General features: G+C 51.4%; 48 protein-coding genes, 12 pseudogenes and 1 other annotated feature. Of the genes and pseudogenes, 34 read left to right on the forward strand and 26 right to left on the reverse strand.

Features of this window, described 5'->3' with window-relative positions:
• Positions 1-508: 508 nt before the first annotated feature.
• A complete protein-coding gene (locus H0S68_RS24875; protein WP_410529596.1) occupies positions 509-1,384 on the forward strand; it encodes an LPD29 domain-containing protein in 876 nt (291 codons plus the stop codon).
• Positions 1,385-1,439: 55 nt separating this feature from the next.
• On the opposite strand, the gene istB is transcribed toward H0S68_RS24875, so the two are convergent.
• The gene (istB, locus tag H0S68_RS24880) at positions 1,440-2,180 is read right to left on the reverse strand and encodes an IS21-like element helper ATPase IstB (protein WP_410529636.1); all 741 of its coding nucleotides are present in this window, start codon (positions 2,178-2,180) and stop codon (positions 1,440-1,442) included.
• 13 nt (positions 2,181-2,193) lie between these two features.
• Positions 2,194-3,738 carry an IS21 family transposase gene (istA, locus tag H0S68_RS24885; protein WP_410529514.1) on the reverse strand — a complete coding sequence of 515 codons (1,545 nt, stop codon included), beginning with the start codon at positions 3,736-3,738 and terminating at the stop codon, positions 2,194-2,196.
• A gap of 281 nt (positions 3,739-4,019) precedes the next feature.
• Here istA (H0S68_RS24885) and H0S68_RS24890 point away from each other — a divergent pair, with 281 nt between their 5' ends.
• The 3 genes and pseudogenes from H0S68_RS24890 to H0S68_RS24900 all read left to right on the forward strand — a co-directional run.
• Positions 4,020-4,382: a hypothetical protein gene (locus H0S68_RS24890; protein WP_410529597.1), complete on the forward strand. Its 363-nt coding sequence runs from the start codon at positions 4,020-4,022 to the stop codon at positions 4,380-4,382.
• Positions 4,383-4,621: 239 nt separating this feature from the next.
• Positions 4,622-5,701, forward strand: a complete 1,080-nt coding sequence (locus H0S68_RS24895; protein WP_410529598.1) for an LD-carboxypeptidase — start codon at positions 4,622-4,624, stop codon at positions 5,699-5,701.
• A 47-nt stretch (positions 5,702-5,748) separates the two neighbouring features.
• A pseudogene (locus H0S68_RS24900) lies at positions 5,749-5,844 on the forward strand (recombinase family protein); the annotation flags it as partial.
• Between the two features lie 307 nt (positions 5,845-6,151).
• On the opposite strand, the gene H0S68_RS24905 reads toward H0S68_RS24900, so the two are convergent.
• From H0S68_RS24905 to H0S68_RS24915, 3 genes are read right to left on the reverse strand one after another with little or no spacing between them, the layout of a single operon-like run.
• The gene (locus H0S68_RS24905) at positions 6,152-7,099 is read right to left on the reverse strand and encodes an Rpn family recombination-promoting nuclease/putative transposase (protein ID WP_410529599.1); all 948 of its coding nucleotides are present in this window, start codon (positions 7,097-7,099) and stop codon (positions 6,152-6,154) included.
• Positions 7,096-7,290 carry a helix-turn-helix domain-containing protein gene (locus H0S68_RS24910; protein ID WP_410529600.1) on the reverse strand — a complete coding sequence of 65 codons (195 nt, stop codon included), beginning with the start codon at positions 7,288-7,290 and terminating at the stop codon, positions 7,096-7,098. The genes H0S68_RS24905 and H0S68_RS24910 overlap by 4 nt, the downstream gene beginning before the upstream one ends.
• The gene (locus tag H0S68_RS24915; RefSeq protein WP_410529601.1) at positions 7,287-7,742 is read right to left on the reverse strand and encodes a recombinase family protein; all 456 of its coding nucleotides are present in this window, start codon (positions 7,740-7,742) and stop codon (positions 7,287-7,289) included. The genes H0S68_RS24910 and H0S68_RS24915 overlap by 4 nt, the downstream gene beginning before the upstream one ends.
• A 453-nt stretch (positions 7,743-8,195) precedes the next feature.
• On the opposite strand from H0S68_RS24915, the gene H0S68_RS24920 reads away from it, so the two are divergent.
• The 5 genes from H0S68_RS24920 to H0S68_RS24940 all read left to right on the forward strand — a co-directional run bounded on the left by H0S68_RS24920 (position 8,196) and on the right by H0S68_RS24940 (position 12,412).
• Positions 8,196-8,942, forward strand: a complete 747-nt coding sequence (locus H0S68_RS24920) for a hypothetical protein (protein ID WP_410529602.1) — start codon at positions 8,196-8,198, stop codon at positions 8,940-8,942.
• Between the two features lie 12 nt (positions 8,943-8,954).
• On the forward strand, positions 8,955-10,154 hold the full coding sequence (locus tag H0S68_RS24925; RefSeq protein ID WP_410529603.1) for a hypothetical protein: 1,200 nt from the start codon (positions 8,955-8,957) through the stop codon (positions 10,152-10,154).
• A gap of 454 nt (positions 10,155-10,608) precedes the next feature.
• Positions 10,609-11,373 carry a tyrosine-type recombinase/integrase gene (locus H0S68_RS24930; protein WP_410529604.1) on the forward strand — a complete coding sequence of 255 codons (765 nt, stop codon included), beginning with the start codon at positions 10,609-10,611 and terminating at the stop codon, positions 11,371-11,373.
• A 173-nt stretch (positions 11,374-11,546) separates the two neighbouring features.
• Positions 11,547-12,170 carry a ParA family partition ATPase gene (gene parA / locus H0S68_RS24935; RefSeq protein ID WP_261440463.1) on the forward strand — a complete coding sequence of 208 codons (624 nt, stop codon included), beginning with the start codon at positions 11,547-11,549 and terminating at the stop codon, positions 12,168-12,170.
• Positions 12,171-12,172: 2 nt separating this feature from the next.
• Positions 12,173-12,412, forward strand: coding sequence for a plasmid partition protein ParG (locus H0S68_RS24940; RefSeq protein WP_201896536.1), 240 nt, complete (start codon positions 12,173-12,175; stop codon positions 12,410-12,412).
• Positions 12,413-12,936: 524 nt separating this feature from the next.
• Here H0S68_RS24940 and H0S68_RS24945 read toward each other — a convergent pair.
• A complete protein-coding gene (locus H0S68_RS24945) occupies positions 12,937-13,578 on the reverse strand; it encodes a transposase (RefSeq protein WP_410529605.1) in 642 nt (213 codons plus the stop codon).
• 49 nt (positions 13,579-13,627) lie between these two features.
• Between H0S68_RS24945 and H0S68_RS24950 the strand changes: the two are divergent.
• A pseudogene (locus H0S68_RS24950) lies at positions 13,628-14,044 on the forward strand (tyrosine-type recombinase/integrase); the annotation flags it as partial.
• 135 nt (positions 14,045-14,179) lie between these two features.
• On the opposite strand, the gene H0S68_RS24955 reads toward H0S68_RS24950, so the two are convergent.
• A protein-coding gene (locus H0S68_RS24955; RefSeq protein WP_410529606.1) for an IS3 family transposase occupies positions 14,180-15,288 on the reverse strand; the annotation gives its coding sequence in 2 pieces (ribosomal slippage) (positions 14,180-15,027 and positions 15,027-15,288; 1,110 coding nt in all).
• A gap of 490 nt (positions 15,289-15,778) precedes the next feature.
• A pseudogene (locus tag H0S68_RS24960) lies at positions 15,779-16,773 on the reverse strand (IS4 family transposase); the annotation flags it as partial.
• 65 nt (positions 16,774-16,838) lie between these two features.
• Between H0S68_RS24960 and H0S68_RS24965 the strand changes: the two are divergent.
• The 6 genes and pseudogenes from H0S68_RS24965 to H0S68_RS24990 all read left to right on the forward strand — a co-directional run bounded on the left by H0S68_RS24965 (position 16,839) and on the right by H0S68_RS24990 (position 23,613).
• Positions 16,839-17,522: pseudogene (locus H0S68_RS24965) on the forward strand (IS6 family transposase).
• 293 nt (positions 17,523-17,815) lie between these two features.
• Positions 17,816-18,604 carry a helix-turn-helix domain-containing protein gene (locus tag H0S68_RS24970; protein ID WP_410529607.1) on the forward strand — a complete coding sequence of 263 codons (789 nt, stop codon included), beginning with the start codon at positions 17,816-17,818 and terminating at the stop codon, positions 18,602-18,604.
• Positions 18,605-18,730: 126 nt separating this feature from the next.
• Positions 18,731-19,273: a fimbrial protein gene (locus H0S68_RS24975; RefSeq protein ID WP_410529608.1), complete on the forward strand. Its 543-nt coding sequence runs from the start codon at positions 18,731-18,733 to the stop codon at positions 19,271-19,273.
• A 54-nt stretch (positions 19,274-19,327) separates the two neighbouring features.
• The gene (locus H0S68_RS24980; RefSeq protein WP_004928081.1) at positions 19,328-20,023 is read left to right on the forward strand and encodes a molecular chaperone; all 696 of its coding nucleotides are present in this window, start codon (positions 19,328-19,330) and stop codon (positions 20,021-20,023) included.
• Positions 20,024-20,037: 14 nt separating this feature from the next.
• Positions 20,038-22,533 carry a fimbria/pilus outer membrane usher protein gene (locus H0S68_RS24985; RefSeq protein ID WP_410529609.1) on the forward strand — a complete coding sequence of 832 codons (2,496 nt, stop codon included), beginning with the start codon at positions 20,038-20,040 and terminating at the stop codon, positions 22,531-22,533.
• Positions 22,534-22,548: 15 nt separating this feature from the next.
• Positions 22,549-23,613, forward strand: coding sequence for a fimbrial protein (locus tag H0S68_RS24990; protein ID WP_410529610.1), 1,065 nt, complete (start codon positions 22,549-22,551; stop codon positions 23,611-23,613).
• 374 nt (positions 23,614-23,987) lie between these two features.
• Here the strand turns inward: H0S68_RS24990 and H0S68_RS24995 are convergent.
• The 4 genes and pseudogenes from H0S68_RS24995 to H0S68_RS25010 all read right to left on the reverse strand — a co-directional run bounded on the left by H0S68_RS24995 (position 23,988) and on the right by H0S68_RS25010 (position 27,448).
• Positions 23,988-24,320 (reverse strand): annotated as a pseudogene (locus tag H0S68_RS24995) (CPBP family intramembrane glutamic endopeptidase).
• A 175-nt stretch (positions 24,321-24,495) separates the two neighbouring features.
• A complete protein-coding gene (locus H0S68_RS25000) occupies positions 24,496-25,128 on the reverse strand; it encodes a LysE family translocator (RefSeq protein WP_410529611.1) in 633 nt (210 codons plus the stop codon).
• Positions 25,129-25,264: 136 nt separating this feature from the next.
• Positions 25,265-26,420, reverse strand: a pseudogene (locus tag H0S68_RS25005) (IS3 family transposase).
• Positions 26,371-27,448: pseudogene (locus H0S68_RS25010) on the reverse strand (IS3 family transposase). Before H0S68_RS25010 ends, H0S68_RS25005 begins: the two co-directional pseudogenes overlap by 50 nt.
• Positions 27,102-27,218 (reverse strand) — a sequence feature (AL1L pseudoknot). (Overlaps the previous pseudogene by 117 nt.)
• A 117-nt stretch (positions 27,449-27,565) precedes the next feature.
• On the opposite strand from H0S68_RS25010, the pseudogene H0S68_RS25015 reads away from it, so the two are divergent.
• The 6 genes and pseudogenes from H0S68_RS25015 to H0S68_RS25040 form a co-directional block, all read left to right on the forward strand.
• Positions 27,566-27,911 (forward strand): annotated as a pseudogene (locus H0S68_RS25015) (integrase core domain-containing protein); the annotation flags it as partial.
• A gap of 75 nt (positions 27,912-27,986) precedes the next feature.
• Positions 27,987-28,309 (forward strand): annotated as a pseudogene (locus tag H0S68_RS25020) (S24 family peptidase); the annotation flags it as partial.
• Between the two features lie 94 nt (positions 28,310-28,403).
• Positions 28,404-30,941 (forward strand): TonB-dependent hemoglobin/transferrin/lactoferrin family receptor, encoded by a 2,538-nt coding sequence (locus tag H0S68_RS25025; RefSeq protein WP_410529612.1) that lies wholly within the window; start codon positions 28,404-28,406, stop codon positions 30,939-30,941.
• Positions 30,942-31,110: 169 nt separating this feature from the next.
• Complete coding sequence (locus H0S68_RS25030) at positions 31,111-31,623, forward strand: sigma-70 family RNA polymerase sigma factor (RefSeq protein WP_410529613.1); 513 nt, start codon at positions 31,111-31,113, stop codon at positions 31,621-31,623.
• A 17-nt stretch (positions 31,624-31,640) separates the two neighbouring features.
• Positions 31,641-32,558, forward strand: a complete 918-nt coding sequence (locus H0S68_RS25035; protein WP_410529614.1) for a FecR domain-containing protein — start codon at positions 31,641-31,643, stop codon at positions 32,556-32,558.
• 163 nt (positions 32,559-32,721) lie between these two features.
• Positions 32,722-33,540: a TonB family protein gene (locus H0S68_RS25040; protein WP_410529615.1), complete on the forward strand. Its 819-nt coding sequence runs from the start codon at positions 32,722-32,724 to the stop codon at positions 33,538-33,540.
• A 185-nt stretch (positions 33,541-33,725) separates the two neighbouring features.
• Here the strand turns inward: H0S68_RS25040 and H0S68_RS25045 are convergent.
• Positions 33,726-33,917 (reverse strand): annotated as a pseudogene (locus tag H0S68_RS25045) (integrase core domain-containing protein); the annotation flags it as partial.
• A gap of 40 nt (positions 33,918-33,957) precedes the next feature.
• Positions 33,958-34,776 (reverse strand): annotated as a pseudogene (gene istA, locus H0S68_RS25050) (IS21 family transposase); the annotation flags it as partial.
• A gap of 102 nt (positions 34,777-34,878) precedes the next feature.
• Here istA (H0S68_RS25050) and H0S68_RS25055 point away from each other — a divergent pair.
• A pseudogene (locus H0S68_RS25055) lies at positions 34,879-35,067 on the forward strand (helix-turn-helix domain-containing protein); the annotation flags it as partial.
• A 399-nt stretch (positions 35,068-35,466) separates the two neighbouring features.
• Here the strand turns inward: H0S68_RS25055 and H0S68_RS25060 are convergent.
• Positions 35,467-36,489 carry an IS110 family transposase gene (locus tag H0S68_RS25060; protein ID WP_410528799.1) on the reverse strand — a complete coding sequence of 341 codons (1,023 nt, stop codon included), beginning with the start codon at positions 36,487-36,489 and terminating at the stop codon, positions 35,467-35,469.
• A 22-nt stretch (positions 36,490-36,511) separates the two neighbouring features.
• Complete coding sequence (locus tag H0S68_RS25065) at positions 36,512-39,550, reverse strand: Tn3 family transposase (protein ID WP_410529616.1); 3,039 nt, start codon at positions 39,548-39,550, stop codon at positions 36,512-36,514.
• Between the two features lie 167 nt (positions 39,551-39,717).
• On the opposite strand from H0S68_RS25065, the gene H0S68_RS25070 reads away from it, so the two are divergent.
• The 6 genes from H0S68_RS25070 (at position 39,718) to tnpA (ending at position 43,803) form a co-directional block, all read left to right on the forward strand.
• A complete protein-coding gene (locus H0S68_RS25070) occupies positions 39,718-40,362 on the forward strand; it encodes a recombinase family protein (protein ID WP_087846574.1) in 645 nt (214 codons plus the stop codon).
• A gap of 193 nt (positions 40,363-40,555) precedes the next feature.
• The gene (locus H0S68_RS25075; RefSeq protein WP_410529617.1) at positions 40,556-41,119 is read left to right on the forward strand and encodes a GNAT family N-acetyltransferase; all 564 of its coding nucleotides are present in this window, start codon (positions 40,556-40,558) and stop codon (positions 41,117-41,119) included.
• A 2-nt stretch (positions 41,120-41,121) separates the two neighbouring features.
• The gene (locus tag H0S68_RS25080) at positions 41,122-41,592 is read left to right on the forward strand and encodes a GNAT family N-acetyltransferase (protein WP_142975044.1); all 471 of its coding nucleotides are present in this window, start codon (positions 41,122-41,124) and stop codon (positions 41,590-41,592) included.
• Positions 41,593-41,741: 149 nt separating this feature from the next.
• Positions 41,742-42,347, forward strand: coding sequence for a GrpB family protein (locus H0S68_RS25085; RefSeq protein ID WP_254842505.1), 606 nt, complete (start codon positions 41,742-41,744; stop codon positions 42,345-42,347).
• 76 nt (positions 42,348-42,423) lie between these two features.
• Positions 42,424-43,248: an aminoglycoside phosphotransferase family protein gene (locus H0S68_RS25090; protein ID WP_410529637.1), complete on the forward strand. Its 825-nt coding sequence runs from the start codon at positions 42,424-42,426 to the stop codon at positions 43,246-43,248.
• A gap of 126 nt (positions 43,249-43,374) precedes the next feature.
• Positions 43,375-43,803 carry an IS200/IS605 family transposase gene (gene tnpA, locus H0S68_RS25095; protein ID WP_410529557.1) on the forward strand — a complete coding sequence of 143 codons (429 nt, stop codon included), beginning with the start codon at positions 43,375-43,377 and terminating at the stop codon, positions 43,801-43,803.
• Positions 43,804-43,853: 50 nt separating this feature from the next.
• Here tnpA and H0S68_RS25100 read toward each other — a convergent pair whose 3' ends face one another.
• The gene (locus tag H0S68_RS25100) at positions 43,854-44,156 is read right to left on the reverse strand and encodes a heat-shock protein (RefSeq protein ID WP_410529618.1); all 303 of its coding nucleotides are present in this window, start codon (positions 44,154-44,156) and stop codon (positions 43,854-43,856) included.
• A gap of 196 nt (positions 44,157-44,352) precedes the next feature.
• Positions 44,353-45,063 carry a tyrosine-type recombinase/integrase gene (locus tag H0S68_RS25105; protein ID WP_410529619.1) on the reverse strand — a complete coding sequence of 237 codons (711 nt, stop codon included), beginning with the start codon at positions 45,061-45,063 and terminating at the stop codon, positions 44,353-44,355.
• Positions 45,064-45,786: 723 nt separating this feature from the next.
• Here H0S68_RS25105 and H0S68_RS25110 point away from each other — a divergent pair.
• Positions 45,787-47,616, forward strand: coding sequence for a hypothetical protein (locus tag H0S68_RS25110; RefSeq protein ID WP_410529620.1), 1,830 nt, complete (start codon positions 45,787-45,789; stop codon positions 47,614-47,616).
• Between the two features lie 238 nt (positions 47,617-47,854).
• On the opposite strand, the gene H0S68_RS25115 is transcribed toward H0S68_RS25110, so the two are convergent.
• The 8 genes from H0S68_RS25115 to H0S68_RS25150 all read right to left on the reverse strand — a co-directional run bounded on the left by H0S68_RS25115 (position 47,855) and on the right by H0S68_RS25150 (position 54,756).
• Positions 47,855-48,736 (reverse strand): hypothetical protein, encoded by an 882-nt coding sequence (locus H0S68_RS25115; protein ID WP_410529621.1) that lies wholly within the window; start codon positions 48,734-48,736, stop codon positions 47,855-47,857.
• A 171-nt stretch (positions 48,737-48,907) separates the two neighbouring features.
• On the reverse strand, positions 48,908-49,099 hold the full coding sequence (locus H0S68_RS25120) for a hypothetical protein (RefSeq protein WP_410529622.1): 192 nt from the start codon (positions 49,097-49,099) through the stop codon (positions 48,908-48,910).
• 54 nt (positions 49,100-49,153) lie between these two features.
• Positions 49,154-49,447, reverse strand: a complete 294-nt coding sequence (locus H0S68_RS25125; protein ID WP_241392018.1) for a hypothetical protein — start codon at positions 49,445-49,447, stop codon at positions 49,154-49,156.
• Positions 49,448-50,299, reverse strand: a complete 852-nt coding sequence (locus tag H0S68_RS25130; protein ID WP_410529623.1) for a ParA family protein — start codon at positions 50,297-50,299, stop codon at positions 49,448-49,450.
• A gap of 184 nt (positions 50,300-50,483) precedes the next feature.
• Positions 50,484-50,774, reverse strand: coding sequence for a helix-turn-helix transcriptional regulator (locus tag H0S68_RS25135; RefSeq protein WP_410529624.1), 291 nt, complete (start codon positions 50,772-50,774; stop codon positions 50,484-50,486).
• A gap of 207 nt (positions 50,775-50,981) precedes the next feature.
• Positions 50,982-52,157, reverse strand: a complete 1,176-nt coding sequence (locus tag H0S68_RS25140; RefSeq protein WP_410529625.1) for a MalY/PatB family protein — start codon at positions 52,155-52,157, stop codon at positions 50,982-50,984.
• A 1-nt stretch (position 52,158) separates the two neighbouring features.
• Positions 52,159-53,598, reverse strand: a complete 1,440-nt coding sequence (gene nhaC / locus H0S68_RS25145; RefSeq protein ID WP_410529626.1) for a Na+/H+ antiporter NhaC — start codon at positions 53,596-53,598, stop codon at positions 52,159-52,161.
• Positions 53,599-53,736: 138 nt separating this feature from the next.
• Positions 53,737-54,756 carry a LacI family DNA-binding transcriptional regulator gene (locus tag H0S68_RS25150; protein ID WP_410529627.1) on the reverse strand — a complete coding sequence of 340 codons (1,020 nt, stop codon included), beginning with the start codon at positions 54,754-54,756 and terminating at the stop codon, positions 53,737-53,739.
• 337 nt (positions 54,757-55,093) lie between these two features.
• Between H0S68_RS25150 and H0S68_RS25155 the strand changes: the two genes are divergently transcribed.
• From H0S68_RS25155 to H0S68_RS25170, 4 genes are all read left to right on the forward strand, one after another.
• Positions 55,094-55,738: a DNA methyltransferase gene (locus H0S68_RS25155; protein ID WP_048795503.1), complete on the forward strand. Its 645-nt coding sequence runs from the start codon at positions 55,094-55,096 to the stop codon at positions 55,736-55,738.
• 16 nt (positions 55,739-55,754) lie between these two features.
• Positions 55,755-55,976 (forward strand): hypothetical protein, encoded by a 222-nt coding sequence (locus tag H0S68_RS25160; RefSeq protein ID WP_241390713.1) that lies wholly within the window; start codon positions 55,755-55,757, stop codon positions 55,974-55,976.
• A gap of 423 nt (positions 55,977-56,399) precedes the next feature.
• A complete protein-coding gene (locus H0S68_RS25165; protein ID WP_129942257.1) occupies positions 56,400-56,825 on the forward strand; it encodes an antirestriction protein in 426 nt (141 codons plus the stop codon).
• Between the two features lie 55 nt (positions 56,826-56,880).
• Positions 56,881-57,285, forward strand: a complete 405-nt coding sequence (locus H0S68_RS25170) for a DUF1380 family protein (protein WP_241392011.1) — start codon at positions 56,881-56,883, stop codon at positions 57,283-57,285.
• Positions 57,286-57,671: the final 386 nt, after the last annotated feature.

A 57,671-nucleotide genomic window follows, 5' to 3' on the forward strand; every position in this document is an offset into this window, starting at 1 on the left:
AGGCAGTGTATTAGGTTCGACAGCAAAAGCCATAACGTCTGGGGCGTTGGCTGGCCGCAAGCGACCAACCATCAGCCTACTCGGCTAGCCATCCGCTGCACGGCTGACAAGTCTCGCCGAACCCGCAAGCGGTTTCGGGCCTTTCGGCTCAGGGCTGCAAGCCAAAAGCCAGGGCAGGCGCTTGCAGCAGGCTGTTGCCTGAGCCGCTTTCACTGCTCCCGCTGATAGCGGGAGCGCTAAGGCCGCCCCGACGTTCCGCCGTGTCGGGTATATTCCAGCTCGCTACCTGGCGCATATCTTTCTGTCAGTCTTCTCGCAGGGCTTAAACGTAGCACTGTCTGGTCATCTCTCAAGGGGTTTTAATTCACTCCGCCAAAAACTTTCCTCCCTGCGGTCAAAAACTTTTTGTCTTCGCCCCTTGAGTTCTGCCTGCGGCCGCACTCCGTTCGCCCGTGCCGCGAGATGACTCACCGAAAGATAGAAATAATAACCCGAGGAGAAAAACAGCATGAATACACGAAACGTCAACGTCAAAACCGCCACAAAAAAATCTACCGAAAGAATTGATGAAAAAATCATTTCTGTTGAGGCACGAGCGAAAAAAATCATTGTCGTTGGCCAGGTTGTTAGCACCGAACTTTATGGGTTGGGAAGAGGGGTTGTCTGCTCAATTAATGGTGAGCAATCTCAATACGGTCAAGATAAAAATGTGAATGGGGTTATCCGGCAGGGTGGTGGAAACGCAAATTTTGATATTGCATTTTTTAATGGCGAACGTTCACGGCTCATTCCTGAGTGCATTTTACGAAGTGCGCAATGGTCTATTCATGAAGAGGTCGCCACGGCTGATGCAGTAAAAATGGCCATTGAATATACCGATGTGATCACAGAAAAAAAAGCGGAAGAAGAGAGATTGGAAAACGAAAGGTTTTCCAAGGAAAAGGAGAGGGTGAAAAACTTACCTGAGTATAAATTATTGCAGACTGATGAGCTCGGGGCAAAGGGTGTAGCCATTAACATAAGAAAAGAACTCAAAGCTGCACATCCAAAAGTTAAGTTTTCTGTTCGTAAGCGGGATTATGATTGTGTGTATATTGGCTGGACAGATGGGCCAACAGAAAAACAAGTTCGAGAAATTACCGACAAATATAAGTATGGTCGCTTTGATGCAATGCAAGATATGTATGAAGACAATAGCTCTCCGTTCAATGAAGTTTTTGGCGGAGCTAAGTACGTTTTTACACAACGGGAACGATCAGACGCACTTATCAAAAAAGCGTTATATATTGCATTGGAAAAATACGGCAGTGAACTTATTACTAAGGAGTGCACTCTAGAAGTGTGTATTCTGGCGAAGTTGAACGGTTATTCCGGGGGAACGTGAACGCGTTATTTCCTAACGCGCCCTAACTTCTTCTTATTACACCGACCGTTCACTTTCAGTCAACCTGTGCCAGTCGTTTTCTCATCGACTCACCTTTCATTTCCAGCCGGTGGGAGTTATGCATCAGACGATCAAGGATCGCGTCTGCCAGTGTGTTATCACCAACGCAACCGTACCACTCATCCGTTGGCAACTGGCTTATCATCACCGTGGCGTTCTTTCCGTATCTGTCATCCATCAGTTCCAGCAGATCGTTACGCTGCGCTGGCAGTAGCGGCTCAAGACCCCAGTCATCCAGGATAAGCAGTTGCGTTTTTGACAGTTGAGTCAGCTGCTTCCGGTAACTACCGTCTGCGCGGCTGTGCGTCAGCTCTACCAGCAACCGGCTCAGTCGCCAGTACTGCACGCTGTAACCCTGCTGGCAGGCGTTGTTGCCCAGAGCACAGCCCACATAAGTTTTGCCGCAGCCGCAGGGGCCGGTTATCAGCAGGTTCTGCCCCCTGACCACCCATTCGTTCTGGCTTAGCTGAGCGATCCGCGAACGCTCCAGGTTTCTCGCTGGCTGGTAGTCGATGTCGTGGACCGAGGCTTCAAGCCTTAGCCGGGCTTTTTGTAGCAGACGTTTCTGTTTACGTTGATCCCTTTCGAGAGATTCGCGCGTGACCAGCAACGCCAGTCTTTCCCTGAAGGAGAGCTCTTCGTAAGTGCCGGGTTGCTCCATCTGTGAGGACAGCGCCGCCGCCATTCCCGTCAGTTTCATTTCTGTCAGCTGTTTCATCAGCGTGTGTGGCATTATCGGGTTCCCTGTTTCAGTGGAAGTGGCGTGGGCCACGGATGTTTTCATGTTCCTGAGGAAGCTCCTGGGACGGATGCAGATCTTTGTCCGCTGGAACCAGGTCGCGGTTATTCTTCAGGATCGACTTTATCTGCTTCAGCCGGGTCAGCCCCTCAGCGTTAGCCAGCCGGCAGCTGTTGTTGACGCGCTCTGAAGGATACTCGCGCGTCAGACTCAGCAGCCCCAGACACAGGCGATAGGCCTGTTCAGGATGCGCTTTTTCTGCCAGACGTCCGCTGACCCACGCGAGGGTGTCGGAGCCCACACCGGCCGCCCAGCTTTTGAGCCGCTCTGGCGTCCATTGCTGATGGTGGCGATGGCGTTCTGGCATGTGCTCTGCAGCGGTACTGTTACCCGGATGAAGGCGACGTGGGTGACTGGCGATCATCTGTCCGTCAGACCAGACTTCAAGCAGGTTGTCGAAGGCATGAAGCTCCACCATTTTACCGACGTGCTGATGGGGTACTGAGTAATGATGCTGTTCATATTCAACGTGATAATCGATATTCACTTTCGCTTTTTTGATGTGCCTGTAGCGCCACGGCTGTACCGGTAACGGTCTGAGCGCGGGGCTGTCCAGCCTTTCGAAGGCTTCCCGGCGGTTGCCCGGTAGTTTTTTGAAGGGCCGTTCGTTGAGTTCGGTTACCAGCGTACGGATACAGTGGTTCAGTTCGGCGAGCGAGAAGAAGACCTGGTGCCGTAGCCGGGCCAGGATCCAGCGCTCGACGATCTGAACGCCAACTTCCGCCTTCGGCTTGTCTCTGGGTTTTCTGGGCCGGGCCGGTATCACCGCAACCTGATAATGCTCCGCCAACTGCTGGTAGGAGGGATTCAGTTCAGGATCGTAACGACAGGCTTTGCTAACCCCGCTTTTCAGGTTATCCGGAACCAGTATTTCGGGGACACCACCGAAGAACTCCAGCATCCTGACGTGGCTGAGAAGCCAGTCTGGTAGCGCTTGCGTATAGGTAGCCTCCGCGAAGGTGTAGTTTGATGCGCCCAATACCGCCACGAAGATCTGCGCCTGCCGGCATTCACCCGTCTCAGGTGAGATAACCGGCACCGTGGGTCCACAGTAGTCGATAAAGCATTTTTCACCGGCGAGATGCTGCTGGCGCATGGAGCGTTTCTGTGACTGGCACCAGGCCTGGTAGCGGCAGCAGAACTGCGAGTAGCTGTACGCCCGGACGGGCATCCGCTGGCAGTATTCCTCCCACAGAAGGTGGCGAGTGACACCTTTTTTACGCAGCTCCATATGGATTTCAGCCCAGTCAGGATCCTCCAGCGCGCCAGGACGGCTGTCAGACTCAGGATATAGCAGACTGGCAAGTCGGGGCTCTGACATCCCCTCAGGGAGTGGCCAGGAGATCCCTGAGGCCTCAAGACGTTTGAGCATTTTCTGGATGGCGCCCGTGCTGACATCAGCGCACTGGCTTATCTGGCGGAAGGACAGGCCGACTTCAAAACGCAGCCTTAAAATTTCATGGATTTTACGCATTGCGATTCTCTTGTTTGGCATATATCACCCCCTGGAATGAAAGGGATAGATATAGCATCAAAAATCAATGCGTTAAGAATGGTTCTGGCGACGTGAACGGCAATTCCGGTCGGGTGAACACCGATTCTGGCAAAATGAACAGTGATTCTGGTCATGGTGCAAAATCGAGGTATTTTCCGCCGGAATACGCGTTCACGTAAAACCAGAAACTGCGTTCACGTTCCGCCAGAATGGGGGTTCACGTTGGCCAGAATATGCAATGCCTTCGTTGATAAGTATTTTCCACAAACAAGGGAGTCAAAATGATGTTTACACCCGTTGATTATGATTTTGCGCCAGGCAAAAACCTCAGTGACTACGGCCTGGAGGCCAGCATGGCGTTCCCTTTTGCATCCGCCGGCTTTGATGGTAATGTGCTCAGGCTTGTTGCCGGCGATGTGGCCGGAGGGGAGCTTATCATTCACACTGACGCGGGAACCCCGGGTACCGGACTGAAGCTGAAGGTAAAAAACGCGAGAGGAAATGCCACTACCGGTTGGAATGCGAACACACTGATTAGCAATGAATATGTCGATACCACAACGGTCGGTAACGGGGCCGTCATTATATCCGTCCGGTATGGCGAGACATTTGAATTCACGGGATACAGCCTGGTTGACGGCTAGACTCCATATCCGGTTTCCGGCACAGACATCCTGAGTACCGGGGCTGTGCCGGAAGCTGGTAAACGTCAGTTATTTTTTCAGTAAACCCGCCATCACAGCCGCTTTACAGCCGTGTAAATAAACGACCTGCGGTCCGTCGGAGAGTCTTTTTCAAATCTAAAAAAGTAGTGACCGTCCGCCGCGCAGCAGATGCCAGCGTAACAAAAACAGCGGCGAACATATTGTTAAGGAAGATGAATATGATTCAGATAAAAAGCACGGCATTTAAAGAAACCGCGCTCCTAGTTCTTGTGCTTTTCCTGTCCGGGTGTGCGACCACCTTACCACCGACCATTGTGAAGAAAACAGCTCCCCCGGCTGAGGTGCCTGAAAGAAAAGTCTGTTCCGGTCAAAAAGGGACGGTATTCCTGATTGCAAGCTCATCGCAATATGATGAGCACGTCATCCCGGAGATTGAGACGGCGTTTTCCCGCCAGTGCTACGCGGTTGACAAACGATATCTCGACCAGAAGCCTACCAGGCTGGGTTACGTCAATACGGATGAAAAGCGGGCCCGGACCCTCATTAATGCTCTCAGTGATCGCAACGTGCACTACCTCTGGTTTGTCAGGGGTGGCTCGGGGGGGCTCAACCTTTACCCTGCCCTGCATGCAAGCCGGCAGCGTATTTCAGCCTCAACGCCGAAAATCCTCATCGGCTTCAGTGACGTAACGGCCATTCACAGCTTTGTCAGTCATGAGCTGAACTGGCCAGGCGTGCATGGCGTGGTGGCGTCTTATAATAAAGAAATGCATGAGATTGATAACAGTAAAAAACTCAGCATGAACAACAGTCTGAATGAAGTCTTTGAGGCCCTGTCTCACGGGGTTAATTACACCGGCATCGAGCCGATGAACCGTCAGGCAGCAAAAACAGTGAGTGGTAAACTGGATGGCGGGAACCTGACCCTGGTTCAGTCTCTGTTTTCCACAGTCTATGAGGGCAGCTATTCAGATAAAATTATGATGCTGGAAGATACGGGGGTAACGCCTAAACAGCTTGACCGCACCCTGCATCAGATAGAGTACAGCCGGAAATTTCACCCACGCGGTGTTATTTTTGGTCAGTTTTACGGCCTGAATGCCAGCGACGAAGAAAAATCGCTTTACCGGTATGTGATAAAACAGTTCGCCGGGCGCGTTAACTATCCGGTTTATTATTACCCGGAATTCGGGCATGGTGAAACTAATCAGCCATTTATTCTGGATCATCACGCCAGTATTTTATGCAGCAGCCTGTCCCGGTTGTGCAGCCTGACGCAGACTCCTGTAAATGAATAACCTGAATGCGATATGGCAGTGCGATAACGGGCACTGTTGCAAAGAACAAAGAACCGGGGATCACGCGAAAAACATTATACCGGCATATTTCACCAGCATGGGAACTGCGGACTGACGGAAAGAAACTGCTCAATCAGCTCTGAGTTATGGGGGCGGATAGCCAGTGCCCCCCACTTCTGACCTTTCGTGCAGTTATCTTCTGAAAATGACATGGACGCTCATCATGCGCACAGGCAAAAATTTCATTTTCACTTAGCGTGAGCCGACAAAATTTGATTGCGAGCCAGCGGCGATAAATGCGAGTCCATTTGCAGTTATTGTGAGTCTGCACCAGATTTCAGTTGCAGTTAATGTGAGCCAAAATTTGCGCTGATTGCGAGTCCGACTGTTTTCGATTGCGAGCCGTTACACCTATCAGTCAATGACTGCCCTGCCCCTCGACGCAAAAGATTAGTGGCGGATTTGTGCCAGGTCGTCAGCGGTCAGCCCGGTCATTTTCATCACCGCGTCGCGATCGAGGCCGTTGGCCAGCATGGTACGGGCAACTTCGAGTTTGCCTTCATTGCGACCTTTCTCAATACCGCGTTGTTCACCCAACTGGATACCTTTCTGGATACCTTGTTCGATACCCTTCTCGATACCTTTTTGTTCAAGCTGTTGTGCGATGGTCATCAGTTCCTCCTCGTGTTGCGGAACCCGCAGGGCCAGTTCGCGGACAAATGCCTCTGCATTCGCCGATTCACCGGCCTGGATAATATAGTGTATCAGCGAAATCACCTGTGGCGAAGAGAGATAGCCGGCCAGCAGAATGGCGGACAGTCTGTCGGTCAGTTCGGCCAGGTCGCGCTGACGAATATGTTTCTGCAGCAGAGTCAGTGCGGCCATGCTGCGGTGACCCATAATCTCTTCGTCGGGAATGACGGTCACATCAACCAACGGAAAATCGCCGGTGTACAGTTTCCCGGCCAGCGTTGGATCATCAAACTCCTGCAGCCAGTTGGTCGAGTAAGGGTACGGGCTGCGTTTTCCTGTGTAGAACAGTACCGGAATGACCAGCGGCAGCTTTTTGTGGCCGGCGTCGAGGTGACGCTGCATGGCGGCGACGGCATAGCGAATGAGGCGAAACGCCATGTGCTTATCCGGGCTGGACTGGTGCTCGATAAGCACGTGCACGTAACCGTCAGCGCCGTCGGTGGTTTTCAGGCTGTAGAGCACGTCGCTGAAATACTGGCGCAGGTCATCTTCGACAAAGGAGCCGGACTCCAGCTTCAGCGTGCTGAGGTCACAGATGGCCCGCAGTTCGGCCGGCAAATGTATCTCCATGAAGTCGCGGGCAATTTCGGGTTGCGTCAGAAATTGCCGGAAAGTGGCATCATGGGGCGTTGGGTTTTTTTTCATGGCGCTATCGTAACATGTTCGGTCGACGGCTCACTATGGCTGAGCGAAGGCTTCACCCGTTCTCCGGGCAGAATAGCGTCGGGGTGTTGCTGCCGCCAGGTTTTTAATATTCGGTAGACGCTGGCCCTGCCAATGCCCAGTTGGTCGGCAACCGCTTCGCGGGTGAGTCCGGCCAGCGTCAATTCAATCACCTGCTGCGCTTTCGCCTGAGCGGTGGGTTTTCTTCCTTATATGCCCCTCTGGCTTTCGCGCGGGCAATGCTTTCCCGTTGCCGTTCCTGACGCAGGCGTGTCTCGAATTCGGCGAATACGCCCAACATATCCAGGAAAGCCTTGCCGGATGCTGAAGAGGTATCGATGGCCTGCTCGGTCGCCCTGAGCTTGATGTTTTGCCCTTCAAGCTCATGAACCAGATTCTGTAAGTCGCGCAGACTGCGTGACAGGCGATCGATACGGGTGATCACCAACGTATCCCCTTCTCGCAAGTAATCAAGGCAGTCATCGAGTGCCTGACGGCCCTCTTTCCTGGCGCCGGTCATTTTCTCCGAGAAGATTTTACGGCAGCCGGCTGAAGTCAGCACCGCTATCTGATGTGTCAGATCCTGATCTGTGGTGGATACACGAGCATAACCGACGAGCGCCATACGATTTAATCTCAATAGACATTAGATAATGAGATTTTTGCGTATCAAATTTACTGAATCAAGTTATGTGATACTTGTTTTGAACAAATTGCCCTGGCTCTCACAAAGGTATACTCAAAAAGAAAAAATTGTGATGTCCAGAGGTGAATTTTGATTTGCGGTTAATGTGAGCAATAAAGCCGATAAACGCGAGCATGGAGGTTTTCAAACGCGTGACGCTAAACATAGCCGTCGTGACAAATCCAATTAGACCATCTGTGTTAGTCGACGCACAGCAGTAAATCGTACTCAACTTATTGAAGTTTGGGGATGCATAAGTGCTATGCATTTTAGTTGAGCATCACATGGCAAAAAGTGTCAATGATAATGATTATCATTCATTGACAGGGTACACCCGTTTAAGTAGAATACAGATAGCTGTTTATCCATACAGTATTTTCAAGGAGTGGAGTCATGCCCGTTTTTAGTAGGAAACTATGTTATTTTCTTAGTATGCTGTTTTCTGGGGGAGTGAATGCCTATTCATCATTCGCCGATCCATTTTATTTCATCCCGTCACTGGCCGTCCAAGATGCAGCAACCTCAGCCGCTATTGAATCAGTTACCGGAAAGAATATTTATGAGGCTTATGCAAAAGGAATAATCAAAGATCCTAGAGGTAAAGTGTCAGTACACCTTTGTAATGGGAAAGATGAAACTCTGAAGGAAGCGTTAAGTGGGGGTTGTTCATTAGTCGACGATGTCTCAGTTTCAGTATTTGACACCGAATATTATATCAAGCGTGGAAACCAGCTGATAAAGGTAGATATTAAAAAATCTAAAGATTTCATCAGAGAAACAACGACACAGCGAGTGATTACAAAAGAGAATCCACTCATACAAAAACATCAGTGTAAAAATGCTCTTATGCATGATGCACCCACCTCGTGTTTCGTTTATAAGATGGCGCCTTTCATTTTTTCAAACTTATCACATAAGCAGAAATTAATTAAAGCATTAGAAGACCCCTGCGCCTCGTTAACACCATTAGAAAAAGCGCGAAAGATTAGTGGTTACCCGAATCCTAGAATACCTTTTTTAGCTGAATACGCTGAATCTTCGCGACACATACTTGATTGTAATAAAAACATACCTGAAACATTTTCGACAATCGTTGACACTGACACACAATCAGTGTTAGTCATTCGCAATAAAAAATAAGGAGATATTATTATGGCGGAACCCTATATTCGTGTTAACCAGTTTTTTGCCAATTCATCCGGTGAGGGACAAAAGACGCCTTTGGGACATGTGAATTTTACCTTTATCGATGGCAATGGCATTAATAAAGGTACTTTTGGTGCCAATATGAAAACTGCAGATGGAAAACCCTCTGGAATTCATGAAGAAGAAAGTGACAACCAGCGCAGGATACAAATACTATCCCCACATGATTTCAAACGGGTTAATATCTCAAAGCATGACTTCGATCAGGCTTTGGCTTTTGCCTCACAAGCAAACCGGGAAACCTTAAACGGTAACCTGAGCTATGCTCTTACCTGTGGAAATTGCGTTGATTTCGGGATGCAAATATTTAACAAGACAGCACTGGGCCGTGCACAGTTGCCAAATTATCTGAAACCTCATACAGCACTGAGTATTTATGCGCACGCCAGCAACTTACTCTGTTCCGGAGACAGCTACCAACGCAAAGAAGTGGTCAGAGTGGCTATCACGGGTGACAAGTGGCGCCCCCAACAGCTACCTGAATGGGCGCAGCCGTGTATCGATGCCAAGGTCAAGCAAACCATGGGTGTCGCCTATGAAAAGGGTTGGGGAGAATCCAACGATGCTTGGGACGTTATCAAGGCTGTGACATTAAGCCTGGGAACATGTGAAAAACCCGTCAAACAAATCGTTGTTCAATATATGGGGTTAATATCTCCTCTTGTGATTGACCTGGATGGTAAAGGAATCAAAACCACCTCCATTTTTGACCATTCGGTCGAATTTGATTTATTAGGTGTAGGGTTCCCCGTGACGTCTGCATGGATTGAGCCTAATTCAGGGTTCTTGGTTCTTAGTAAAAATCGGGATGAAACAGTCACTGACATTAATGATTTGTTTGGTGGCAAAGGTCGAATGGATGGATTCTATAAACTCGCCGAGTTTGACACGTTAAAACGAGGTTTTATTGATAAAGATAATGAAATTTATGCGGACTTGCGTGTTTGGGTTGACAAAAATAAGGATGGTGTTGTCGATAAAGGTGAGATTTTCACATTAGCTGAGTTGAATATTGAAAAACTTTATTTAAACTTCGACATAGTAGACATCACAGATGTCAATGGTAACCTGCTTGGTGAGCGCTCAAAAGCGTTGATTGATGGCGTTGAACACGAGCTGTCGGAAGTCTACTTCAAATACGCATAACGAAAATACCGTACCAGAAAATGAAGACATTTTCATTTTCTGGTATTGGTATAATTCACTCGTTTAAATAAGCATTTATCTGTCAGGCTGCAGCTTAATCCTCTCCTGTCTGCGATTGGGCTTTACCGCTAGACTCCCCAACCACCCTGTCCGGCCGGCCCCAGGCTGATTTACCTTCTGATAACATAAGGTTAGTGCCAATATCCGTTTCCCTTCAGCCAAGCCCGTGCACATTGGCGTCAATAGCGGTTACGTTTTTTACGTACATTCCGTTTTTTCCCCAATTTTTATGCAATGCTGTCCTGACCGATCACCGATTTATTCGGCTTCACGGCGCCGGGGCTGACGCGGCACAATAGTGCATTGAGCGCCAACTTGGCGATCGCCGAGGGTGTCAAAGCGCGATCGTGGCCTTTGAAGGCCGAAAAGTGCACTGAGTGCGGAGAATGAAAAATTGAGTATCATCCCCCTCGAGATGGGACAGAATTCACGTAGCGCGATCAGTCTGCCTGGCGGCTTTGCGCGCGCCATCCGGCTGCGCGAAATGGCCCTTGCCGCCGATCTGGATGTGCCCCGCTACCTGCTGGCGCCGGAAATTGCGGTGCTGCTCGACTACCTGCCCGATCTGCGCCAGCGCATGCTGATCGAAACGTTGTGGAATACCGGTGCCCGCATCAACGAAGCGCTGGCGCTGACGCCGGGGGATGTGTTCTTCAACGCCGACCTGCCGTTTGTCCGGCTGCGCACCCTGAAGCAGCGCGTGCCCCGCCCTCGTCGGCGACCGACCAAAGAAGAGCAGCAGCTGTGGGAGGCCCCGTTCCGGGCGGTGCCGTTGCCGGATATGGGTTACGTGCGCCGGCTGCAAGAATACTTTGCGACGTTCAAACTGCTCACCCGACGGGCGACGCCAATGTGGGATGTGGCCAGCCAGGAAACGCCCCGCAATTGGCTGAAGGCGGCGATCGCGCGGGCGGAACGGGACGGCGTGACGTTCTCGGTACGGCCGATCACCCCGCACACATTCAGGCACAGCTATGCGGTGCATCTGCTGATGAATGGGGTGCACATCAAGCAGGTGCAGGCGCTGATGGGGCATAAGCGCCTGGAAAACACCGAGGTGTATACGAAGATTTTTGCGTTGGACGTGACGCCGGATCTGACGTTCTCCCTGTCGGTAGATGAGGCGCGCGGGTTGCTGGTGCTGCCCGCCACACGATAGTCGTCGGGTGTTTTGCAGATAATCGCAAATGCGATTTTACAGAAAAGCGTAATTAATGATTTCAGTATTGACCTTGCCCGCGGTTATGCATACACTGCAATTTAATCGTAATTGTTAGTTTGCGGAAATGCGATTTTACTGAAAATCGTAATAACTCATACCAGGAGAGCCTGATGATTATCTCTGTACTGAACCAGAAAGGGGGAGTCGGCAAAACCACTCTCAGTGTGAATATCGCCGCCCGCCTGGCAGCGGATGGTGCGCGTGTGTTGCTGCTTGATGCTGATCCTCAGGGCAGTGCCCTCGATTGGGCGGCGGCAAGAGAGGAAGAGTCCGCTTTCCCGGTGCTGGGTTTACCGCGCGCAACGCTGCATAAGGATATCGGCAAGTTCACCCAGGATTATGACCATATCGTCATCGATGGACCACCTCGCGTCACGGATCTGGCCCGTTCCGCCATCATGGCCGCAGACCTGGTCGTTATTCCTGTTCAGCCCAGCCCGTATGACGTTTGGGCGGCACAAGAAGTGGTCACTCTGATCCATGAAGCCAAAATTTATAAAGAAAACCTTAAATCTGTATTTGCGGTTAATCGTAAAATCGTAAATACTGCGATTGGCCGCGATGTGGGCGAGGCGCTGTCGACGTATGAAACGCCGGTGCTGAAGGCCACGGTTTCACAGCGCGTGATTTTCGCTGAGGCCGCCGCGGTCGGCAAAGCGGTATTCGAACTTGAACCGGATTCCGCCGCGTCAAAAGAGATACGTGCCCTGGTTAACGAGATTTTGGAGCAATAAGCATGAGTGGGAAAAAAGTGACTTTTGGGGCCAAGCCAACCAAACCGGCCCCCAGTGCGGATGCCTGGGTGGAAAGCCGTTCTGTTGAAGAAGAGCCACTGCCGGTCGAGAAAATGAAGCGACTCACGATTGATATCCCGGAGAGTCTCCATAAAGCTATCAAGTCTGCCTGTGCTCTGCGGGGTACCAAGATCGCCGATGAAGTGCGTGAGCTGTTGTACAACAAATACGGAAAAGAGTAATTCTGTATTTAACGTTTTACGATTATGCGATTTTAAGATTAAACGCTTTTGCGTTTAGGATGAGACGGTAGGGCAGGCAGGTTACGACTCATCATGGCTGTCGAGCCGTAGCTCCCTGCGTACCGTTTGAAAGCTATCATTACGATTATCTGTATTTAATGAAAATAACATTTCATTAAATACAGAAATCAGTAACGACTATGCCACTCGTGGGCGCTCCTCGCGCAAATCAATGTGCAGGCCCATCATGGCCATGGTGAGCCTCACCTGGACGGCGCTGGTGACGGCAACCAGGTTGGATAATTCGAGTTTTTGGCGTGCCTTCTGCAGGTGAGGCCGTTGTGCAGAACTGCGTCGTCCGTGATGACGCTCAATTCTACTTGATGGTTAGGAGATTGGATCGTATCTTTTTAGAGCGACTGACCATAAACGGTAGCTCGCTGTATCTCGTGGTGGTGCGGCATTGCTCTGGTTTATGTGAAAAAACACACGCTTTGATGTGTTTTTAATCTAAAACCCGTTTTTCAGGCGCACTGATCCAGTGCCGGTGCCTGAAGCCATCGCTTTTTTTCCATCCGATGCAGCCTGTCAGAGAGCATTTTTGTGGCGTGCTCGCCCGCCATGGCGCCGGCAAAACGCAACCGGCCTTTGCAAAGAATGCACTGATACGGATCGGTGCCCAAGAACGTTTTCATCTGCACAGCGAACCCCGGCTTCTGCGGTTTTTCCCGTACCGTCATCTCCAGCGCGTCGTAGACCTTCGGCAGCAGCGTGCCCCGTTTACGGTTGGCCAGAAAACCATAGTAGCGCACCATCTTAAAATGCCGCGCCGGCATATGGCTAACGTACCGCTGCAGCATCTCCTCCTGACTGATTTTCTGGCGTTTGTGTTGCTGCGTGCGGTGGTCGTAATACTGATGCACCACAGCCCCGCCGCGATAGTGGCGCAGCTGCGAAGCGGCCACCGGCGGGCGCTTCAGATAACGGCCGAGGTATTTCACGCTACGCCAGGCGCCGCGAGTCTTTTTGGCGAAGTGTACCTTCCAGGCACGGCGATATTGCGCATGCAGGTAACGGTGCCACCGGTCTTCGTTGCGGATATAGCCGAGGCCTGGCAGGCCACCGGGGTTGATTTGCGCGTAGTTGTCGCGCAGCAGGTAAACCACGGCATTGCGCCAGATTTGCTCTACCTCTTTCTTTTTAAAGAACAGCTGCCGCCTGGTGCCGCTGTCTGATCCGCAGTACGTCGCGCAATTGCAGACCATGGTGGCCACGCTGAAAATTCCGCTGGAGCGCCGCAACGCCCGTACCGGCCGGATGGAGAAAGCGCGGCTGTGGACGATCACCGATCGGACGGTACGCAGCTGGCTGGCCGAGGCCGTGGACGCGGCAGCGCAGGATGGTGTGACGTTCTCGGTGCCCATCACCCCGCACACCTTCCGACACAGCTACGCGATGCATATGCTGTATGCCGGCATTCCACTCAAGGTGCTGCAAGCGCTGATGGGGCACAAGTCGCTCAGCTCCACGGAGGTCTATACGAAGGTGTTTGCGCTGGATGTGGCGGCGCGGCACCGGGTGCAATTCTCGATGCCTGAACTTGACGCCATAGACATGCTGAAAGGAACATGATTGCATTACTAACTCAAAACCAGCGGAGTAGGTTATCCAATGGTTCTTCTTAACAAGAAGGGAATTAATTTGATGAGTGAGATAAATTGACCCTGACCCCGAATATGATCCAGTCATAATCAGGAATTACCGGCTTCATGTTGGTTGTGTATTCTGGCAACCGGCAGACTTCTCAGCAAATTCTGACGGGGTCATCCAGCCCAGCGCAGAATGGGGACGCCTCTGGTTATAGTGTATGCGCCAGGCCTCGATTTTGCACCGTGCATCCTCCAAAGACATAAACCAGTTCTCGTTCAGACATTCCTGCCGTAACCTGCCGTTGAAGGACTCCACCGTCGCATTGTCCGTCGGTGTTCCCGGGCGTGAGAAGTCGATTCTGATGCCTCTTTCGTACACCCATCTGTCCAGCATTTTCCCTGCAAATTCAGAACCATTATCGGTTTTTAGCAACTGAGGTAAAGGACGTCTGAGCGCTATGCTATTCAGCATTTCTGCCACTTCTGTTGAACACAAATTCTGCCCCACGCAGATCCCCAGGCATTCGCGGGTGTACAGGTCGATAACCGTCAGCAGGCGCAGTCGTCGCCCGTCAAACAACGCATCAGAGACAAAATCCATGCCCCAGACGTGATTCGGATACAGACCCTGAGGCTGCGGTTGTCGGCGCTGGGCCGATTTATTGCGGCGTGGCCGTTTGAGGCGCAGCGACAGACCCTGCTCACAGTAGAGGCGGTAGATTCTTTTGTGATTATCGGGCCAGCCTTCCCGCCTGAGCATCACGTGTACCCGGCGGTACCCGTAATGAACCCGGGTTTCGGTTATCTCACGGATACGTAGCCGTAGTGCGCTGTCGTCGGCGGCCACAGAACGATATCGAAACGAGCTGCGGCTGACCCGCAGCGCAAAACAGACCTGTCTCTCACTGGCACCGTAGCGGGCTTGCAAATCCCTGACCCATTCGCGCAGGCGTGCCAGCGTCAGCTCTTTTTTGCCAGCACGTCCTGCAGCATCGCCTTGTCGAGGCTCAGATCGGCAACTAGCCTCTTCAGCCGCAGATTTTCCTCTTCCAGTTGCCGCATATGCTTCAGCTCCGAAGGAGAAATGCCGCCGTATTTTTTACGCCACGTATAGAAAGTGGCATCCGAAATGCCCAGCTTACGACAGACGTCCGGCACTGACGTACCCAGTTCAGCCTGCTTCAGGGCAAAAACAATCTGCTCTTCGGTGAATCGTGACTTTTTCATCGGCACATCCTCCGTTCAGGGGAGTCATTATCATGCCGGAATTCTGTTTCTGAATGGAGCAGGATTTTGGGTCAGGGTCAGGGTATTGTGCTTATCTTAATTATGCTCATAATTGAAATCCCCCTGGTATTTCTTGCGGGTAAAATAGCACTTAGTATAAAACGGAGTCCGATCATGGGTATTTATATTAATAGATTTTTTGGCAGTGCCATTCTGTTATTGGGCATTATCATTCTGACTACGCGTTTATTATAGTGTCTTAAGTCAGCAAATTTGAGGCGTGATTCGAACTATAAGGTTTTATGTTAGCTCCGCTATCTAGTATGCTGTTAAATTATCGTAATATTATCCTGAGCTTACAAATACTGAATAGAATGGGCGGTGTAAAGGGAATTAGCTCAGCTGCTGCTAAATGCCTTACGGCGGAAGGTGCCGTGGTTTTCATGAACGTAGCTCCCCTATGGGCTGAGGGTGCTCCACAAAATCAGCGCTAATAAACCAGCACAATATTTCTATAGGTTTTGGCTAGGTGGTTAAGAACGGTGCTCAGCACCGTCCTTCGTAAAATTAGCGGGGAGTGTCGCAGGACATTCTCCGCCAACGTCAGATATGAGATAACCCGCCGCGATTTAATGCTGTTGGCTTGATACTTCAGATGTAATCCTTTATTTTAAGCATGATATCCAATAAACCACAGAACTATTTTGCTCAGCGTCGCAAGCAGGCTCAGGACCAGCATTCTCTCTACTGAACGACTGTAACTGGTACGCAGGCCAAACCCGACACGTTCGCTTTTTTCATCTCGGAAGTTTTGCTCGATCTGCATTCGATCGACTGTACAATTTCATGATTTCACGTAGCTTAAAGTTATCCATACTACTAAGTATTAACAAGGTTCTTTGGCTGATGCAAGTTGTTCTTTCTCCGCTTTGGGGCGAGCGGCGCGTCCCTTAGAACGCTTATTTTAGCGTCCTTTTGCTTCTTTTCTGTAAAGATAAAAATATCCGTCACACCGAGAACTATGCGTTCGAGTTAACGTCCCTTTACCTAAATCTTCAGGTCGATTTTTTCCTTCCATATCAGAAAGGTGGTGTCATATCTCACCCGTCGTTTGGAGGCGAAATTTAACATTGCCACGAACACGGCCGATAAAATTCCAACCAAGCATTTTTACATGTTGGAACCAATTAGCTTGAAACCCTGCATCTGTAATAATGATAACTTTCTTCTCCGGTGCGATAGCCTTGGCCAACTCATCAAGAAAATCCTTTTGAATTAATACATTATTTTTTAGTTGATGGAACAACCTTGCTTAATAGCGATAGTGAACGACCATCACAAATGATGGCTGGCCCGCAAAACATGATAGTCTTGCGATGGATACCCACGTCAATCGCCGGTAATCACCACGAAGGAAAGTTGTCGCGTTAACATTCTAATAATGTTTTTAAAAATTAGTGGGATATCATGATAGAGAGACAAATTACGGCACTGTTGCAAAAATCTGCAGGCGATAAACTCATCGTCATCTTTTGCTGACGGAGCAGTACATGAACCCATTCAAAGACTGTCATTTTCAGCATGACATCATTCTGTGGGCGGTACGCTGGTACTGCAAATACGGCATCAGCTACCGTGTGCTGCAGGAGATGCTGGCCGAACGTGATGTGAATGTCGATCACTCCACGATTTACCGCTGGGTTCAGCGTTATGCACCTGAAATAGAGAAACGACTGCGCTGGTACTGGCGTAACCCTTCCGATCTTTGCCCATGGCACATTGACGAAACGTACGTGAAGGTGAATGGCCGGTGGGCTTATCTGTATCGAGCCTTCGACAACAGGCGCTGCACTGTTGATTTTTATATCTCCCCACGTCGTAACAGCAAAGCCACCTACCGGTTCCTGGGGAAAATCCTCAACAACGTCAAAAAGTGGCAGATCCCGAGATTTATCAACATGGATAAAGCGGCCGTATGCTTGCTCAATTCAAACGCGAAGGTCGATGCCGGTCTGACGTAGAACACCGACAGATTAAGTACCGGAATAAAGTTATCGAATGCGATCATGGCAAACTGAAAAGGATAATCGGCGCCACGCTGGGATTTAAATCCATGAAGACAACTTACGCCACCATCAAAGGTATTGATGTAATGCGGGCGCTGCGTAAAGGCCAGGCGGAAAACTTCTACTTTAGCCGAGATATGTCTGGTAAGCAGATTTTTTGAAATGTAAGGCCTTTCAATAAGACAAAAGGCTACCTCAAAGCTAACTTTGCAACAGTGCTACAATGAACCCCTTAATACATTATAGGCTATAAATTACTGTGGTTACTAAAATCAACAGAATTTAACTCATTTGCAGCTTAAGGTAATTCCCTTCTTATGACCTGCCTTTAGATTTGATGGTTTTTTGTTTTGATAAAAAGTGAGATGTTTTTTATTTTAATGCATCATATATCGATCATTTGATTGATTTGGTTTTTTTATTCTTTATTTGTGTATTTTTATTCTCAAATGTTTTGAGAAATGCCATTTTTACGATATTCTAATCCAAAAGAAAAGCACGAAGGCACTGCAGCATTAACGCCATTAACGCCATTAACGCCATTAACGCCATTAACGCCATTAACGCCATTAACGCCATTAACGCCATTAACGCCATTAACGCCATTAACGCCATTTATGCCACTAAAACTCCGTTTAGTGAATGGGTTGGAAGGAATGAGAATAATTAAGGAAGTGGCTGTTTTAGATAGTTGCTATTTTGCATTGAATGGAATGAAGCATGTAATAAAGTGTAGTGATAATCTTAGTTGTTCTTTGTGTTCAATGAGGTGTTGTGATTTTTTTTATAAACTTTCGTTAGATACGGTTATAGATGAGGTCGTTATTTTTATTGACTTTATGGATTTTAATTGTTTTTATATATTAAATTCATTAATATATTTGGCTTCGCCACCACGGGTCATCATTTCTTTTGATGTAATTAATATGCCTACATTTAAACTAATAAGAGCATTTGGAATAGATACTTTTATTTCAAGAAAAGAACAAATTTCATCAATAAAAGAATTGCTAGGTCGCGATGGAAAAGCTGGACTTTTAGTAGAATGTGGGGATGTAAATTTACTAACACCGAAGGAAAGGGTGATTATTACCGATTTATTGAACGGTGTGCGTCCAGCGGTAATTGCAAGAAAATATTGTATATCTGCTAAAACGGTAAGTGTACATAAAAGGAATGCGTTAAGTAAATTAGGTATGTCAACGTTAAATTCATTTTTTCTTGATAAAACACCGTTCATTGTTGGCTAGCCTCAACTAATTAATATTACAGTGACCAATATTCATAAGATTTAATTTAGATAACCACCTCAAAACCCAAAAGGAGTTAACATGTTAAATAATAGTTTAAGCTCAGTGATAGTATTAACCTCTATAATGAGTCCTATTGTAGTAACTGCGGCAGATAATTCCGCCGGTGGCATTATTTCGTTTAGCGGTGCTGTTACGGATACCACTTGTACCATCAATGGTGGGAAAAGCGCCGATTTTACCGTTGCGCTCAGCCCGATTTCCGTGACTGATGCGGGCACCGTGGTCGGCCCCATCACCAAAAACAAGAAATCTTTCTCGCTGACGTTCTCCGGCTGCACGCCGGCGGCGGGAACGGCCGGTACGCCGCTGAAGATCTACTTCTCTTCGGCGAGTAATATCTCTACCGACGGGAAATATCTGCTGAACAGCTCCGTGAATGAAAGCGACGCCGCCGTAGCAAAAAACGTCGGTTTTTCTCTGGCTGAGCCAGGTTCATCTACGCCGATTCCGTTGAACGTGCCTTATGTCACCAAGATCAAAGGCGATAAAACGGCGCCGGATGCCGAAACGCTGACGCTGGACGCCTATTACTACAAGACCAATGCGTTGGAAGCAAAAGTGGGGGAATTGAGTTCCAACGTGACTTACACCATTTCTTACCTGTAATTGCAATTAAGCCAGGCCTACGCCCAAGGCAAAGGCCTGGCTTCTGGGGTGACTATGAAACAGTGCTTAATCTTTGCTGGATTGTTTCTCAGCAGCTTTTGCGCCGATGCCAATATTGTAATTAATGGAACGCGCGTTATTTATCCGGAAAAAAACAAGGATGTTATCGTTCAGTTAGTCAACAATGGTGACGATCCGGCACTGGTGCAGGCATGGATTGATGACGGTGATATAAACTCGACGCCTGAAACGGCAAACGTGCCGTTCTTGTTATCCCCGCCGGTTGTGAAAGTTGCCGGAAATAATGGCCAGCAATTACGCATACAAAAAATGAGCGCGGCGCTTCCTGGCGATCGTGAGTCGGTATTTTATTTGAATGTGCTGGATATTCCGCCTACGCCGGAGAATTTGCAGGGCGTCAATACGCTGCAATTAGCCATCAAATCACGCATCAAGCTATTTTATCGTCCGGCAGGGTTAACCGGCAGTGTCAATAACATCACCGACTTCATTGAACTCCAGGCGGCGGGGAAGGGATTTAAGATTATCAACAAAGGCCCTTACTATTTTACGTTGGCCAATGTTGATCAGAAAGGCAAAAAGAATCTGTTGGTCGACTCAGTGATGGTCGGGCCGTATTCCAGCCTCTTTGCCCCGACCAAAGTTGGCGTGAGCCGGAATATCCCCTACACCCTGCTCTATATCGACGACCTGGGGGCTTATAAATCTAAAGCCATTACAGCCCGCTAACGTGAAGAACGGCCATGAAGCTTAAACTAAAATTGCTTTCGATACTGACCGCATCTTTATTCATACCGTTAAATAAAGCATCGGCGATGAAATTCGACACTTCTCTATTGGCCGGTGCGTCCAGCGAATCCGATCTGTCGCGTTTTTACCTCAATAATGACATGCCGGCAGGCACGCAAACGGTCGACGTGTATGTCAACCAGAGTTGGAAAGGGCGGTTCGCGTTGCAGTTCGGCGAACATAAAGGCGATATTAGCATCGCCCATCGTGACGCCGCCCTGTTGGGCATCGATATGAGTCGTTTGTCCATCGGGGTGGACAAGGGGCCGATCCCCGTCCAAACGTTGGTGCAAGGAGGAAGGGCGGACTTCGATGTGGGGACGTTGAGCCTTAAGCTGACGGTGCCCCAGTCGCGAGTGATTCGCGCAGAGGCCGGCTATGTTGACGCCAAATTTTGGGATCGCGGCGTGCCTGCGTTGCTGCTGGCCTATAACGCCACCTATTACCACGTGCAGTCGTTGCAGGGCGACAAGGCGTCAAACGACGATTTCTATACCGGTTTGGAATCGGGGGTCAATCTGGCGGGTTGGCAATTCAGAGACAGCAGCAATTTCCGCAGCAGTTCGCGGCAAGGCAGCGATTGGCAAAATAATACCCGCTATGTGCAGCGTGGCTTCGCCGCCATAAAATCGAACCTGACGATGGGCGATTTCTATTCGCCGGGTGATTTGTTCGACTCGATTCGGGTGCGGGGCGGCGCTTTAGCCTCGGATATCAACATGCGGCCCAATTCGCAGCAGGGCTTTTCGCCGATAGTACGGGGCGTGGCGCAGAGCAATGCCCTGGTGAAAGTATTGCAAAACGGCAACCTCATCTATCAAGAGAACGTGCCGCCGGGCGCCTTTACGCTGGACAATATATTGCCGACCGGTTCTGCGGGTGATCTGTTGGTCGTGGTCAGGGAAGCCGACGGGCGGGAACAATCCTTTACCGTGCCGTTTTCCGCCGTTCCCAACATGTTGAAGCAGGGCGTCAGCAAATATGGCCTGGTTGCCGGTAAGGTCAATCAGGCGGATACCGACTATGCGCCCGCTTTCGTGCAGGGCACGCTGCAGTACGGCTTCAATAATCTGGTCACCGGTTACGCCGGTACGATCCTCAGCGAGGACTATCGCGCCTGGCTGCTGGGCAGTGGCTGGAATCTGCCGTTCGGCGCGGTATCCGTCGATGTGACTCAGGCCTCGACGCATTTGCAGGATCGCAATGAGAATGGGCAAAGTTTTCGGATCGCCTACAGCAAGTTTTTGGACGCTACCGCAACCAACTTCACGCTGGCGGCATACCGTTATTCGACCAAAGGTTATTACAGTTTCAACGATGCCATCTACACCCATCAAGGCTACCGCGAGCGTGACAAGCGCTTTCACGATTATTGGAACGATCGGGATGACGATGAGCTTGCCCCGCTGGATTTGAATACCTGGGACGCCGTTCGCGCCGCTCGTCCGCGCAATACCTTCAATTTGAACCTGAATCAGAGGCTCGCAGACGGGTGGGGCACGCTCTATTTCTCCGGCACCCAGCGCGACTATTGGTCGGATACGAATAAAAGCCGGGAATACCAGCTCGGGTATTCAAACGCCTTCGCGCGCGTCAGTTACAACATTTCCGCGAGTCGCGTGAGAAATTCCGATCGCAAAGAAGAGACGCGGTTTTATCTCTCTCTGAGCGTGCCGTTGTCGATGTTCGACAACAATGCCTATCTCAGCACCAGCTTATCCGCCACCGATTCGCACTATCAGCAAAGCTCGCTGAGCCTGAGCGGCAATGCGCTGGAATCAAACCGTCTGAGTTATGCGCTTGCCGGCAGCAATCAAAGCGGCGGCAACAGCATGGCGAGCGTGAATGCCGCCTATCGCGCCAACGCGACGACCGTTGGCGGCTCCTACAGTGAATCATCAGACTATCGACAGTTGGGCATGAGCGCCCGCGGCAGCCTGGTGGCGATCCCTTGGCATTTGCTGGCGTCCAACGAAATGGGCAACACCATGATGGTGGTGGACGCGCCCAAGGCCAAAGGGCTGATGGTGAACGGCGACGAGAGCATCGTCACTAACGACGAAGGGCTGGCTTTGGTGCCTTACGCCACGCCTTACCGGCAAAACTCCGTGACATTGTCGGATACCGGCAACAGTTCCGGCGCCGAGATTGTCGGCAATATCGCCAACAGCGTGCCCTATGCCGGCGCCGTCAACTATTTGAGATTCGAAACCGATCGGCGTCGGCCTTATACGCTGCGCGCTTTTAAGCGCGGCAATAAGCCCCTGCCATTTGGTGCGGAGGTGGCGGATCAAAGCGGGCATGCCATTGGCTTCGTCGGGCAGGCCAGCGTCCTGTATCTGCGGGTGGAGCAGCAGCCAACGTCGCTGGAGGTCAGGCTGAATGACGGTGTCTGCAAGATTGAACGCCCGAAAATCTCGATGGACAGCGCAGCCAACACATGTCGATAAAAGGATAATTACACCATGCTCAGGATACTCGCACTGACCCTGTCCCTGTTGTTCAGCGGTTACAGCTACGCTTCATGCTATGGCAACGGCATCCAATATGCATCGCCTATCTACGTCGATTTGTCGGATAAGCTCAGCGATAAGACACCGGTCTGGGAAGGCAGTTTTTATACGCAATACAGCGGTTCATTCAATTGTGAAACACCTAGTAGTGATTTTGCTTATACCCGTATCTTGTCCACAAACAGTTCGAAAGCGACCATTCTGGGATTCAACAACGGTAAATATTGGATACGCGCGGAAATAACCAACGACATCGCCAACAAAAAACTCAGCGGTAGGGGATCGCACTCCGCTTCGGAATTGAATCAGCCGATGAATATTCGTTTCAGTCTGGTCAACAAGACGGGCACATCGATACCCGGGGACACGGTTAGCCTGAAAGACGTACTGTTCGTGACGGATATAAGCGGAATGTATTTTTGGGAAATACCTATATGGGTGGCTAAACAGTTGATCAAAATCTTGACCTGGCTGCTCAACGGCTTCAATTGGCCTTACGATCAGCGCGACATGTACGGGCAGCCGATGACCATCAAGTATGCGCCCAAGATGACGACCTGCACTTTCGACAATGCCGGCCTGGCGGTGAAGTTGCCGACGCTGGGGATATTGCAGATTACTCAGGGGGCGCAAAATGGCCTGACGCCCTTTACGCTGAATTTCAGCTGCCAGAATCGGCAAAGTGGCGGCACGGCCGATCGGGATATCAATATGTTTTTATCCAGCAATAATCTGTTGTCTTCGGATAATACGGTTTTGATAGATAAAAGCCCTGAGGCGGCAAAAGGCATTGGCATCCGGCTGGTCAAGACGGCTTCGCCGAATAATCCCGTCACGCTGTCGCTTTCCAGCGTGACGCCAGGCGCGGCGACTTCATTATTTCACGTGGGAACCGGCAATGCCTTGGATGCGCAATTTTACATCGGCATGGCGGCCTATTATTATCCTTACAGCCCCACCGCAATGAGCAGCGGAGTAATTAATACATCGGCCATGCTTAATGTAATTTACAAATAGAATTTAAATAACATTTGGCAATTTTTATGATTAAGTGATTTAATGAAATAAATGAAAGTCATAGTGAACGTAGCGCCGCTGCGGGGCGAGAACGGCAGCGGCGCTACGTTCTATTCCCATCTGATCGGAAACCGAATGCGTTATTATAATTATACTGTATTTTTAACCAGTTCAATATAAATCTGAGGGGAATGACAAGCGATAGGGCGCGACTTTCAGCTATAGAGGAACAACTCGCTCATTTTGAAGTGGATTTTTTTCTGTCTCTGGGGGGTGAGGGCCAATGGAACGAAAACGTACGTTAAGGAGATAATTCATTGTTTAATTTGAAATTTAATGCTCTCTACTTGTTTTCGATGCTAACGCTATGAAAATTAATAGCTGGTCGCCATGATGAAACCATTCATCAGCATATGCAGCAGTACCGGCATGGCCATTCCTCTCGACACAATGCGTGCAGCAATCAAAAGCAGCGATACCAGTGCCAGGATCATGAAAGTGCGGATATCCGAGTACTGGGTATGCAGGATGGCAAATACAGCTGACGTCGTGAGTGCAGACTAATAGATATTGTCTTTTAATATCTGCAACAACCCACTGAAAAGACACCCTCTGAATACCATCTCTTCGTAAACGGGAACGAGAAAGACCAACAGGAGTGTGTTAACCAAAAATACGCCGCCCCTTACCGCTTCTTGTTCGGTCATCCTGCCCCCCCCAAATATAGGCGCCCAGGTATTGGGTCAGCAGAATGAATACCGTGAATCCTGAATTACTACAATAGCGCCAGACCTCCTTATTACAACGGGGGGGCTGACGCCGGAAGAATCAGAGAACAGATACCGTTCTTACTATAAAACCGTGGCCAGTATTACTTGACCACTACACGCTTCTTTTTTCAAAAAGAATACGAATGCCGGTGAGAAAAAGAATGCCTCCGCTGCTGCGCATAACCCATTTCATGGCTGACACATTTTTTTTTAACAAGTCCGAGAGCAACCCTGAAAACAACGCCACGGGTAATTTTATCAGGAACGTCATGCATGCGAAAGTCAGGCCAAGCGTCATCATTTTTATGACGGGGTTTGTGGTGCCGTGACCAATAAACTGTGGAAGGAATGCCAGATAGAAAATCATTATTTTGGGGTTGCTGATATTTGAAACGGCACCATGTGCGAACAGTGATATCCATAATGAATTTTGTTTCTGACTACTCACTGGATTAATTTTGCCGTCAGACTTAAGCAGGTTGTAAGCCAGGTAAAAAAGATATGCCGCTCCCGCCAGTTTTATCATCCAGAACAGATATTCTGAGGCCATGATAAGGCTGCCTAAACCAAACGACACGATCAACGTATGTACGATAAGTCCCAGACTCACTCCTGAAGCCGTACATACTCCCGCGCCGATGCCCTCAGATATAGATTTCGTCATTATCAGCATCATATCTTGACCCGGTATGCTGATCACTGCGACTGAGGCTATAATGAAAGGTATCCAGAGTATTTCGTGCATAATGTCTCCTTTAAGATGTTTAACTCTGATAACGATATTCATGGTTAAATAATACCACCACAATCCTTCCCGACTATACCGAAGAATATTAGGTTTATGATGATGTATCATTACTATATATACCCTTTTGTAGTGGTCAAGTAATACTGACCACGGTTTTATAGTAAGAACGGTATCTGTTCTCTGATTCTTCCGGCGTCAGCCCCCCGTTGTAATAAGGAGGTCTGGCGCTATTGTAGTAATTCAGGATATAACCGCCAATTAGACGCCGGGCCTCATCACTCCCTGCGTAACCATTTGTCGGAACCCATTCTGTTTTCAGACTACGGAAGAAGCGTTCCATTGTGCTGTTATCCCAGCAGTTCCCTCGCCGACTGACGCTTTGCTTTATCCTGTAACGCCAGATAACTTGTTGATATTTAAGGCCGGTATATTGGCTTCCTTGATCACTATGGAACATGACCTCCCGGGGGTGGCCACGCATCTCATAGGCCATCCGTAGGGCACTACTTACCAACGCTGTATCGGCATTCGCTGACAGACTCCAGCCGATAATTCTGCGGGCAAAAAGATCCATGACAACTGCCAGATAGCACCAGCGATTTCCTGCCCAGATGTACGTAATATCTCAGCATCATACACGGTCTGGCTCCGGCACCGCGAACTGACGCTCGAGTAAATTCGGCAAGCATGTATGTTCCTGACGGGCATTTTTATACTGATGTTTTCCGGGCTTACAACTGCTAACATTCAGGTATTTCATGAGACGCCCGGTACGGTAACGACTCATCGGGACGCCGTTCTGAGTCAGCATTTCAGCCAGAGTACGTGCGCCAGCAGGGCCCCGACTCTGGTTCCATGCTTGGCGTATTTCGCTGTACAACCTGACTCGCGCTGGATTGACAGTATCGCGTTGTTTTCGCCAATATCGGTAACTGCTACAGTGTATTCCCAGAGCGGAGCAAAGGGTAACAATCGTGTGGCTGTCACTCAGTCTGGCAACTATCGTGAACCGTTCAGTGAGTCGGACATCAAGAGCGCAGTAGCCTTTTTTAATATCGTATTCTGTTCCTCCAGGCGGTGAACCTGCTTTTCCAGCTCGCGGATACATTGCTGCTCTGGAGTAATGGGGGAGCAGAGTGCGTGATCCCCTGACGCTCTCGCCTGAGCTGGCGTACCCAGCTCTCAAGCGTGGTAGCGCCGACATTCATCGCCTCACTGGCTTGCCGATACGAGTATTCCTTATCGGCGGTTGTTGTACCAGTCCACCCACGCCAGCGTCGCCAACTCAACCTCTGCTCGGCTTTTCCAGCTCTGTCTGTGTATCACCTCCGCTTTGTACAGGCCGTTGATGCTTTCCGCCATCGCATTATCTTAGGAGTCGCCTGTGCTGCCCGTCGAGGCCAGCAAGTCCGCGTCCTGCAGACGCTGCGTGTATGCCAGCGAAACGTACTGCGAGCCCTTATCCGAGTGATGGATGGTGCCGGAGGGGCGACGGGCCCACAGCGCATGCTCCAGCGCATCCAGCACGAACGTGGTTTCCATCGATGACGACACCCGCCAACCCACGATGGCGCCGGCAAACACATCGATGATGAACGCCACATACGCGGAGCCCTGCCAGGTACTCACGTACGTGAAGTCTGCTACCCACAGCTGATTGGGACGCTCTGCCACGAACTGACGGTTTACCCGGTCGCCTGCCGCAGCTTCTTTCCTGCTGACCGTGGTTCGTACTTTTTTCCCTGCAGCACGCCGGTAAGCCCCATGCTTTTCATCAGTCGCTCGATGGTGCATCTGGCCACGCTGAAGCCTTCCCGTTGCAGCTGGCGCCAGACCTTACGAACGCCATAGACACTGTAGTTTTCGGCGTACACGCGCTGTATCTCCAGCTTCAGCTGGTCATCACCCCGGTCACGCTGACTGCGTTTTTCCGGATGCTGACGGTGGTTCTGGTACCGGTAGTATGTCGACGGGGCGATATCCAGCTCATGGCATACCGGTCCGACTCCGTGACTTACGTGGAGGGTATCGAGCAGCGGCATTATTTTTTCCACAGGCGGTCGAACTCCGCCTTCGCAAAATAGGCTGACGCCTGGCGCAGGATATCGTTACTGCGCCGCAGCTCACGGTTCTCACGTTCCAGCTCTTTCAGGCGTTGACGTTCATCGGTAGTGAGTCCGCCATCACCCGCGCCACTATCCCGCTCATGCTGACGCAGCCAGGCACGAAGGGAATCCGGGCTACAGCCAATTTTGGGCGCGATAGAGCGAATGGTTTCCCATTCGGATTTATATTCACCGCGCTGTTCAAGCACCATTCTGACCGCCCGTTCACGCAATTCGGGGGAATAACGATTGGTTGATTTCGATGTCAGGTTGGGTCTCCTTTCACTGAGAGTTTAGTCTCTCGGAAAACCGGGGCGGTTCAAACTTATCTGATACTGGATGCGCTGGAGCATGCGCTCTGGGGCCGGCGCCCGGGTAAAGGGGTAATCCATCATTCAGACCGAGGGTCGCAGTATGTCTCGCTGGCGTACTCAAATCGCCTGAAAGAGGTGGAAATACTGGCGTCGGTCGGTACCACCGTGCGACTCCTAAGATAATGCGATGGCAGAGAGCCTCAACGGCCTGTACAAAGCGGAGGTGATACACAGACAGAGCTGGAAAAGCCGAGCAGAGGTTGAGTTGGCGACGCTGGCGTGGGTGGACTGGTACAACAACAAAAGGTTGCTTGGTCGGCTGGGCTATATACCGCCGGCTGAAGCTGAAATGAACTATTAGGCTTCGCTGCCAGCAACAGAAAAAGCAGCATGTCATTGCTAAAATAGCTCTCTAATAAAATCGGGGTTATTCAATGTCGAAGGTCGGCTGGACATCGGCAAGCTGCGGGTGCGGCGGCACCCCAACGCCACCTATTTCGTGCGCGCCAGCGGCGAATCGATGATCGACGGCAATATCCGGGATGGAGATCTGCTGATTGTCGACAGCGCCCTGACGCCGGAGCATGGCAATATCGTGATCGCCGCGTTGGACGGCGAATTCACCGTCAAAAAACTGCAGCGCCCCCCGATGTGCGGCTGTTGCCGATGCCCCCCGCCTACGCGCCGATCGTGTTCGACGACGAAGCGCAGCAGGAGATCTTCGGCGTGGTGACCTTTATCGTCTACGCGGCCCGGTGACTTCGGCATTTTTTTCACTTTTTTCTGCCCGATCTTTTTATTGGCGTGACCTCTCTACTGAGTTTCCAGTTCATTACACTCAGGGGAATCCTTCATGGCCATAAAAAACAAGAACGGCGCAGTGCGTACGTTCACATCAACCAAACGTACCGCCGGGAAGCGGGTCGCTATCGGGGTAGGGTGCGCATTATCGGGCATGCTCACCTCCGCGATGGCGGCGCCCGGTGCGTCGGTGCCACCGGCGGCGGTCGAGCAGTCCGCTATCCTGTCCTTCGCCATTCCCGCCGGTGATCTAGCGCCCGCCTTGCAGACGGCGGCCGCTAAGGCTGGCGTGATAGTGATTTTCACGCCCGAACAGACACGTGGAAAAAACACCGCGGGCCTGCAGGGGCATTATCGCCTCACCGACGCGTTCGATACGCTGTTGGCGGGCAGCGGATTGCGCGCTCTGCAAACCGCACAGGGATATCGGTTGGTCGACACCGGGCCGGTTCAGCCGTTGACGATACCGGAACTGTCGGTAGTCGGCGGTTTGTCCGACAGCGTCGCCGCCGGCCGTTCGGTGTTGGATAAAGAAGAAATCGAACGCGTGCAGGCAGACAATATCGCCAGTTTGCTTGATCGCTTGCCTGGCGTAGTGATGGCGGGCTCGCCGCGCCCGGGTGGCCAAAGTCTGAATATCTGGGGCATGGGGGACATGGAAGATGTGAAGGTAGTGCTGGACGGCGCGCCGAAGGGATTTGAGAAATATCGGCAGGGCTCGGTATTCATCGAACCCGAACTGCTGAAAAAGGTTGAGGTCGATAAGGGGCCGCATAACCTGTTGAACGGCAATGGCGGCTTTGGCGGGACCATTACGCTGGAGACCAAAGATGCTGGGGACATGCTGCTGCCGGGCGAAGATTTTGGCGGCTTGCTGAAGTACAGCTACCATACCAACGATCGCCAGGGTATTTACAGCGGTGCGTTGTACGGCCGTACGCCGGAAGGATCCGCCGACGGTTTGATCTACATGAGCAAGCGTGACGGCGGCAACCTGAAGCGGCCGGATGGCACGCGCTTTGCCTATTCCGCTAACGATCAGGCTTCATACCTGTTAAAAACCAATATTTATCTGAGCGAGGCGCAAACGCTGACGCTGTCGACGATGCGCTCCGATTCCGATGGCTGGCAGCCTTTCGCCGCCAAGCGGGACGATATCGCAGCGCCCAGCCAGGTGGATATCGATAAATATGGCCGGGAAGAAGCGTGGCGCCGCATTCTGGTGTATCGCAACCAGACAGATACCAATTACTCGGTGAAATGGAATCTGGCGCCGGAAGCGCAGCCGTTGCTGAATCTGACGCTGTCTTACGCCTATTCGAAGACAGAGCAGCATGACAAGCGACCGGATTCCGCTTCAAAGTTCAGCTATCTCGGTACGCTGGGCAATGAAAGCTGGGTGAACTATACCGATCGGCAGTTTGACGTTAGCAATGAAAGCCGTTTCGCCAGCGGTCCGCTGGAGCACAAGCTGTTGCTCGGTGCGCGTTGGCATAAACATCAGCGCGATACCCTGATGTATTACCCTTCGCAGGTGAAAAACGCCAGTTACAACTACGGCTATTTCCAGCCGTACTACATGCCGGCGGGCGAACAGGAAACCCGCAGCGTTTATCTGCAGGATGCGGTCAGCTTCGGCAGCCTGACCGTGACGCCGGGCGTGCGTTACGATCATGTGACCAATACCGGGCAACCGAACCGGGCGCCGCGCTACAACGACAGCGATCCGCTCGTGGGCCATGATTATAGCAGCGTGACCTATACCGGCTGGTCGCCGCATTTGGGCGTGATGTGGAAAGCAACGTCGAATCTGTCCCTGTTTGCCGACGTTAGCCGCACCTGGCGCGCCCCGGTGATCGACGAACAGTACGAAGTGCAATACGCCGCTTCCAGCGTGCCCGGTACCAGCCGCGGCCTACAGGTGGAACGCATGACGGGCGTTCGTCTCGGCGCGGTGCTGGACTTCAACGATGTGTTGATGGCGCGGGACAGTCTGCAGATTCGTACTACGCTGTTCCGCAATCGCGGCAAGGACGAGATTTTCTATCGTCGCGGCGTAGTGTGTGACGCCGCATGGCACGGGGGCCAATGTGGGCAACCGTTGTCGAACTATCGCAACTTGCCGGGCTATACCATTGAGGGCGTGGAGCTCGAATCGTTTTATGACAGCGAAAGCCTGTTCGGCAGCCTGTCGTTCTCCTCGATTCGCGGCAAACGCGACGCTTCACCGCGCGATCCGTGGGGCAACGAAACCTGGATTGCCGAAATTCCACCCGTTACGGCACACGCGATGCTGGGCATAAAAGTGCCGCAGTGGGACATGGCATTCGGCTGGACCGGCGATTTTGTGCGTAAACAGGATCGTTCACCGGCCGACGGCGATCCGATGGCCGGTATCTGGGCGCTACCGAAAACGTCGGGTTATGCATTGCACGGCCTGTTCGCCTCGTGGCAGCCCAGTGGATTGCAGGGCTTCGAAGCTCGCGTGGCGGTGGACAACCTGTTCAACCGCGATTATTACCCTTACCTGGGCGAATCGGTGTCCGGCGTAGGGCGCAACATCAAGTTCAGCGTCAGTCAGCGTTTTTAACTATCCTATCTGCAGGGGGCTATTTAGGCCCCTTTTCACGTTTCCGCCCCCCGTATTTCCCTACTTTTTCGCCGTTTATAAATCATCAGCAATCGCTTGACACAGAAGTCATAGTTTTAAAATAATAATAATTATCATTTTCAGTATCATTATCAATTGGTGTCACCAAATGGCGAGGAAAGAGGCCGCGGCAGCCAACGGGTTTGCTCAACAGCTTTATCTTGAGCATCACAGTTGGCTATGCCATTGGCTGCGACAGAAGGTTGGGTGTGCGCATCATGCCGAAGACCTGGCGCAGGATACTTTCATCAGTATTTTACTGAGCCCGCAGTTGCTCGCCATTAGGCAACCACGCCCCTTCCTGGCGACCGTGGCGCGTCGGCTGGCGGCGAATTATTACCGGCGTAAAACAATCGAAGATAGCTATCTGCTGGCCTTGAGCGAGTTGCCGGCGATCGAGGCGCCCTCGCCGGAAGTTCGTCAGCAAACCCTCGAAATGCTCGAACAGTTGGATCAGGCGTTGGACGGGTTGCCGGCACACGTCCGCGAGGCTTTCCTGTTGGCGCACCTGCAGGGCATGCGTTATTGCGACATCGCTGAACATTTACGGGTGTCGACCAGCTCGGTGAAACAATATCTGCAGCGTGCTAATTTGCACTGTTTCTTTGCATTGGCGGCGTAACAGCAGGTGCGGAACCCATGATGGAATCGGATATCGTTCGGCAGAGCGCGCGAGAGGCCGCCGCGTGGTTAACGCAGCTGATGTCGGAAGAGGCAAGCGACGCGGATAGGGAAAACTGGCGACGTTGGTATCAGGCGAAACCGGAAAATGAACGCGCCTGGCGGCATATTGCCGCGTTTTCATCCCGTTTTTCTCTGCTTAACGGGGCGGCGGCGCAGCGTAGTCTGTCGCAGTTGCCGAACCAGCAACGCCGCCGGTTGTTGAGAGGCCTGGCGGCCATCGGCGTGGTGGGGACGGTTGGTGTCGGTTCGGGCGCGCTGCCATGGCGCCCCTGGCTGGCGGATTACCGTACGGCGGTGGGGGAGCAGCAAACCGTCTCGTTAGCGGATGGCGCACAGCTGATGCTGAACACGCAAACGGCGGTCAACGTCAGCCGTCAGCAGGCCACATTGCTGGAAGGCGAAATGATGGTGAATCTGCCGCCGGAAAGCGGTGTGTTGACGGTGAGATTGCCGCAGGGCGAGATAATGGTGCAGGCTGCTCGCTTCAGCATGCGCCTCTGGGAAACTTACAGTGATATCGCCGTTTATCTTGGCCAGGTCACGATCCTTTCACCGGCGCATCGGAACTCGGTGCTCAACGCCGGTCAGGGCGGCAGATTAAGCCGGCAAGGCATTGGCGAACCGTATCGCGTGACGCAAGAGCCCGGTTGGCGGCAAGGCATGCTGCTGGCCGACAACATGCGGCTGGACGACTTCCTGATGGAACTGGGGCGTTATCGTCAGGGCGTTATTCGCTGCCGGCCGGAGGTCGCCGGCCTGAGGCTCTCCGGTGCGTTCCCGCTGGCTGACCCCGATCGCGTCATCGCGGCACTGCCCGGCGCATTGCCGGTTAGGGTAAATATGCTGTCAAAGTACTTCATCATCGTATCCTAAAGTTTTTTACTCTGCCATTATGGCATTTCCTTTTCTATTGACCTGTTATTTCTCGTTACCTGCCCGGTGCCGCGTGCCTAAACGACCTTTCTGACATACCCCGACTGCCGTTGACCGCTGCGTAAGTTGGTCTGTTTTACGCTTAACCTGAGTACCGTTCCCTATGTTCAATCACAACGTATTATCTGGCGATTTCTCTTTACCCCCTACAAGCGGGCGATGGCGCTGGGCTACCGCCAATGTGTTAGCGTTGGGTCTGCATGGTGCGTTGTGGTTTGGGCTCGGTTATCACCTGATGCCACCGTTGCTGCCTGCGGCACAACCGATGGTGTTGATGATGGTTGCCGAGACGGCTGAATCGACACCCAACACGGAGCCGATGCCAACCGGCGTGCGCCAGGTGCAGGCGGTGGCGCAACGGCAGGCCAATCAGGAACCGGAGGCGGCGATGCCTCCGCTGATTCATGCACTGCGTGCAACGGAGCGGCAGAGCAAGGCCAAAGGGCAACGGAACGCCCCCATCAAACCGAAGACGGAACCGCCGCGGCCAAGGCAAGAGGAACAGGAAAAAATGGCGTCTGCAAACTCAAGAGCATCAAGCACCAGCGCGCTGCCGTCTATGGACGGAAAGCGTGTTGCCGCGCCGCAAACCAGCGTAGCGTCGCAGCCGAGTCAGGATGCCTCGGTCTGGAGCGGCCTGCTGTTGGCGCATTTGAGCCGCTTCAAACGCTATCCCGCCCTGGCGGTACGCCAACAGCGCCAAGGTGTGGTTCAGGTTGCCGTGACGCTGGATCGGCAGGGAAACGTGCTGGGAGTGAAGTTATTGCGATCGAGCGGTGTTGCTTCGCTGGATCGGGAGGCGCTTCAGTTACCGCAGCGCGCTTCTCCACTTCCCGCGCCCGGCAATGAGATCGCCGCGGGGCAGCGGGAATTCAGCGTGACCATTCCGATTCGTTTCGATCTGCGAGAAGTACGCCGTTAATGCAAAACTCGGCCCCGGGTAAACGGAGGCTGAGTTAAAAGCCAATGTGCATCAAACGGATAGCAGAGATGTGGTTGTTTTCACTTGATCGTCGCCAGAAAAATACAAATACTGAATAACCCCGATTTTATTAGAGAGCTATTTTAGCAATGATATGCTGCTTTTTCTGTTGCTGGCAGCGAAGCCTAATAGTTCATTTCAGCTTCAGCCGGCGGTATATAGCCCAGCCGACCAAGCAACCTTTTGTTGTTGTACCAGTCCACCCAGTCCAGAGTGGCCAGCTCCATTTCCGTCCTGTTTTTTCAGCTCTGACGGTGGATCACCTCCGTCTTGTATAATCCGTTGAGGCTCTCTGCCATCGCATTATCGTAGGAGTCGCACGGTGGTGCCGACCGACGCCAGTATTTCCACCTCTTCCAGCACGCCGCGGTGGTATAGGCGGATCAACCGGGCACCGGCTTCGATATCGATATGACTGCCGACCAGCGCATGGGGAACGGAGTAGGCATGTGTGCCATACAGAACGTGGTAGTCTGGCCCCACCTTGGCGCGCTGGATATCAACGCACTCGTATCGGTACGGCGGTAACGCTTTCAGCGCGGGTTTATCCAGACGTTCGAACAGGCTTCGCCGGCAACCGGGCAGACGTTTGAACGGGCGCTCATTCAGCTCTTTCAGCAGTCGACCGATCGCCAGATTGAGAGCGGCCAGCGTAGGGAACACCTCATGGCGTAACCGCATCAGGATCCAACGCTCGACAACCTGCACGGCATTTTCGACCTTGGGTTTGTCCTTCGGCCGGGCGGGGATGATGGCGGTGTTATAGTGCCGGGCCAGCTTGCGGTAGTTCTCGTTGAGCACTGGCTCGTAGCGGTTAGCACGCGTGACTGCGGCTTTCAGGTTATCCGGTACCAGCAACTGCGGGATGCCGCCAAAGAACTCGAACGCCCTGACATGTGCCATCAGCCAGCTTTCCTGTCGCTGGTTTTCACAGGCTTCAACATAGGTATAGTTTGAGGCGCCCAGCGTGGCGACGAAGATCTGTGCCTGGCGCACTTCACCCGTGTCCGGATTGATGATGGGGATGGTTGGCCCACAGAAGTCTAGGAACAGCTTTTCACCGGCAACGTGGTGTTGACGCATGCTACGTTTTTGCAGGGTCAGCCACTCACGATAAAGATTACTGAACTGACTGTATCCATAGGCATTATCGCCATTTTTCTGTTGGTCTTCCTGAGTGTCAACGCCACGATCTTTGACCGTTTTTCACCATTTTTAATGTCCGCTCCACCCAACATGTTGTTTCCTGATGGTTCCTACACCGAAAAGGATATCAACATGCTGAGCAGAGAGGACTTTTTCATGATAAAGCAAATGCGCCATCAGGGGGCTTCCATTGTCGATATTGCCACCCAGATCGGCTGTTCCGAGCGCACCGTCAGACGGTACCTGCGTTATCCATCTCCCCCGGCGCGCAAGGCCCGGCTGCGAATGGAAAAACTCCGCCCTTTTATGGAGTACATCGATAAATTATGCTGTATAAAATAACAGTCGTTCTACTCAAAAAGGTGTCTGGCGCCAGCAGCTGCGCAATCGGCGGCGAACACCGGCCAGGTGAAGGTCGACTGGAAGGGGTCAGTTTGGATATCGAAAATTATTGTACTATAAGGACTTCCCCGGCATGTCAACGCCGGTGGTTACGGTTTCTGTCTGCACAACAGTTAAAAATAAAGGGGAGAGACTGCGGTACTATAAACGGCCATGATGAATCGCTATCGATTCGGACCCTGATGAAAGACGCTCGTGAGGCTCTCGTTCGGTAAACGGATAAGTATATCCTGTACAATAATCAGATATACCTCACGGGGTCTAACCCTTTATCATCAACGAGTTGCAGGTCAGATGGTTATACTGCTGCTTCGTGCTTTAACTGGCCGAGTACAACCTGAAATCATCACCGTAATGCAATGATGCCCAGCACAGCCTTGCGTTTTTGGCAGCGATGGCGACAACGGCACGCCAGTATCCTCTTCGCTCAATTAGCGAGCAAACCCAACGACTGAATGAGTCAGTCCTTTTTTCAGCACCAATCAGAACCGAACGGGCACCCTGAACCAGTAGCGTTCGCAGATACGAATCGCCCGCTTTCGTTATCCTGCCAAGCTTTGATTTTCCGCCACTGCTGTACTGCGATGGCGTAAGTCCGAGCCAGGCTGCGAGTTGGCGCCCATTCTTGAAATCATGCGCATTACCGATACTGGCGACCAGCGCACATGCCGTTGTAGGGCCAATCCCTTTCAGCTCCATCAACCTCTGACTGCGGTGATCAGCTTTGGCCATACGAGACAGGATCCGATCGTATTCAGCGATGTTATCTTCAATGCGATTAATGTGTTCCAGCAAATCATCAATGCATTGCTGAACCTGAAGCGGCAAGGAGTTCTTCTGTTCAGACACGATGTGGCGCAGGGCATCTGTACTCTGTGGAGCGATGATGCCAAATTCAGATATTAAGCCTCTTAATCGGTTATATGTTGCTGTTTTCTCTTCGATAAAGCCTTGCCGGGTACGGTGAAGGCATTGCATCGCCTGCTGGCTCTCATCCTTCACGGGCACAAACCGCATATGCGGGCGACGGACGGCTTCACAGATAGCCTGAGCATCAGCTGCATCATTTTTTCCTGATTTACCAGCCATGCGATAAGGAGAAACAAACTTTGCCGCCATCAGACGGGGTTCATGACCATACTGCCGGAACAGTCTTGCCCAGTAATGAGCACCGGAGCATGCTTCCATCCCGATAACACAAGGAGGTAAACCTGCAATCAGCTCAGGAAGTGCAGCACGTGATACTTTGGGTTTAACCAGAACAGTTCTGCCATTTTGGTCAACACAGTGAACAGCGAACACATTTTTAGCAAGATCGATACCGACAGTAGTGATGGTCATAACGAATCCCTCTGGGCTATGTTTACCCCATGATTGCACAGTATTTAACCAGGTGCATATCCAGGGGAAGTCCCTTCCATTCGTTAAGGCTATTTTTTGACCTTTCGACTTTAGCGGGTCTCAACCGACGAAACTTACCGGAAGCCGGTATCCGGTTGCTTTTCCAGATATAATCGCCTGTCAGATTGATGTGCTCCCAGCCTAACGGCGACAAATGCGACAGCAGTTGTTCGTTGATCTTTAGTCCCTTACGCTTCAGGGCATCGATCGCCCTTTCCATATACACAGTATTCCACAGCGAGATCGCAGCCGTCAGAAGCGTCAGACCACTGGCGCGATAGCTCTGATTTTCCGGCTTTCTGTCCCTGATTTCTCCCAGCCGGTGCATAAATACCGCCCGCGCCAGTGCGTTACGTGCCTCACCTTTATTCAGCCCCGCCTGTACTCGCCGACGCAGTGCAGGATCGCGGAACCAGTCGAGCATAAACAGCGTTCGCTCAATGCGGCCAATTTCTCTTAGTGCTTTGGCAAGTCCGTTTTGCTTGGGGTAGCTGGCTAGTTTTTTCAGCATCAGAGATGCTGTCACGGTACCCTGCTTTATCGAGGTCGCCAGACGCAGCACTTCACGCCAGTGAATTTCGATCTCTTTCAGATTCAGGCTGGTCGTTGATATCAGTGACTGAAGCGCCGGGTATTGGTAAGCTTTCCCTTTGATAAACAGCTTCTTGTCGTGGAGATCCCTGATTCGCGGACAGAACGCAAATCCCAGCAGATGCATCAGGGCAAAGACATGATCGGTGAAACCAGCTGTATCGGTGTAATGCTCCCTGATTTCCAGGTCGCTTTCGTGGTACAGCAAGCCATCGAGAACATGGGTTGAATCCCTGACCCGACTGATTATGCAGGTGTAAAACGGGCTGTATTGATCCGAAATATGGGTATAAAACTGACGTCCGGGCTCCTGCCCATATTTCGGGTTAACCTGCCCTGCGTAGCGGCCTGAGCTGCCTGTTCTGAAATTCTGTCCATCTGATGATGACGTTGTCCCGTCGCCCCAGAATGCCGCCAGTGGTCTTTTTCCCTGCGCATTTACCACCTCTGCAAGAGCAGCTGAATAGGTTTCATCGCGGATGTACCATGCCTGAATATCTTCGAGTGATGATTTGGTGCTACCGGGGCAGGCTTCTGCCATTTTGGTCAGGCCAAGATTGATGCCATCCGCAAGGATGGTGGTGAGGAGCAGGCGGGTATCGGGACGGGTAATGTCATTTTTTATATGCGAAAAATGTCGGGTAAACGTCGTCCAGCTGTTTACCTCATCGAGAATTTCCGTGATTTTAGGGCGCGGTAGCATGCTGTAAACCAGCTCTGCCAGCGGTGAAACCTGCGCCGGAACGCTGTTGTCCAGCGGAGAGACTTTTACGCCCCTGTCGGAAATCTCCACATCGGGCAGTTCACCAATGGCAGCCATGGCATTGACCTCTTCAAGTCTGGACTGAAGCAGGGTCATGCGGCTGGTAATGTACTCATGAAAATCAGCAGATACGGGCAATGGCAGCGCCGATGTGAGTTTGTCAAAGTCCTTTTCGGGAATGAGGTAATCATCAAAATTTTTGTAGCGGCGTGAACCTTTAACCCAGATATCCCCGGAGCGCAACGCCCCCTTAAGCTCGCTGAGCGCACAAAATTCATAGTACTGCCGGTCAATACCTGCATGTGTAATTACCACCTTGCGCCAGCTTTCGGGGACAAACTCCAGCGGCGCTGTCGCCGGAACTTTACGTGACTGTTTCCGGTACATATCCTTAATCACAACCAGCGCCTCAGCCAGAGGTTGCGCTGCCGGGGTTGCGACTAACTGTAAAGCGGACAACATGCGCGGGGCATATTTCCGTAATGTGCTGTATTTCTCAGTAATAATATGCAGCGGGTCAAAATTATTTTTTCTGGCGAGATGACGTGTTTCCTCCAGACTGGCGACAAATTCAGGCCATGGGAGTATGTTTTCTATTGCGAGCCATGGATCGCCACCGGAATCGCGGGCATCAGACAGCGCCTGACCGACATCGATGTACTGCCTCAGTTTTGACTGGATCAGCTTTCCGGTCTGCTGAAGGCGCTCAGCCTGTGTTCTTTTGGCTTTGCTGAAAAGGCTGTTCAGCATTCGCTCATGCAACTCAATCACTTCGTCTGTCAGTGTGGCTCTGGCTTCTTCCAGCACGCACACCAGGATCGCATGACGCCGGGCTGCTGAAAATCGGGTCAAATCCCGGCTGCTCATCTTTCGGCCTTCCCGCGCCAGTTTCAGCAACCGGTTCTGGTGAATGGTACGATCTATACCTTCCGGTAATGCCAGCGATTCAATGCTACTGAGCCGATCAAGATGTTGCAGCACGTTCTTACCATTGATTTTACCCGGAGGTTGCAGAAGCCAAGTCAACCTGGAAGACTTATTATCCGATGACTCAAGTAAACGATCCAGAGCATCCCTGTGAGCCTGAGTTAACGGGGCATTCAGGGTCTGAAACACGATTTTATCGCCGCCTGCCATGGCCTCAGCACAGGTACGCTCCACGACATCAATCGCGGGGATTATCACGTTGTTCTGCCGGAGCCAGACCAGTAACTCTTCAGCCAGGAGAATACCTTTATCGGTGCGTGTCGCCATCGGTAGCAGGTGTGTAATACAGTTCTGCTGTATTTTGCCGGTGAACGCCTTTACACCAAGGTAGCGGTACAGTTCGGTTAAATGCTCGCGCCGGGTGGTATCCCTGCCGGAAAGGTAAGCAGGCCAGAGATCCCCGGTAAGTTTTAGTCTGCTGGCGATATGCTTCAGCAGCGCATCAGAGGGTGGGATTTTTTTATCCGGTGCAAAGCCGACATTTTTCAGATAGCAAAGTAGGACGGCAAAACCAAAACGGCTGGCAGGTTTACGGTGGGCACTAATAAGCGCCAGATCATGCTCACTAAAATACGCCATTCGTGTCAGCGTTAACTCATCGTCCGGTAATGCCAGTAATGATTCTCTTTCCGACAGAGAAAGAATCTGCCTCCTTGCCATATAGTTTCCCTCATAAATTATCCGATGCGGTATTTTTAACAAAAATGGTTATCGCATAAGGGTACACCCTGGTGCCATAACTAAAACGTGACTGAACACGATGAATGACATAACCTATATGCGATAGAGTAAATGCAACAACCTAAAAGCGATAACGCGGTGAAAAAATGTTCATCAGAGCTTATTTAAGGGCATCGACGGAAGATCAGTTCGCCGATCGGGCAAAAGAGATGTTGGAGCAGTTCGTTCAGGAGCGGGGACATAAAATAGCCAGTTACTACCGGGAGAATATCAGCGGTACAAAACTTGACCGTCCGGAGCTGGGACGCTTACTGATGGACAGTCACCACAATGATATTTTACTGGTCGAGCAGATAGACCGACTGACCCGTCTGAGTAACAGCGACTGGATGACGCTGAAAAAACAGATAGAACAACACGAGCTGCGGATTGTCAGCCTGGATGTCCCCACATCATGGCAGGCGCTGTCAGATAAAGATCCTTCGCAGGCTGATCCAATCACCCGCGCAGTGATAACCGCCATCAATAACATGCTTATCGACCTGATGGCCGCGATGTCTCATAAGGACTGGCTGAGCCGTCGCCAGCGCCAAAAACAGGGAATTGAACGGGCCCATACGCAGGGTAAATACCGGGGTAAGCAGGCCGATCTGGAGCGTCACCAGAAAGTCCTCTACTATCGGCAGACTAAGAAGCTGAGCATTCAGGAAACAGCTGAAGCTACGGGCTATAGTCGTTCACAAGTCTGCCGTATACAGTCCCTTTACCGACAGGAAGATAAAGGATTATGAATAAATACAAATTCAAACCCTGGCTGAGTCACTGGGAACTCATTCCAGATGGCGCTCCATTTGTAGATTTACATCATGGTAACAGGCTATCCAATGCCGAATGAATCAGAACGATTATTCTGGAAAACTCTAAAACCGTGGCCAATTTTTGTTGACCACTGCATACAAATTCCCCCAGATGGGGAGGGATAGATTGAACAGATTAGTAACAATTAGGAGAGCATCTGCACATGATGCTGAGACATTGGGTGTGGTTGGTCCTGCCGCTTATGCTGCGGCATACCATTACCTGTGGAGTGACTGCGTTGCTCTAACTCATCAACTCGATACTTTTAGTAAATCAGCATTTTTGGTACTGTTACAACGAGATAACTCAAGGGTATGGGTTGCCGAAATATCGGGTAAAATTGTTGGTTTTCTAACAATGTTAATAAATTCGGAAAATCCAGTTACACATGATATTAGCGGTGCAGAAATTTCGAGGATTTACCTACTTCCAGGTAGCCAAAAGATGGGGATTGGCATGCAACTGCTGAATGCAGCACAAGAACATGCGAGTGAACTTGAGCTTACGCATATGTGGCTTGATGTAATGGAGTCAGCAACAGCAGCAAGGAATGCGTATTATAAATGGGGTTTTTCAGATATAGGGAGTAAAGATTTTCCTCGTCAAGTCAAAGCAGATTTATCGAAAATGATTGTTCTGAGTATAAGGCTCAATGCTAAAGGCAACAGAACATTGTCGTGTATGAGGTAATTATGGAACTACGAAGATTCGTAGATGGTGACGAAATTGCTTTGCTCAATGTATTTTTATCCTCTGTACGTCACATCGCGTCGCACTACTATACACATGAGCAAATAGAGGCTTGGGCTTCTCCAGATATGGACCCGGAACAATGGGGCAACTACATGAGGGAATTGCGGCCATTTATCGTTGAGGTGGATGGCGAAATAGCGGGATACGCAGACGTCCAGCTGAATGGATACATCGATCACTTCTTTGTATCGGGAACCTATCCCAGACAGGGAGTAGGGACACTATTGATGAATACCATTCATGAAAAAGCCAGACAACTGGGCGTTTGTGAACTTACGTCAAATGTAAGTAAGGCAGCAGAAGCATTCTTTCTACGACACGGTTTTCACGTAGTGGAGCGAGGTTTTCCTGTTCGCCGTGGCGTAGTATTGCAAAATGCATTGATGCGAAAAAAACTCTTGAAGCCATAAAAAGCTAATTGAAAGGAAGAATCGTCCTTTACGACCAGTTGATGTCAGTTAGTACAAAAAAAACTTAAAATACAATATTTTCCGTTTCCTAAAATAAAAGGAGCCATATACTATCGTTCATAATTTGAATGATCTATGGGTATCAGTTCATGGTTAGCACAAAAGAGATGATGGAGCATTATGTCATCGATCCTCAGGATAGCTACTTTGTTAATGGTGTACCGCCGATTGAGAATGTTGCGGTCGTTGCTTATGATCCGTCGTGGCCGGAAATATATGAAGCATTGGAATCTAAAATTAAGAATAAATTAGGTTCGAATCTACTAAAAATTGATCATGTGGGTTCAACGGCAGTACCTGGTCTGACCGCTAAACCCGTTATTGATATTGACGTGACGGTTGCCGATGCTGCAGATGAAGAAATATATTTATTAGCGCTTGAAAACCTTGGGTTTAGACTAATTGTTCGTGAACCCCGCTTCCATGGTCATCGTCTTTTTCATTATGAAAATCCTAGAGTTAATCTACATATTTTTACTCAGGACACCCCTGAAACAGCTCGGCATTTGCTTTTCCGAGATTGGCTTAGGCAGTCAGAAGATGACTGTCTGCGGTACGCGAATGCAAAGCTTGAGGCAGTGCAAGGTTGTAGCGTAGATATCGCAAAATATCATGAAAATAAAAAGAGAGTAGTTCATGATATTTATAGAAAAATTTTCCAATCTCTTGGTTATTTAGATAGCGAAGACGCATAGCGTATCCATAGATAATCCAGCCGTATATTTCATATCTGGACGATCAGCCCGCCATGATTATCCGATTTAGCACTGCCTGGTGTCTTATGATCCAGGCTGCACTGCGAGTTCTCCACGATATGTAACCCATACATCACAACTCCTCCCGGTTAAAACATCAACCGATGGCATAAAAGCGATGCTAAAAATTACCGATGACCTGGAAGAACAAAGAGGTAATGCACTTATGGCATGGTGGGGAGGACGTGGAGCTGCCCCAGTAATTTCCCATGAAAATGAGGCAATTCTTCTGGAGCGTGCCACGGGGCCCGCATCTCTGTCCACGATGTCCAGAGAAGGTCAGGACACAGAGGCTTGCCGTATTCTGTGCCTTACAGCAAACCAGTTGCACATAGGTCAGAAACAGCCAATACCACAACTTACTTCTCTTCATGACTGGTTCCACGCCCTTAAACCAGTCGCCCGGATATATGGGGGGATTCTGAAACAGTGCGCAGAAATATCTGAAGATCTGCTATCTTCGCCGCATGATGTGACCACGCTACATGGCGATTTGCATCACGCTAACGTCCTTGATTTAGGGTCATCTGGTTGGCTGGCAATTGACCCGAAAGGCTTAAAAGGTGAGCGAGGGTTCGACTATGCCAATATTTTCACAAATCCGGACCTTGGTAATCCAGCTTCTGGAATAGCCGTTGTCCCGGAAATATTTAAACAACGACTTAATATCGTGACCGAAACTGCCGGTCTGGACAGAGAGAGGCTGCTGATGTGGATCTGCGCATGGTGTGGATTATCCGCGGCTTGGTCTTTGGAAAGTAACGACCCGGTCACTGTTACAACGAAAATAGCAGAGCTGGCACTATCTGAACTGGAAGTTAAGGTTAACTTTTGCGATTAAAAATCAGCCGTAACGTACAATAATTAAATCCGGTAAACCCCCGGCTTTGCCGGGGGACTCCGAAAGGTTTGACCTTTAAGTCAGTCGCGCGAATCTGAAATCTCCGCCAAGAGATGAGGATTCGTGATGAGAGACTATCAGAGCTTAAGCCATACGAAATGGGACTGTAAATATCACGTAGTTTATATACCCAAGCGCCGGAAGCATCGGTTATATGGTGCGTTGCGGCATGAGCTGGGCAAGATATTGCATGAGCTTGCGAACCAGAAGGGCTGTCAGATACTGGAGGGGCATCTGATGCGCGACCATGTACATATGTGCATCAGCATACCGCCAAAGTACTCGGTATCGACAATCGTCGGCTATCTAAAGGGGAAAAGCGCGATAGCGATAGCCCGACACTTTGGCCGAGGTAAAAACTTCACGGGCGAAGTTTTCTGGGCGCGAGGCTATTTTGTTTCAACAGTAGGTTTGGATGAGGCCACGGTCAGGGCTTACATACGCAACCAGGAACGAGAAGACGAACGATACGATCAGATGAAACTGAACGTATAGCAGCCGCCTTGGGCGGCTCATGGTTTGTCGGCGCCTTTGAGGCGCTCACCCTAAAGCCTCCGGCTCTGCCGGAGGATACTTACTTTCGATATCCAAACTGACCCCTTGCAGAACGGACGTGACTCTTTAGGCGAGTGGTACATCAGCGCCTGCTTCTCCTCTTCGCTCTGTTCCGGGTAATCTTTGCAAAAGCAGTGAAACGAGTAGGAGACGATGAATTTATAGACTTTGTCTGCCTTACCCTCGCAGCGGTGCGTGTAGATCACCTCGTGGGCGTCAAGAAAGGAAAGGTCCCAGGTGATCCCCTCCGCATCGGTGAAAGGACGCCATTTTTCCACCTCATCAATTTTCACGTTTGGATCTCCCCCAACATGACTCTCCTTGATATTCCCGATGCCACGAGCTGTAGCGAATGGCCGTCATGCTAACACAGGCGGTGCAGACGTTCCTGCCCGGGCAACATTGTCCCACGCCTCATCAGCGCGATTGCATGACGAGAGTAATACAAACGTAAGTCATCATGAATTACATATGTAATACATTGGTATTCTATTTTTGCATCAGCAGGTGCGTGTACTCGCGGTGATCCAGCGAGAACGTCACCCCCAGTTGCGGCGCCACGTCCAGCGCAAACACCTTCAGATACACCTCCGTGCTTTCATAACGCTCGTGTCCCATGTAGGTCTGCACCACTTTCGGCGGTACATGGTTGAAGAACAGGTGCATCGCAAAGCTGTGCCGGAGCGTCTTGGGATTGATGGCCGGCAGCGCAAATTCAATCCCCTCCTCCCTGGCCCGGTCGACCGCCTGCTGCAGCCACAGCCAGGCGGTTTTCCTGCTGACGTCAAACAAGGGGCGCCGGCGGCCGGGCCTGAATGTGGCCAGGAACCGGCGCAGCTGATCGACGTAGCCGGTATCGAGCAGCGGCACTATCCGGGCTATTTTTTCATCCGCCGATGGCCGGCCCCTGCCCCGCCGGCGCTGTTTCAGTGTGCGCAGGCGAACACAGGGACGCGGCCCCTCGAGCTGCAGATCTTCCGGCGTCAACGTCAGGGCTTCGGTTATGCGGGCGCCGGTGTTCCACAACGTGGCATACAACATACGCTGCCGCTCGTCCGGCAGATAATGCAGCAGCACCGCCACCTCGGGTGCCAGCAGGTATTTGGGGAGGTAAGGCTGCAGCAGCGCCATGCGCCGCAGCGCGAGGGCGGTCTCATACTGCGTCACGGTAACCGGCCGTTCGCTGCTGGTCATCAACATGGTTCCCCCTCACGAAAATGGTTTTTGTATGCCTTTTATATTACATGTGTAATTCTGTTGAATTACATTGTCCGCAGGTCAACACCGGCGGACTGGGCGACGGCCATCGGTGTGTTGGGCGCCGGCATTGGGTCTGTGTCTGGCCGATTGCCGATGATCGCATTCATCTGGCGGCGGTATTAATTGAAATACAGATGTATTACATCGATGCGCTGTGAAAAATCTGCAGGGTAATCCCCCTGCCCGCTGAATATTTTTCGCGTAGCGCAATCTTGCCGATGTCGTCTATTTTGACAGCCCCGGAGACCGGACGCCACGGGAATAAATCGCCGATGCACCGATGCTGAGGTAACAAAATTCGAAATGAGCGAAAGTTGTTACCACGCTATTTTAGGCAAGGTGGGCCGTGCGGGACGCAAAAAGTCCCCTGATTGATCGGCACGTCAGGCAGGATCGGGGGTGGCGGCGATCGGCCGTGGGTGACCTGGCAGTGAAACACTCTGCCTGTTCGGTTACATAAGTTTGAGTGAAAGCGTTTAGACGAAAAAAAACCGCCTGTTGAGGCGGTTTTTCGAAGGGATGGCCCTAACCAGTCCGGGACGAGACCACAGTCGAGCAGGGAAGAGCCGTTTTTTTCGGGATCATTCGCTGCGAGTACAGCAACGGATGCAAATGGGTTAATATGCAGTAATTATAACACTCCAAAGAAAGGACGCAACTGTCATGAGGATCGATATCCGTCTGAAGCGTACTGGTTTGAATCTACGTCAGATTTTTTTCATCGAATGTTGGGGAAGTCTGGCACATAAGGAAAGTACCGATACAGACCGGGTCAGCTTTAACAATATCCTCAATGCGATTAATGAACTCCTTTCACTTTTTCCGCAGGGAAATAAATTTAAAGGCCAGGATAAACGCCGGCGTGCTGCGCAAGAATTACTCGAGCTGCTTAAAGACGATGTCGTTTTGGCAGATGCGCGCTTTGAAAATATCCCGGCACAGCTAAGAAGTATGCTGGATGCTAAAAACGCCTGGTCAGATAAAGAACGCAGCCCGGTAGAAAAATATCAGGGGTTGATGGAAAGTTTATTCACCCAATTAAAACTGACGTTGGAAGAACATTACCTATCGGCCAGCCTGCAGCGGCTGCGTGCTGAACTGGACAAAGAAGGTGCCCCTTCCGACCAAGATTATGCCTGTATCGTATCTCTTTGTAACAATATCATGAGTTTTTTACTGACGTTGGGGATGCCCTTGGCAGAATGCTCACTGTTGTACAGTCGCATTTTGATGAATGATAAGAGGAATTTTGACAACAGGTTTGCTTCCTGGGCAGAAAAGGTCAATGTCAGATCACAGCGATATACCGTCAACCTTATCATGGAAAACGACAAACTCTACGACATGTTGCTGCAGGCTGGAGAATACACGGTGTTCAATAGCTGCCGGTATGTCCCCTTTATCAGTGATAAGGGGATACGTTCAGCAAGGGCTGAGATAGAGGTGGAGGCGGTTTCCGTTCTCGCGGCCAGAACTCAGGCTGATTTTGTTCTCAAGGACTCCCTCGATGTGGTGGCTTATATGCTTGGACGAGGCCAAATCACCACACGAACTGCTTTTAGGGTCATAGATGAAGAATGGAAAGAGACTGAAATTCAGGGATTCAGCAATGAGATCCTGACCAACAGCGACCGGCTGACCTTGAGTGAATTTGGCCATTTTATGCAGGCAATAACAGATCTGTTCACCAAAGCCTCCCCTGAATCAGCGAGAAAAGTCAGCTCTGCTTTCCATTTCTTACGCAATGGGTTGAGCAACAAGACCACGCAGGAAAACCAGTTTACGTCTTTCTGGTCAGCACTCGAGGCGCTGACGCTGGACGTTTCTTCTCGCCAGCTGGATCATGACGAACATGTTGTGTTTACGACTCCCCCCTGCATGGGATTGGACTATGTCGTCAAACAGTTGATCTCGTTAAGAGGGATTGCTAAGCAGCTGAATTTGGTGTTGCGTCTTCAAGACGGGCGTATAGTCTTACCAGGAGGTGTCGATCTGGAGGATATTTACACTTACCTGAAGGACAGTGATTTCACGGAGCAGTTTGGGGATGCGCTCACTGACTACCCCTATGCGTCGTATATGCTGAGGAAGTTTACGGGGCTCTGTGTCCAACCGCGTGAACTGGGGAAGAAGATTATTCGGCATGCTGAAAAAGTGGAGCTGCACATTTACCGGCTCTATATTTTGCGAAATGCGATTGTTCATAACGCAGGATCGAGTCCCTACATTCAGTTTTTGGCGGTGAACCTCGAGCATTATCTGCGTGGTACCATCAATGCCATGTTCTATACCGCATCAATGTTTCCTGTTGTGCGTTCACCGGAAGAAGCTTTTCAGCGCTATCTCCACATGTATGAAATGTTGGTCAAAGAACTCGAACCTACATTCTGCACCCCTCCAGGGGAACACCGCAGCGTAGAGTCCTTGATCGATCAGAATAAGATAACGCCCTCAGATCTAATGCTTAAAACATGGTTAAAACTACATAAGTAGTTCTTTTGTATTTTATGTGTATTACATTTCTTGTTTGTTACTGAGCGGTATGAAAGTGAGTCGGTACGGATATGTCGACTGCTATTACGCTTCGCTTACCGGCAGAAAAATGTAGATAAATAAAAAAAACTGACTGTCTGGAAAGACCATTGAATATGGCGGGGGTTAGCAGACATAAGGTACGGTCCGTGGTGATGAATGAAATACTTGTGTATTACATCCATCACATCGTCGGCAGTCAGTTATTAAAACGATGCCAGTTCTCTTTACTCTTTTCCCACAGGCCCATCAGGCTGTCTGTTTTATTCATTGCCCAGGTTGAAAGTTTATTAACAGCTTCCTCGGAAAAAGCAACTCCTTCCTCCTGTAATTTTTTTCCGTTATTAATGGATAAAACAAGAATGCCTCCTGACTTCCTGAATGTGATCGCGGGCGGGGCGTCAGGGTGAGGACAAATAACAAAAATAGAACCCGGTAAATAATGGGTATTAGAGGCCGCGGTATTCAGTTCGTTATTTTCTGATGCCGTGATGCAGAAAAATCCGCTTTTCTCTAGTTGGCGCCGACCGTGTAGTTCGAAATCGTAGGGGACGTAAATATCCGGTTTCTCCATATACTCAACGGAAAGTATGCGGTCAGGTGGCAGTGTTCCTGTGTGTACATACCAGGTGTCATGCTTCAACTTGGGACTTTTCATCCAACGCAGTAACTCCGTATCCGAAAGCGTACGCTGATCTACCCACCCGCTCACGGCAAGCGCCTTTCCATAAAGGGCTGATTGCCCGTAATGACGCAGGATCTGTCTGAATGAGTAGAACCCTTCCTGTTGTTTAAGCCATGTGGTATCCACGCTTAGGCGGATGAGTCGTTTGTTGTGTAATGAATGTACGGTATCTGATGCCAATCCCCCCGCTGCTTTTCTTGCGAAATCTTTGTCGTTTTGGTTCAGCATTTCAGTTCCGTCGCTCAGGCCATGACCGTAAGGTAACGGCGAAGTGGTATACCAGCTATGACCGTAAAGCATTTTTCCGTCCGAAAGCTGAAGGTAACCCCTGTTTATACCTTCCGACGTAAGAATGCCGTGCAGCATTGTGACCCCGGTGTAGTGATACAGATTCATGCGCTCCTCCATTTAGCTAGAGTATTGAAGGTACCAGAGCGGATGTTCTACGAAAAGTCTAATGCGGTGGCCTGTATCGTTAGCCACTACCGTTATACTACGGCAAAATAATTATGTAATCTTTATGTAATACACAAAGACTACATAATGAAGGAGTAAGCACGGATGTCTTCACCGAGGGCTGAATCCGGCATCGGCCAGTGACTTCTGCAGGAGGTTAACTGCATCCTTGATCTCGTAGGTCTCATCCTCATCGATGGCACACGCCCGCATCTCTGACCAGGTTAAGCGTTTGACGAATTGCGCCAATGCCAGTGCCTGGCTGTTGCTTAACTCGGTGGTGACGGTAACTGTATCGGTCATGGTTTTTATCTCCTTTATGTAATTCAAAAAGATTACTTGTGTAATTCCTATGTATTACAAGTTCTCCTTAATCATCTCCAACATTTTCTCTGGGCCCATTTCTTTGGCCAGATACAGCGCGGCACGCAGCACGGTCGAGTCGGTAATGGTCTTGGTGGTGAGATCCTGGATCTCATCGACCAACTCGGAACACATCACTTTTTCCGCCGGTGTCATGCGAATGGTTTTTGGGTTCTCGCTGGTAGTTCTGTTCCGGTTGACCTTCACGTTGGAAAGGCGGGTTTTCGTCTCTCCCTGGGTGGGTTCCGGTTTGACCATCGCGGGGCGGGTGAGGGGGCCTTTAGCCATTTATGCAGCCTCTTTCGATAAGACGGATTCAAGTTCACGCATCAGCGCGCGGTAATCGTTTAGGGCCAGGGACCCTTTGTTATAGAAATAGAGCGGAACGCAGGCGACCTGAGCCTGAGATATGTTCTCATCGGCGCGGATACGGGTTTTCAGGTAGTTATCTTTGGTTCGCTCATTACTGGCCAGCTGATCGTGAAGATAGGTGTTCATTTTCTTCTTGGCGCCATTGTACTCATTGCGGAATACGCTGAACTGGGTAAAGCGGGTCTCCCTGATCTCGTCCAGGTAGTCTAGGACCACATCCAGACCGGTCAGGGCGAAGCTGCCGCCATCAACGGGGATGATCACATGGTCAGCCATGAAGGCCGCGTTTGTGGTAGACAGGTTCAGACCCGGAGAGCAGTCAATAAGGATATAGTCGAATTTATCCATCACTGGCTGCAGGTGACGGGAAAGTATTTTTTCCCGGTGATGACGGGTCAGGCAATTTTCCATCACGCGCTCAAACGACGGATCAGACGGGATGATGAAAAGGTTGTCGATAACATCTTCACCGCTGACGGCTGGAATGATGGCATCAAGAATGTTGAAGCGCGGGTTATTATACAAATCGCAAATGGTGTGACCGTATTGCGCGTAGTATTTTTTGCCGTTGGCCATCACTTCTGTGGAGTTGGCTTGCTGGTCACCGTCGATAAGCAGTACGCGACGGCCCGCCTGAGCGAGCGTCATGGCGAGGTTGGTGATCGTGGAGGTTTTACCTGCACCGCCTTTGTTGTTCATGATGGCGATGATGCTGGCCAACGTATTGGCCAGGGGCGTGAGTAAGGATTGCACAGGGACTTCTGACATCGGGAACTCCTCTCTCAATGAAATACTATTGTATTACGTTTTGGCAATAGCGATCTATCACCACATACGATTACTATAGCATTACAAATGTAATACACAAGTATTTTAATTGAATTACTAGTGTATTCATTTGTGAAGATCCAATTGTTACCTCGATTGAAAAATTACTTTACGGTATATAGGGTTATGCAACTCTGTGATGCTCCTCCCGTAAATCGATATGCAGCCCCATCATAGCCATGGTGAGCCTTACCTGAACGGCGCTCTTGACTGCACACAGGTTAGATAAATCGAGTTTTTGGCGAGCATCCTGCAGCACTTTACGTACGGTCTCATGAGAGACGTCACGCAAATCGGCAATGGTCGGGATAGCCAATCCCATAGAAAACAGGATACAGGTCATTGCTTGTGTAGGCGTTAATTCTGGAAACAACTCAAAGTAACGCGCAAATTGTGCACTCTCAACAGCAGCCATTTTAGCCTTCCATCTGGATGGTGGTCAGCGGTCTGTCAGTGGTCTGACAGTTCCTTGATGGTCAGTACCCGCTCGAACCTATGGTTGGTTGATACGGGTACTGAATGACTTTCCCTGGTGTTGAGCTTGCCTACGCAAAGGTAGGCATTAACTATCATCATTATTCGGCCCCGGTTTATGTGGTCTACGCCGTCGGGTGCCCATGGTTTAAGAATTGAGTTTGGCAAGCCCCCTTATTGCGTCTTCAAGATATTGACGAGGACAGCCCAGGTTGATGCGTATGAAACCTCTCCCCTGTGGGCCAAAGCTGCTGCCCATTGAGGGCGCAATCTTCGATGTATGGATCAATGCCTGTTGTAAGGCTCCGTCATCCAACCCCAAAGCGCGACAATCCAGCCAGGCAAGGTAGGTACCTTCCGCCCGGGTCATTTTGCACCAGGGTGCGGCATAGGCTAACGCCTGTTCAAACCAGCGTCGGTTCTCGGCCAGATAGCGCTGTAAATCATCAAGCCAGGCGGCACCGTGCTGGTACGCAGCGGTGGCCGCCGTCATCGACAGCGCATTGAAGACATCCAGTCCATGGGCGTTAAGGCGGTCGATGAACGCACTGCGGGTACGGGCATTGGGGATCAGGAAATTCGAGATACGCAGCGACGACAACCCGAACGTTTTACTGGCAGAGGAGGCTGCAATCACGTGTTCATGGCAGTCTTCGTCCAGGTGAAGGACCGACGTGAACGTTTCTCCGGGCAGGATCAGGTCGGCCCAGATTTCGTCGGATATCACGGTCACCCCATAGGTGCGGCAGAGCGCCATCAGTTGCGTCAGTTCGCGACGTGTCCAGCAGCGACCGGTCGGGTTATGGGGATTGCACAACAGCAGTAGCGGGGGCTTGCGCAGCTTGAAACAGGCTTCCAACTGAGCGAAGTCAAATTGGTAGCCCTGCGAGCTTTCTGCCAGCGGGTTCTCGATGACTTCCCGGCCATTCATGGTGATGATCTTGGCAAATGAGCCGTAGTAGGGGCCCTGTACAACAACGGCATCGCCCGGGTTGCTGAGCAACTGGATAAGTATGGCCAGACCGGGAACTACACCCTCTATTGATGTAAACCATTCACGCTTCAGCTGCAGGTTGTGCCGGTTTGAGAACCAATCCATGACTACCTGGTAATAGTGAGCGTCCCGTTCGCTGTAACCAAATATGCCGTGGTCAACACGGCTATGCAGCGCCTGTTGGACTTCTTCAGGGCACTTGAAGTCAAAATCAGAGACCCACATCGGCAACAGGTCACTGCCGTCCAGCTGGAGATAGTGCTCGATGAAGTCCCACTTCACCGAGCCGGTGTTGTGCCGGTTAACTACCTGGTTAAAATTGGTCTTCACGTCAGGCTTCCTTCTGCTGCAGGTCGTTCTGGGGCTGAATCCTGGCAATACCGAATCCGGTAAAACCATAAATCAGGGCAAACACCACGGCGGCGTAGCATTGGACTGCCCACGGCAATAAATCCAGCGTGCTGACCCCCAGGGTAGTCGCCATATAAATGCCGGCCGCCGTCCACGGGATCAGCGGCTCGATGACGGTGCCTGCATCTTCGACGGTCCGCGACAGGTTTTTATTGTCCAGCCCCATGCGTCGGTACGCCCCTTTGAACAGTTCAGCCGGAATGAGCAGGGCCAGCTTCCCGTCACTGGTGGCACCGGTCACGAGAATGGTGGTTGCGACAGTGGCTGCAATCAACTGGCCGGTCGTATGGACCACTTTCAGCAGCCGATTGATGATGATGGTCAGTGCGCCGGTTAGCGTTAATGCGCCGGCAAAGGAAAATGCGCAGAAAACCAGCAGGATGGTGCTCATCATCGAGAACATGCCACCGCGATTAAGTAATCGTGGAACATCATCGACGATCCCGACCACGTTGTTCCCCTGGGCGGCAAACATCGACAGGTTAAATCCGTCCATCAATGCGTTTAAGCCCTGTTGCAGGTTGAATCCCTGGAGGGCAACACCGATGACAATGGCCAGTGCACATCCTGCCAGCATGATGGGGATCACCGGGCGTTTAGTTACCGCCCCCCAAAGAACGAGGGCAGGGGGCAGGATCAGGAGCAGATTGAAGTGATACAGCCCCTCAAGCGCATTGACTATCGCAGTCACTTTTTCGGGCGTTGCGACGCTGCCGACGGCACCGGTATGTCCGGCGATCAAGTACACCACCGCAGCCAGAACGAAGCTCGGTAATGTCGTGTACATCAGGTGTTGGATGTGGCTGTAGAGATCGGTATCGGCGACGATGGCCGCGAAATTCGTTGAGTCAGACAGCGGGGAAATCTTGTCACCAAAGTAGGCTCCTGACACTACGGCACCGGCGGCTGCGGCCAGAGGTACATCCAAGCCGGCAGCGACGCCCATCAGGGCAACGCCCACCGTGCCCGCAGCGCCCCAGGAGGTACCAGTACACACGGATATCACGCTGGTGATGAAGAAGGCGGCGATCAGGATGTATTGTGGACTGATCAGCTTTAACCCCCAATACACCATGTAGGGAATGGTGCCGCTGAACATCCAGGTACCAATCAGGCCTCCTACGCATATCAGTATCATGATGACCGGCATGGCTTTCGCCAGCTTGGAGACGATGGCATCGATAATGTCGTCCCAACGGTAACCTTGCCACCAGGCTAACGCGGCAGCGATACCGGCAGAAACCAGCAGCAATGGCTCGATACGCAGGCCAAACTGGCCATAGCCGATAATAAGCAGCAACAGCATGGCTACAATGGGCAGCATGGCTAAGCCAAGGTTTAGCGATTTTTTGTCATCCATGTACAACTCCAGTTAAGGGGGCAATTAATCAAGCGTAACTAATTAATTTCGAATGGGGTGTGAGCGAGGGGAGGTGTTCATGTAACTTGTTTCATGAGGTGGTTTTACGTGACTGAACTCTCACTTTTTAGCGTCTTTTTATTGGCCTCGGTCATTTTTTCCGATAGCGGCCACTGAGTCCCGGAGGATAAGTTCAGCGGAAAATTGATTATTCTGTGGGGCGGCGGTAACGCCAGTATTGAGCTGAAGCGCCAATTTTGCTGCACAGTTCGCCATTTTTTCCACGGGATAGTGCACGGTGGTCAACGAAGGGTGGAGATATTTTGCCAGGGCAACGTCATCAAACCCAACGATAGAGATGTCTCCGGGTAGAGTTACCCGCTTCTTGTGAAGAATTCGTATCATGCCGGCAGCCATCACGTCGTTGAATGTCACCGCGGCCGTAAACCTGTGTTCACTGGCCAATACTTTTTCTGCCGCCAGTTCGCCCCCTTCTTCGTTGAAGGGGACGCTGATTATCCAGGAGCCAGGTACGGTGATGCCGGCACTGGCCATAGCCCGTCGGAAACCCTCGAGCCGGTGCTTTTGGTCATCGATCGGCAGGTCTGTCGTGATGCAGGCGATCTTTCGGTGGCCGTTCCTGATGAGCTCCGTGGTTGCAGCTTGCGCTGCGCTGACATTGTCCAGCCATATGCAGCGATTGGCGATAGTGGGTAAATAACGATTGACCACAACCAGGGCCGGCGTGTGGGCGGCGTACCTTAATATGTCCTCCTCATTCATACGGGTTACATGCGCAACGATGGCTTCACATCCCTGGTTTATCAAGAAGTCGAGGCCACTTTTCTCCAGCTCGGCCTGATGGCCCCCACTGCAGACCATCAACCTGACGCCTTCTTTTCGCGTGATATCTTCGACGCCCCGCGCCAGGCGCGAGAAAAACGGGTCATCGAGATTGCCGGTCAGCAACCCCAGTATATTCCCGCTTCTTTTTGCCAGGGCCAATGCGGCAGCGTTCCGGTGATAGTTAAGCTCGCGCATAGCCTTCTCAACGCGTTCGCGGGTCACGGGTTCAACATAGGTGGTGTTATTGATCACCCTGCTAACGGTGGCCATGGATACCCCTGCGCGGTGTGCAACCTCTCTCATTGTGGCCATGTCATATCCTGTTGTTCCTCTATTCAAACTTCCGGTTAAGTGTAGCTGACCAGGCAGTTAAGAAGGATGTCGCTGCGCTCCGTTTTCCTCACCGCCAGTTGAACCACACCTGCAGCCCGATGACATATTGGCAGCCCCCGCTGATGGCGTGGCGGCGGGCGGAGCCCTGCCTTCAAGCCGCTTTCGCGGCATATCCTCGCCGGCGATATGACCACCGACTCGGTATTCCACGGTCGGCCTGACACGCGGCGGTGCCTGCCTGCCATGACATCGGGCAGCAGGGAACGGAGGCCGTACCGGCCTCCTCCTGCACCCCTCGAATGGCGAGGTATTCCTTATGTCCCGATATGTCCTGGGTGATTCCGTGCAGGTGATGGCTGGCTTTCCGTCAAACAGCATTGATTTTGTGCTGACCGATCCCCCTTATCTGGTCGGCTATACCGACCGCAGCGGTCGCAGCATTGCCAACGACAAAAATGATGAATGGGTGCGGCCGGCGTTCCGTGAAATGTTCCGGGTGCTCAAGCCTGACAGTCTGGCGGTGAGTTTCTACGGCTGGAACCGGGTAGACACCTTTATGGCCGCCTGGAAACAGGCCGGGTTCCGCGTCGTCGGGCATATGGTGTTTACCAAACCCTACGCCTCCAAATCTGCCTTTGTCGGCTACCAGCATGAATGTGCCTACATTTTGGCGAAAGGGCGCCCGGCATTGCCGGCGCAACCGCGCTCTGATGTGCAGCCCTGGGAATACACCGGCAATCGTCACCACCCGACTGAAAAGCCGGTGTCCATTCTGCAACCGTTGATTGAGTCGTTCACTCAGCCCGGCGCGATTGTCCTCGATCCCTTTGCTGGCTCAGGTTCGACCTGCGTCGCCGCCGCTCAGGCCGGGCGGCGCTATATAGGCATCGAGCTTTTGGAGCAGTACCACACCATCGGTCAGCAGCGGTTGCATCGCCTGCGCGCCCAGTACGCAGCATAACAAAGGGAAATCAACGATGAACTACACCGGGAATGAAGACCTGCGCGCCGCAATTGCGGCACTGTCCAACGACATGTGTGAGATGCACCTGCGGCTGCGCGAGCTGGTCAGCGTGTATTTCTGGAACAGCGATGTGTTGGCTGAACGCCTGGCCGGGCATATTCTGCGGGACGCGCACGATCGTTACGTCGAAATCTATCAGGCTATCAACGAACTGGATCACCATTTCAAAGATTGAACCGCAGGCATTATGCAGCCGGGCAGGGCAACCTGCCCGGGTTGCCTCGCTGTAAGCCTGCGGACGCCAGGGCGCATCGAACGCCCCGCGTCCGTAGAACCGCCACGCGGCACTTGCCGGCGATACCGGCGCCGCAAAGGACGCTGGCTGGGCCTGCCTACACCTCTCTAAATCTTTTCCCTTTGCGGCCCCGGCGTAGTGACGGCCTGTGCCGTCCCCAAACGCTAGTCCGGCACGGTCGGGCTGCAAGGGTACGCTTCGCCGCCTCCTCACCCGTTCGCACCCGTTACGGCGCATTCAGCCCGCAACGGGCTTGCGCTGCGGCTTGCGGTGGCGCCCCTGCCTCCCTCCCTCGGGGCCGGCCTTTCGAATGGGTACGGCACCGGCCGGTGTCGCGAACCCTGAAACTCTGGAGGTAGTCCCATGCAACATGCTCATTCAGTCACGCTGCAAGTCTGTGAATCCGATCGTCTGTCGTTTCTGCCGGATCTGTTTGGCGAGGATTTTTTGCCCGCTGAAATGCAGGTGTATTCCCTCGCCGATCGCTATCTGCCGCAGTACACCGGCGGGTTTTGGCACTTCATCCGTTTACCGGAGGGGGGCGGCTATATGGCACCTGACAGCGATCGTGTGCACCTGATCAATGCTGATAACTGGTTTGACAAGACCCTCAGCGGTGACGCCGCCGGTATCGTGTTGACGGCACTGGCCATCAATCGCCGCTGTTGGTTGCATCACGATCGGGGCAATGCCGGACTGGTGAAGTTGCTTATGCAGCGGGAAGAGCAGCTTTGGCGCTATATCGAGACGCACCCGGAACGCGCCGACATCTGCCGCGCGCTGGACTGACAGGGATTCGAATACGGGCGGCTATGCCGCCCCTCATAAATAAGGAGGGGGAATTATGTTTGGCAGCGTGAAAGAAGTGTGTGCGGAATTATTCCGCGAGTATGGCAGCGACGAACCTATTACCGTGCTGATATGGGATGCGCACGCCGTGCGGTACTTTGCACAGGAGTGGAACCCTAACGACGGCGATGTGCTGGCAATACTGGAAACCATTGGCTGCTCTGATATTGAGGAATATCAGCGGTACGGTATCAATCAACAATACATTCAGGATGCAATAACGAAAATTGCCGATAGTCGCAGCCGGACTCGACAGGTCGAGGTGAGCGCCAGCGCACTGGAAACCGTGTTGGAACTGGCCGCGATTACTATAGATATAGACGACCCCGAAAGTTGGGATGAAGACACATCCAGGGGACAATGTGCTATCGAGGCGTTGCGGGCCGCGTTACATCCCTAGGTTATCACCACAAAGGGCCGTCAGAGCGGCGGCCTGCTTGCCCTGCGTACTCTGGCCGCGCGGAAAAACCTTGCCAGCCGCCTTCGGCGTCAGGCTACCGAAGGTGGCGGCTGCGCCGCCCTCTTTCGCTGCCTTGTGGGGGGGGGTTAGGTGGATGGAGCAGGACGGTTTATCGTCCTGGCAGAGTGATGCTTCCTGTTTCTGCATTTTTGGTGAGGGGTCTCTGTGCGGGGTTGATACCGGTATCGGGCGTCCGGGCGGGCTGTCGTGCTGCGCATGGCGCCGGCATACCGTCGCCCCCCTGCGGGCGTCCATCCCATGACGCAACGGCACGCTTGCAGCGGCCACAGGCCGCGCCGCGCAGGGCCAACCGCGCGGCGGTGAGG

The organism is Serratia sp. AXJ-M (genome assembly GCF_046531865.1).
GTDB classification, from domain to species: domain Bacteria; phylum Pseudomonadota; class Gammaproteobacteria; order Enterobacterales; family Enterobacteriaceae; genus Serratia; species Serratia liquefaciens.

What these genes read in the sequence shown, in the direction of transcription:
- H0S68_RS24875 (WP_410529596.1), top strand. Translation starts at nt 509, where the DNA reads ATGAATACACGAAACGTCAACGTCAAAACCGCCACAAAAAAATCTACC.
- istA (WP_410529514.1), bottom strand. Translation starts at nt 3,738, where the DNA reads ATGCCAAACAAGAGAATCGCAATGCGTAAAATCCATGAAATTTTAAGG.
- H0S68_RS24890 (WP_410529597.1), top strand. Translation starts at nt 4,020, where the DNA reads ATGATGTTTACACCCGTTGATTATGATTTTGCGCCAGGCAAAAACCTC.
- H0S68_RS24895 (WP_410529598.1), top strand. Translation starts at nt 4,622, where the DNA reads ATGATTCAGATAAAAAGCACGGCATTTAAAGAAACCGCGCTCCTAGTT.
- H0S68_RS24905 (WP_410529599.1), bottom strand. Translation starts at nt 7,099, where the DNA reads ATGAAAAAAAACCCAACGCCCCATGATGCCACTTTCCGGCAATTTCTG.
- H0S68_RS24915 (WP_410529601.1), bottom strand. Translation starts at nt 7,742, where the DNA reads ATGGCGCTCGTCGGTTATGCTCGTGTATCCACCACAGATCAGGATCTG.
- H0S68_RS24920 (WP_410529602.1), top strand. Translation starts at nt 8,196, where the DNA reads ATGCCCGTTTTTAGTAGGAAACTATGTTATTTTCTTAGTATGCTGTTT.
- H0S68_RS24925 (WP_410529603.1), top strand. Translation starts at nt 8,955, where the DNA reads ATGGCGGAACCCTATATTCGTGTTAACCAGTTTTTTGCCAATTCATCC.
- parA (WP_261440463.1), top strand. Translation starts at nt 11,547, where the DNA reads ATGATTATCTCTGTACTGAACCAGAAAGGGGGAGTCGGCAAAACCACT.
- H0S68_RS24940 (WP_201896536.1), top strand. Translation starts at nt 12,173, where the DNA reads ATGAGTGGGAAAAAAGTGACTTTTGGGGCCAAGCCAACCAAACCGGCC.
- H0S68_RS24970 (WP_410529607.1), top strand. Translation starts at nt 17,816, where the DNA reads ATGCCATTTTTACGATATTCTAATCCAAAAGAAAAGCACGAAGGCACT.
- H0S68_RS24975 (WP_410529608.1), top strand. Translation starts at nt 18,731, where the DNA reads ATGAGTCCTATTGTAGTAACTGCGGCAGATAATTCCGCCGGTGGCATT.
- H0S68_RS24980 (WP_004928081.1), top strand. Translation starts at nt 19,328, where the DNA reads ATGAAACAGTGCTTAATCTTTGCTGGATTGTTTCTCAGCAGCTTTTGC.
- H0S68_RS24985 (WP_410529609.1), top strand. Translation starts at nt 20,038, where the DNA reads ATGAAGCTTAAACTAAAATTGCTTTCGATACTGACCGCATCTTTATTC.
- H0S68_RS24990 (WP_410529610.1), top strand. Translation starts at nt 22,549, where the DNA reads ATGCTCAGGATACTCGCACTGACCCTGTCCCTGTTGTTCAGCGGTTAC.
- H0S68_RS25000 (WP_410529611.1), bottom strand. Translation starts at nt 25,128, where the DNA reads ATGCACGAAATACTCTGGATACCTTTCATTATAGCCTCAGTCGCAGTG.
- H0S68_RS25025 (WP_410529612.1), top strand. Translation starts at nt 28,404, where the DNA reads ATGGCCATAAAAAACAAGAACGGCGCAGTGCGTACGTTCACATCAACC.
- H0S68_RS25030 (WP_410529613.1), top strand. Translation starts at nt 31,111, where the DNA reads ATGGCGAGGAAAGAGGCCGCGGCAGCCAACGGGTTTGCTCAACAGCTT.
- H0S68_RS25035 (WP_410529614.1), top strand. Translation starts at nt 31,641, where the DNA reads ATGATGGAATCGGATATCGTTCGGCAGAGCGCGCGAGAGGCCGCCGCG.
- H0S68_RS25040 (WP_410529615.1), top strand. Translation starts at nt 32,722, where the DNA reads ATGTTCAATCACAACGTATTATCTGGCGATTTCTCTTTACCCCCTACA.
- H0S68_RS25060 (WP_410528799.1), bottom strand. Translation starts at nt 36,489, where the DNA reads ATGACCATCACTACTGTCGGTATCGATCTTGCTAAAAATGTGTTCGCT.
- H0S68_RS25065 (WP_410529616.1), bottom strand. Translation starts at nt 39,550, where the DNA reads ATGGCAAGGAGGCAGATTCTTTCTCTGTCGGAAAGAGAATCATTACTG.
- H0S68_RS25070 (WP_087846574.1), top strand. Translation starts at nt 39,718, where the DNA reads ATGTTCATCAGAGCTTATTTAAGGGCATCGACGGAAGATCAGTTCGCC.
- H0S68_RS25080 (WP_142975044.1), top strand. Translation starts at nt 41,122, where the DNA reads ATGGAACTACGAAGATTCGTAGATGGTGACGAAATTGCTTTGCTCAAT.
- H0S68_RS25085 (WP_254842505.1), top strand. Translation starts at nt 41,742, where the DNA reads ATGGTTAGCACAAAAGAGATGATGGAGCATTATGTCATCGATCCTCAG.
- tnpA (WP_410529557.1), top strand. Translation starts at nt 43,375, where the DNA reads ATGAGAGACTATCAGAGCTTAAGCCATACGAAATGGGACTGTAAATAT.
- H0S68_RS25105 (WP_410529619.1), bottom strand. Translation starts at nt 45,063, where the DNA reads ATGTTGATGACCAGCAGCGAACGGCCGGTTACCGTGACGCAGTATGAG.
- H0S68_RS25110 (WP_410529620.1), top strand. Translation starts at nt 45,787, where the DNA reads ATGAGGATCGATATCCGTCTGAAGCGTACTGGTTTGAATCTACGTCAG.
- H0S68_RS25115 (WP_410529621.1), bottom strand. Translation starts at nt 48,736, where the DNA reads ATGAATCTGTATCACTACACCGGGGTCACAATGCTGCACGGCATTCTT.
- H0S68_RS25120 (WP_410529622.1), bottom strand. Translation starts at nt 49,099, where the DNA reads ATGACCGATACAGTTACCGTCACCACCGAGTTAAGCAACAGCCAGGCA.
- H0S68_RS25125 (WP_241392018.1), bottom strand. Translation starts at nt 49,447, where the DNA reads ATGGCTAAAGGCCCCCTCACCCGCCCCGCGATGGTCAAACCGGAACCC.
- H0S68_RS25130 (WP_410529623.1), bottom strand. Translation starts at nt 50,299, where the DNA reads ATGTCAGAAGTCCCTGTGCAATCCTTACTCACGCCCCTGGCCAATACG.
- H0S68_RS25135 (WP_410529624.1), bottom strand. Translation starts at nt 50,774, where the DNA reads ATGGCTGCTGTTGAGAGTGCACAATTTGCGCGTTACTTTGAGTTGTTT.
- nhaC (WP_410529626.1), bottom strand. Translation starts at nt 53,598, where the DNA reads ATGGATGACAAAAAATCGCTAAACCTTGGCTTAGCCATGCTGCCCATT.
- H0S68_RS25150 (WP_410529627.1), bottom strand. Translation starts at nt 54,756, where the DNA reads ATGGCCACAATGAGAGAGGTTGCACACCGCGCAGGGGTATCCATGGCC.
- H0S68_RS25155 (WP_048795503.1), top strand. Translation starts at nt 55,094, where the DNA reads ATGTCCCGATATGTCCTGGGTGATTCCGTGCAGGTGATGGCTGGCTTT.
- H0S68_RS25160 (WP_241390713.1), top strand. Translation starts at nt 55,755, where the DNA reads ATGAACTACACCGGGAATGAAGACCTGCGCGCCGCAATTGCGGCACTG.
- H0S68_RS25165 (WP_129942257.1), top strand. Translation starts at nt 56,400, where the DNA reads ATGCAACATGCTCATTCAGTCACGCTGCAAGTCTGTGAATCCGATCGT.
- H0S68_RS25170 (WP_241392011.1), top strand. Translation starts at nt 56,881, where the DNA reads ATGTTTGGCAGCGTGAAAGAAGTGTGTGCGGAATTATTCCGCGAGTAT.